Below are 55,315 nucleotides of genomic sequence, written 5' to 3' on the forward strand. Positions count from 1 at the left end.
CGCCATCGCCCAGCGCCGGCAGCCGGCGCACCATGCCGCCGACCCGGTAGTCATAGGCCAGCGGCCAGCCATCGGCGCCCGCCACCACGCTCACCCGGTCGGGCCTCAGCAGATGCAGTTCCCGCACCGGACCGGCCACCGACAGTCCCTCGACATAGGCATTGCCGGAGAGCAGCAGATGGCCGAACAGCGCCTCCAGGAAATCGGGCCCCGCCATGCGCGGGTTGGGCCGCGCCATCAGCGTGAGCGCCGGATGCGCCGACAGCTCCCGCTCCCCGCCATAGGCCAGCCAAGGCACCGATGCGGCGGCTTCGGCAATCATGCGGATCGACCGGTAGACCACGGGATTGCGCATCATGCCGGCCCGCGCCAGCGCCGCATAGGAGCGGCCGGACCAGTGTGCGGCCCCCTCGCCGGAGAGGATGGCGAGACCGGCCGTCTGCGCCTTGCGCTCCGAACCGCGACCGGGCTCCCGCAGGGAGCCGGCAGGCAGGGCCGTGGCAAGGCGTTCCGCCGCAGCACGCCGCGGCAGGCGAAAAGGCATCTTCATGGGCAGCGATCCTTTGCAGGGCGCGCAGGGCAAAAACCTCCGCCCGAGGGGCGGATGGCATGGCGCGCAGAGGTTCAGAGTTCAGGAATCCCGAAGGTGACGGTCGACGTCCAGCCTCCCGGAAAGGAAAGAGGAGCACACGCATGCATCCGGAATGCCCGCACGGTCATGTGGCCGTTCGCAACAGGCCGTCGCGGAGGCGCGCATCCGGGCAGGCGACAGGACGCCCGCCCGAAGGGTTTCAGCGCCGATTGCCGCTCAGGCAGCCTTGGTATAGCTGATCGCCGCGTAGAACGTCCGCGCATAGGCCGCGATGTCATCGGCCCGGTCCAGGCGGTTGATGATCTGGCGCGCCCCGCGCCAGTCCTCCACTGATCCGTTGAAGAAATCGGCCAGTTTCTTGCCGGTGAAGCGACCATGAATCATACCATCGAACAGGATGTGCACGGCCACATCGTCTTCGAGCGCCTTGTCCGGATCGTTCTCGATGCCATAGGTGCGGTAATTGTTGCGGCCGGTGATCTGCACCAGACCGCGCCCGCGATAGCGCCAGCCATCACCGCTGGCCTCGTCGCCATTTCCCATGCGATTGGCATAGGCCCGATTGGCGATCTTTTGCGGGTTGCGCTGGCAGGCCTGCGCATCGGCCGGCGAAAAATACTTCGGAAACACCTTCAGCAGCCCTTCTGCGCGATAATTGAGGTTTTCCTGCACCGGCTGCATGGCCGCACCCGTCTCATGATAGGCGGTGGCGAGTGCATAGGCCAGCCAGCGGTCGTCTTCGTCGGCGTGGCTTTTCAGCCAATAGGTGATGATCGCCTCCAGCCCGTCGCCCTGGGCAGGCGTCATGCCCTTGGCGAACAGCTTTTGCGTCACCTGATCGAAGAAAAACACCGTATTGATCATGAATTCCCTCTCTTTCTGCTTGGCCTCATGCCCCGACAGACGGCCGTCCCCTGCCGCAGCCTTATGATGCCACAGCCAAGGCGCAATGCACGCGCTTTATTCTTGCCTTTTACTTGAAAGTCCTGTTTCCGCACAAAATCCGGCCGGGATGCTGCATCGCACCATGCCGCCAAGCCCTTCAATCGATTTTAAATTTAGCTAATCGGTTTAGACGCCGGGCGCCCTCTTTACTTTCCGCTAACGCTGTGGAACCAAACGATCACGGGGATGTTATTGCACCCGCAACGCTTGGACCACCTCTGGCCCTCTCTGGAAGGAGATCATGATCATGCAGCAGCCCGTGACCGCCGCCGCCAATGCCACGACCCCGAAGCAGCAGATCCCCCAGCATTTGGTCGAGCGCCTGGAATCCGAGTGGAAGCAGATGCGCGATGCAGCACCCACCCCGGCCAAGGCCCGCTGATCCCCTTTTCGTTCCCGGCCGGAGGCAGGCCCTGCCTCTGCGCCTTATGCCTGGCCTCGTGAACAGCCATCGTCCCTGTCGCGGCAAGGCAGCCGGATAATCGCCGGGCGCCGCCGCGGCTAACGCTTGTCAACGCTCCCTGGCATCTGCACGAAACGCGCCGGCCCACGAGGCGGGACGTGTTGTTTCTGACACAAGCGCCCCATTAAAGCCCACGAACACGCGGCTCCGCCTGCCCCTCCAGCAGCAGCGCCGTCAGCGCCCAGACCAGCGCATCGAGCCGGTCCGGAGAGCGCCCACCGGACAGCCCATCGGGGCCGAAATCGCACATCTGGTCTTCCAGTTCCACGAAGCGGCCGGCATGGGCCACCCGTCCCTGCTCGTAAAGCGCCGCCACCGGCTCGGCCCGCAGATATTTTCCACGCGTGGCCCGCACCTGCGTCAGCGGCAGGGTCTCGTCGACGCTGCGCAGCATCGCCGCCACCATCTCGCCGCCCTGGTTCACCTCGGCCACCACCCGGTCGGCGGCGAAGCGACGGAAGGCTTTCACCACCGCCTGCGCCCAGCCGGCGGGGCTCAAGCCCTCGACCGAGCAATCGGCCAGCACCACCGCCCGCCCGCCCGTTTCAAGCCCGGCCACCACGATGCCGCAGCAGGATGTTGCGCCCTGCCCGGAGGGCGGATCGACCGCCACCACGATGCGCCGAAGGGCCCCGGCAAAGCGGATGACCAGCGCCTCCAGATCGGCACGCTTCCACAGCCCGTCGCTGCGGTCCTCGATCAGTTCGCCCTCCAGTTCCTGCCGGCCGAGCCGCGTTCCGCGATACCGCTCCTCCAGCGCGGTGAGAAAGCCCGGCGCCAGATGCTCGGCATTGTCGCGGGTGGCAATCTTCACCAGCCGTGTGGCGGGATCGGCGATCAGCCGCTTCAGCACCGGCACCGGCCGCGGTGTCGTCGTCACCAGTTGGCGCGGTGCGGTCCCCAGCCGAAGGCCGAACTGCAGCATGTCAAAGGTGTCTTCCGCATGCTTCCACTTCGCCAGCTCGTCGCACCAGGCGAAGTGAAACTGCGGCCCGCGCAGGCTTTCCGGATCCTCCGAGGAAAAGATCTGGGCCACCGCCCCGGTCGGCCAGACCAGCCGGCGGCGGGAAATCTCGAAATCCGGCGCAAGCCGCCCGGCAATCCGGCAAATGCCGGAGACGCCATCGATCATCACCTCGCGGGCATCGCCCAGCGTTTCCGCAACCAGCGCAATGCGCAGGTCGGAGCGGGGAGATGCCGTTGCAAGCCCATGAACCCATTCGGCGCCGGCGCGTGTCTTGCCGGAGCCGCGCCCGCCCATCACCAGCCAGGTGCGCCAGTCGCCGGCTGGCGGCTTCTGCTCGGCGCGCCCTGCAAGCGTCCAGCTGCGGCAGAGACGCCCGGCCTGACGCACCACCCGCTCCGGCAGTTCGAGGGCGCTCCGCTGCCGGTCTGGCGCCAGCGTATCAGGGACAGGCGCAACCAATGCCGAAGTCTGCGCCGCACCGTGCCGTGCACCACCCGCGCCAGATGCCGTGCCTTCGGCCTTCCGGTCCTCGCCAACATGCCTCATGCCGCCGGAAAACTCCTCAAGCACCGTTTTTGCTGACATCAGTGCCGTCTGGGTGGCCTGCGACGGGCGGTCCGGCCCCAGCCGCACCGTGGCCGCCGTCGACAGGGCGGAAAGCGCCGTCATCGTCCTGTTTGCCGTCCATCTGCCAGCGCCGGAACAGTTCCGTTGCCCGTGCCTCGATAAGCTGCCGGACATCGCGCAGCGCCTCCTCAAATCCGGTTTCCTCGGCCCGCCTTTCGGCCTCTTCCGCGCGGTCGCGGGAGATCTGCCGCTGCAGGCTGTCCACCTTTTCCAGTGTCCTGACGATCAGCGACATGGCATCGGTCGCCGCCTTCAGGTCGGCGCGCGCCAGCTTCTGGGCTGCCTCGTCGCCCTCGGCCGCCTGCCGTTCGGCCTCGGCGCGCAGGGCACGGAAGGCGAGGAACTGCGCCCGCATCTCGCGCGTCATCTCGTTCAGCAGCAGCCGCAGATCTTCGGTGCCCGCCTCCGCATCCGCCGATTTCAATTCCAGCAGCACCGCATCGGCCTCGTCCGCCAGCCCCTGATCCGGTGCCAAAGCGAACAGACCGAACAGCGACACATCGATCTTTTCCAAGCCATCCATGCGTCTCTCCCTGTCCCGCCGGGCCTTTCCTTCATCCAAAGGCTCCGCCACGCCGGGATGTGTCCCGCGCGCAAAAAGTCCCGCCTTGCATGTCCGGATAAAAAAACGGCCCCAGGTTCGTGACAGAACCGTGAGGCCGCAGACTGGAAGTTATCGCACCGGCGTCGCCGCCAGTCGCAATTCTTCGACTATGCAGAGATCATGTCACAGCGCCGTCACGCCGTCAAGGATTATTTTCCTATATCGCTGCATTTTCCGAACGCGCGGCGGCGGCGGCGGAAATTCCCACCGCTGCCGAAACCGGATGCTCCGCCCCGCCACCGTGCCCGTGCAACCGGGTGGCGTCCGCAGGCGCGTGCAGTCGATCCGGCGCCGCAACCCGGATCTCCAGCTGCGGCAGGCCGAGCGGGATCACGCCCGCATCCCGCGCCAGAAGGCCAAAACCTTCGGTGTCGATCAGGTGGCGGTAGGGCCGCTCGGGAAACAGCAGGCCGGCCCGGTGGCAATCGGCATCGACCATCAGCATCGCCCCGCCCACGCCGTGCAGCGGCACCGTGTCCAGGTAGCGCAGATCGTCCAGATGACGGCGGAAAGTCCCGCGGCGCGGCGGCTGCAGCAGCCCTTGGCGCACATGGCCGTAGAAATCCGCGCGCGTCGGCTCGGCGATCGTCAGAAAGGAGCCCGCGTCGGCGCTTGGCCCGCCGTGGTCGTGCACGGCATGCGGCACCGCGATCCGCCCCCCGGCTGCCCTCAGCCGCGCCACGATGTCCGGCGGATAGTCCGTGACGCCGGTGCCGATCCACAGCACCCGGTCATGGCGATCCGTCAGCGTCTGCGCCAGCAGCGCGTTACGGGTAGCCGCCAGCCTTGCCAGCGCGCCGCGTCTGCCCCGCACCGGCCCATAAGACCTGCGACCGGTCCTGACGATGCCCGCCGACGCGAACCGGCTGCCATGTCGCGCGATGAAGGTCTCGAGCACATCGGAGATCTCGTCACGGCCGCCGACCTGCCCGAACCAAAGATGCAGCCGTTCACGCGGATGGCCGAGCGCCAGCAGGCCTTCGCAAAAGCGCAATAGCTGTGGCTCGGCCTTGCCCATGGGAACGAGCACGAGCAGATGATCGTCATCGGAGGCTTTTTGCGGTGCGCGCTGCAGCCGCGCCCTGTCGAGCCCCGCAAGCATGCGCTCCGGGTCAAGGCGCGGGCCGCCGAACAGGCGGTCGCCCAGCTGCCGCAGACGCGCCACCTTGCGCGGCCACCAGTGCTGGCGGCTGCGCGGATACCAGCTGCCCTTCCACAGATGGGTGGAAAGCGTCAGGTGCCCATAGGGTCCGTGGCGCGCACCGCCGGAGGGCTTGCCATGCACATCGATATCGGCAAACAGGCCGCAGGCATTCAGCGCCAGACCATCGGGATCGGCATAGTCGCGCACGGCTGCCGTCAGAACCAGCGGCCCGGTCGTTTCCAGAACATCGCCGTGCCGGCGCTCCGCCATCCGGCGGCAGAGATCGGTCACCATGTCCCAGAACGGATGCCCCGGCGGGCTTGCCATCGTGCCGTTGAACCACAGGCGGTCGAGCCCGCGCACCAGCGCCGGCTGCCAGTGGCGCGCCGGCTCCTCGCACAGGATTACCCGCGGATCCCCCGCAAGCGGCTCCAGCGAGGCAAGACAGCGCGTATCGACATCGGCATAGAGGCCGCCGAACCGTTGAAGGATGCAATAGCGGGCAAGATCCGCCCGTTGAACCGGCCGGGCATAGGACAGGTAGAGATCGAGAAGATCCGGCCTTTCCTGTTTAAAGAACGCCAGAAGATCGTCGTCGGTCCAGAACCGGTATTCCCAGCCTGGATTATGCGCGATCCAGCTTTGCGGATCGCCCATATCCTCCGGCACCTTGCGCGTCTTCCAGGTCTGGTGAATGATCCGGGGGATACCGCAGGCAGACGTCACAATTCTTCATCCGGATCGGGCAGATAGGTCGATGCGCCGTTCATCGACGCCTTGTCCCGCCATAAGGCGAATTCCGATATTTTGTCAATATTTTCACCGTTTCTCACGTGCCGCGCTCCGCCGTTCCCCGGCGCCTGCGGTCTTTGTTGAAACAAAACCGGTCGCCTGCGATTGAGATGGAAACAGGAGAAGGAGACGATCAATGCATCAGTTCGAAGGCGGGTGCCTGTGCGGCCGGGTGCGGTTCGTGGCCAGCGGCGCGCCCTATCGCGTCGGCCTCTGTCACTGCCTCGATTGCCGCAAGCATCACGGCGCGTTGTTTCATGCCTCGGCGATCTTCCCGCAGAAGGCCGTCGCAGTCGAAGGGGAGACCGGCAGCTATGCCGGCCGCTTCTTCTGCCCGCATTGCGGATCGCCGGTCTTTGCCCGAACCGGCGATGAGGTGGAGATCAACCTCGGCTCGCTCGACCAGCCGAACCAGGTTGCGCCCACCTACGAACTCTGGACCATCCGCCGCGAGGCCTTCCTGCCCGCGTTTCCCGGCCTGAAATCCTATCCCGGCAATCGCGAATCCAGCAGCCGGTCGGAGCCATAGAACCGACCGCCGGCCGGCAAGGCGCGGTTTCGTCTCTCACGTCCCGCAAAAGGTCCGCAGCACCCGTTCCTCGTCCTTCGGCGCCTGCGTGTAGTCGGCAAACTCCGGGCGGTCGTTGTAGGGATCGGAGACGGCCTCCAGCAGGCGCTGGAAGGGGGCAAGATCACCCTCGGTCGCGGCCACAATCGCCTCCTCGATGCGGTGGTTGCGGGGAATGAGCGCCGGGTTGGCGGCACGCATCAGGGCGGCCGGGCTTGCCGCCCCCTCGCCTGCCGGCTGGCGGCCCAGCCGTTCGCGCCACAGCGGCAGCCAGGCCTCCGCCTTCTGCCAGGGCGCAAAACCTTCCACGAAGGATGCCTCGGCGGCAAGGCGCGTCTCGCCGCCGGCAGCCTCCGCTTCCGCCAGTTTGGCAAGCCGGCGGAAGGTCAGGGTAAAATCGGCGCGCCCCTCCTGCATGGCGGCCAGCAGCGTCTGCGCCAGCTCACCATCGCCGGGCTCCTCGGTGAAAAGCCCCAGTTTTTGGCGGAAGACGGCAATCCACGCCGCCTGGAACTGTTCGCCAAAGGCCTTCAGCACGGCGTTCGCCGCCTCCACCGCCCGCTCCTCGTCGGCGTCCAGCAGCGGCAGCAGGCATTCCGCCAGCCGCGCCATGTTCCACTGGCCGATGCCCGGCTGGTTGCGATAGGCATAGCGTCCCTGCTGGTCGATCGAGGAAAACACCTTCATGTGGTCGTATTCATCGAGAAAGGCGCAAGGGCCGAAATCGATCGTTTCGCCGGAGATCGTCATGTTGTCGGTGTTCATCACACCGTGGATGAAGCCGACCCCCATCCACCTTGCAATCAGTTCCGCCTGCCGCGCCGCCACCCGCTGCAACAGGGCAAGGGCCGGTTTCTCCGCCCCCTCCAGATCGGGATAGTGCCGGGCGATCACGTAATCCACCAGCTGTTGCACCGCCTCGTGATCGCCGCGGGCCGCAAAATACTGAAACGTGCCGACCCGCACATGGCTTGCCGCGACGCGGGTGAAGACGGCGCCGGGCAGCACGGTCTCGCGATAGACGGGATCGCCCGTCAGCACGGCGGCCAGCGCCCGCGTCGCGGGAATGCCAAGCGCCGCAAAGGCTTCGGACACGATATATTCCCTGAGCACCGGCCCGAGTGCCGCACGCCCGTCACCGCGACGGGAAAACGGCGTCGGGCCCGCCCCCTTCAGCTGGATGTCACGCCGCACGCCGTCGGCATCCACCACCTCGCCGAGCAGGATCGCCCGCCCATCCCCCAGCTGCGGCACGAAATTGCCGAACTGGTGGCCGGCATAGGCCATGGCCAGCGGCTGCGCCCCCGGCGGCAGCACGTTTCCGGAAAAAATTGCCGCAAGACGCCCGGCATCCGTTTCGTCAAGGTCGAGCCTAAGTTTTTTCGCAAGCGCCCCGTTGAAGGCGATCAGCACCGGGCCGGACACGGCTTCCGGATAGACGGACGCGAAAAAGCGGTCCGGCAGGCGTGCATAGGAATTATCGAAGGGAAACAAAATCTTACTCCTTGCTGGATCGGCGTGCCGCCGGCATGCCCGCGATCCCGTGACCGCCAGCATAAGGGTCTCCTCCCCCAAACCGCAAGCGGTGAAAGAGGCTCCCGCCCCTGCCCATTCCGCAGGCATTTCCACCGCGGCAAGCCGCATTTTCAATCATTGCTGATACTGTGTTGTATATTAGCTACAGCCATATGAACCGCACGCCCTAGATGCGATCCTGTTGCTCATGAAAGGGAAACGAGACAATGAAGAAAATCCTGCTCCTGGCCACGGGCCTTGCCATCTCCACCTCCTCCGCAGCGCTTGCTGCCGATGCGATCTATGAAGCACCGCAGGCGCCGGTCGCCCAGGAACCGGTTGTTCCCGCCTTCACCTGGTCCGGCCCCTATGTCGGTCTGCTCGGCGGCTACGGCTGGGCCAATGGCGATTTCAGCGGCGCGGCGATCGGTTCCGACGATTTCGACGGCGGCCGCATCGGCGGATTCGCCGGCTATAACTGGCAGATGTCGAACGGCTTCGTGCTCGGCGTCGAAGGCGACGTGAACTACGACTGGAACGACAACGATTATACGGGCGGCTTCAACGCCGGCACCGACTGGTCGGGCTCCGTGCGTGGCCGCGTCGGCTATGCCATGGACCGCGCGCTGATCTTCGCCGCCGGCGGCTGGACGGCCACCAACGGCTTCGTCAAGGGCCCGGGCATCGATTCCGACAAGACCTTCAGCGGCTGGACCATCGGCGGCGGCATCGACTACGCCTTCACCGAGAAGATGTTCGGCCGTCTGGAATATCGCTACAACGATTACGGCGACAAGAACATCAGCGGCATCAATGCCGATTTCGATCAGCATGTCGTCAATGTCGGCATCGGCGTGAAGTTCTGATCCCCTTTGCACGGTTTGACTGTGCAAGAGGCCTCTCCCCGCCCGGCGGGGAGAGGTTTTTCAGTTGCGGCGTCTCTCAGGCAAGTCCCAGCCGTTCGGGGCTGTAGCCCGCGTCACGGATGGCGGCTTCCGCCTTGCCGGCATCGCCGCCCTCGATGGTCACCCGGTGGCCGGCGAGATCGACCGCGACGGGAACGCCCGGCAGCGCCCTGTCCAGCGCCTGTTTCACCGTCTTCTCGCAATGGCCGCAGGTCATGTCGGGCACGTGGAACGTGGTCATCTTTTCATCTCCTCCAGTCATACCAGATTGTCGACAATGCCGCTCATGGCGCCCGCCGGCGGGAACGCGAAGCGGCGGGTATCGGCGGCGGAACATGGCCGGCCAGATCCTCGAGGATCGGGCAGTCGGGGCGCCCGTCGCCGCCGCAGCAATGGGCGAGATGCGACAGCGTCTTCACCATGCCCTCCATCTCGGCAATGCGGCGCTTCAGGTCGGCAATGTGCTGCACCGCCACCGCCTTCACCGAAGCACTCTCGCGCGAGCGGTCCTGCCACAGCGCAAGCAGCCGCTCGGTCTCTTCCAGCGAGAAGCCGAGCGAGCGGGCCCGCTTGATGAAGCGCAGCACATGCACCTCGTCCTCGCCATAGACGCGGTAATTGTTGTCGCTGCGGGCGGACGGTCTGATCAGCCCGATCTGCTCGTAATAGCGGATCATCTTGGCCGAAACCCCGGAGGCCTCTGCCGCCTGTCCGATGTTCATCGCATGCCTCCCGAAAGATCGAGCGTCTTCAGCCGCAACGCGTTGGTCAGCACGAAGACGCTGGAGAGCGCCATGGCGCCGGCGCCGATCATCGGCGACAGCTGGATGCCGAAGGCCGGATAGAGCGCACCGGCCGCCAGCGGGATCAGCGCCACATTGTAGCCGAAGGCCCAGAACAGGTTCTGGCGGATATTCGCAAGCGTCGCGCGGCTGACCGCAATCGCATCGACAACCGCTGTCAGATCGCCGGCGGACAGCACCACATCGGCGCTTTCGATGGCCACATCCGTGCCGGTGCCGATGGCAAGGCCCACATCGGCCGCCGCCAGCGCCGGCGCATCGTTGATGCCGTCGCCAACGAAGGCCACCCGTTCGCCGCGCGCCTGAAACGCCTTCAATGCGTCCACCTTTCCGGCCGGCAGCACCTCGGCCACCACCTCCCCGATGCCGACCTCGGCGGCAACCGCACTTGCCGTCAGGGCATTGTCGCCGCTTACCATGGCGACCTTGAGGCCAAGCGCCTTCAGCCGCGCAATCGCCGTCCGGCTCGATGGCTTCAGCGGATCGGAGACGGCGAGGATCGCCGCCAGCCGCCCGTCGATCGCCGCATAGAGCGGCGTCCTGCCGGCCCGGCCCAGCCCATCGGCCCTCTCGGCAAACGCCGCAACCGACAGGCCGAGCCTTTGCATGAAGCGGTCGGCGCCGATGGCGACACGGCGGCCCTCGACGACCGCCTCGATGCCATATCCCGCCTCGGCCCGAATGCCGGAGGCCGCCGGCACGGCAAGGCCGCGCGCCTGAACGGCCGCGAGAATGGCCTCGGCCACCGGATGTTCCGAGCGCGCCTCCACTGCCGCCACGGCAGAGAGCACGGCATCCTCGTCAAAGCCCTCGGCCACCGCCACATCCGTCAGTTCGGGGCGGCCGCGCGTCACGGTGCCGGTCTTGTCCAGCACCACCATGGTCACGCCCTGCAGGGCCTGCAGCGCATCGCCCTTGCGAAACAGCACGCCGCGTTCTGCCGCGCGGCCGGTGCCGACCATGATCGAGGTCGGCGTCGCAAGCCCCATGGCGCAGGGGCAGGCGATGATGAGGACCGCAACCGCCGCCACCAGCGCATGCGGCAGCGCAGGTTCAGGGCCGAGGAACAACCAGATCCCGAAGGTCAGCAGCGAGATAGCCATGACCGCCGGCACGAACCATGCCGTCACCCGGTCCACCACCGCCTGGATCGGCAGCTTGGTGCCCTGCGCCTGTTCCACCAGCCGGATGATCTGGGCAAGCAGCGTATCGCCCCCCACCCTGTCGGCCCGGAAGCGGAAACTGCCGGTGCCGTTGATCGTGCCGCCCACCACGGCGGAGCCGGCCTTCTTTTCCACCGGCAGCGGCTCGCCGGTCATCATCGATTCATCCACGTGCGAGGCGCCGTCGAGCACGGTGCCATCCACCGCGATCCGCTCGCCGGGGCGCACGATCAGCACGTCGCCGGGCTCCACCGCCTCGGCGGGAAGATCGACGGTCTCGCCATGACGCTCCACCCGCGCCGTCCTGGCCTGCAGGCCGAGCAGGCGGCGGATGGCAGCCCCCGTGCGGCCTCTCGCCCGCGCCTCCATCAGGCGGCCGGCCAGGATCAGCGTCACGATCACGGTTGCCGCCTCAAAATAGACATAGCGCGCCTCGGCCGGCAGCAGGTGCGGCGCGAAGGTGGCGACGAGCGAATAGGCATAGGCCGAGAGCACGCCGAGCGCCACCAGCGCATTCATTTCCGGATGACCGCGAAAAAGCGCCGGCAGCCCGGTTTTCAGGAAGCGGAAGCCGGGGCCAAAAATCACCGCCGTGGCGAGCGCCGCATAGCCATAATAGAGAAGCCGGGTGTCGACCGTCCCCATCAGCCAGTGATGGAAGGGCGCATAGAGATGCCCGCCCATCTCCAGCACGAAGAGCGGCAGGGTGAGGAGAACGGCAACCGCCAGATCCCGCTTCAGCCGCGCGGCATCCTCTTCGTGATGATCATGCGGCCCGGCGCTGCCGGACTCCTCCTGTGCATGCCCCTGCGCCAGCGCGGAATGGCCACCCGCCGCAACCGGGGCCGCCGGCTGCGGCGCAAGACCCTGCCCCTTCACCACTGCCCGCAGGCTGCGGGAAAGATCCCGCCCGAAGGCCTCCACCGTCACTTGGGCCGCCCCCGGCGCAAACGACGCGGAGACGACGCCGGGCAGCGCCGCAAGCGCTGCCGCAAGCCGCGCGGCCTCGACCTCCGTCGGCACCCGTTGCAGCGCAAGCGTCACCTGCTCCGGCTTCGGCTCGTAGCCCGCCTTGCGGATCGCCTCCGCCAGCAGGCCGGCCGAAAAGCCCTCGCCCGGCTCGACCGTCAGGCTTTCGGTCGCAAAGTTGACGGCGCTGGAGGCCACCCCCGGCACCTTCGCCGCCGCCTGCTCCACCCGACGCACGCAGGAGGCACAGCTCATGCCCTCCACCGGAATGATCAGCGGCTCGGCGCCGGCGAGGGTCCGGGCGGTGGTCACGGTCTGGTTCATGCCTTCCATCCTTCCGGGACGCGCATGGGGCATCCCTGTCTTTCTCCCATGTAGGGCTTCCCATCATGGGAAGGTCAAGGGCGGGCAAAAACATCGACCGGTGACAAAGCGGCGCAGGGACCAGGGTCCCGCCTGACCCGGATGAAGTCTTGCCCGCGATCAGCTCTCGCGGGGATCAGGCCTTGGAGACCGCCGGCCCGCAAAGCGCAGGCCGGCGCGGGCCGGCCCATGGGGATCAGCCCCACCGAGGTCAGGCCAGCAGGGCGCAGACGAACGGGATCAGCCCATGCGATCCGTCAGGCCTTGCCCATTTCATAGAGAAACAGTTGCGTTCGGCGCCGGTCGGGCAGTTCCCACACCGCATCCGGCGCTACGTCCGGCACGGCAAAGCTGTTGGAGACGAGCAGGCTTCCGGGCTTCATCTCGGCTTTCGCCTTGGCAAACAGTCTTGGCATGGGTTCGGGTGAGAGGAAGGCATAGACGAGATCGGCCTCCGACAGATCCGTCGTCCACAGATCCTGCCGCAGAATGGTTCCGCGCCCGGTCAGGCGGGAAAGCGCCTTCGAAACGAGAAAGGCCATCGGCGCCGTTTCCACCCCAGTGGCCCGGCACTCTTCCCCGGCCAGCGCCCGCACCACACCACCAAAACCGGAGCCGAGATCGATGGCATGGCGCACGCCCCGCTCCCGCGCCAGATCCGCCAGCGCCGCCGCCGTGACCCCGTTCGTCAGGTAAAGCGGCACCCGCTCGCGCGCCGTGTTGGAATAGAAGAGATAGAGCAGCACGAAGGCCAGCCCGAAGGGCCAGGCGGGCAGACTGCCGAATGTCAGCCCCAGCCCGAGCGCTGCCGGAAACAGAAGCGCGATCCACACCCACCAGACCGGCAGCCGCAACAGAACCGTCAGCCCCGCCGCCAAAAGCGCCTGCACCCCCACCGCCGCCCAAGACCACCAGCCCCCCGCCGGCAGCAGAGGCCGCAGAAGGAGAAGCAGCGCCAGCACCAGCCCAACCGCCAGCCCCTGCGCCAGCACCGCACCAAGAATGGGAAACCGCCGGATCATGTTCATGCGGGCGAGGATAGAGGAGATTCGGGGGGAGCGGGAGTGGGGGATTACCGGGGGATGGCAGTGGGGTTGGATGGGAATGGCGACCGTCGGATCTAATACGATGGTAGCGGAAACGCCATCGATCTATCGTGCTGGGAGAAAACGGCCCAAAGCCTCCTTGGCGATTAACCTACCAAGCCATCAACAAGACAACCTCGACGAGTTCCGGGCGACCGCCACACTTCTCAACTCGGAGACAGATGGCCGTCTTTACCGCGCTGCTATGTACTTCTCAATGGATATCTGAGATGTTGCGGAAGCAATCACCATACGGTCATCATGAGATCTCCCCGCTTTGACATACGCGCCAGGAAACTGCGTGCGATCTTTTCGGCACAGAACATCGAAAGGATTTGGAGGGAGAAAGTCAGATTCTCCATGCGAGATCAATTCATTTGCGATGGCATTGAGAACTTCGATTTTCACGTATCGCGCAAAATAGAGAGCCAAAAACTTTCACACCTGATATTGTCAGGCGATTACGCTCCACAGAAGGCACAACGAATACTAGTAGAAAAAAGCAAAGGTCTTTGTAGGCAGCTCGTCATTCCAAGTGTACGGGATGCCATCGTTCTACAGTGCTTATCTGATGCCCTTTATTCTGAGATCAAAGGCAAGGCACCTACGAGCAAGGCGTTCTTTGAGCCGAAGGATCACAAGTTCTCTTCTCCCCCGAGTGGTTATGGCACGTTCGCAGCTTGGCTGAATTTCCAGAAAGAGCTTTTTGAATTCTCCAAGACCCGCAAGTTCATCGTAGTGACGGACATCGCAAATTATTACGACAGCATTTCCTACGTTCATCTTCGAAACGCGATCGCTTCAATCAGTGGCGTCGACGAATGTGTGCTCGATATGCTGATCTACGTTCTCGGCGATCTGCTTTGGCAACCTGACTACACTCCTCGCATCGAGGTCGGTTTACCGCAAATCAATCTTGATGCACCCCGCTTACTCGCGCATTGCTTCCTCTATGAGCTAGATTCCTACCTCGCCAGCGACCCCGGGCGAGACTTCGTGCGTTACATGGACGATATCGACATTGGCGTCGATACGATCGTCGACGCCAAGCGGGCCTTGAAGACAGTTGATCTTGTCCTCCAGACGAAACAGGTTCGTTTGAACAGCGGGAAAACAGTAATCCTTACCCAATCCGAGGCTATACGGCATTTTTGTATTCTCGAAAACGCTCGCCTAGATACGGTACAGGCAAGTGTCGACCATCGCCTAAAACACGGGCTTCCGTTGGACAGGCAGCGCGCCCTTGTTGAAGCCAGAGTACGGCTAGGAATCCGTAAAAAATCATTCGACGCCGGAAACGGCGAAAAGGTCCTGAAACGGTGGCTGGGTCTTGCGACAAAAACCGGCGCTATCGTGAAACCGGAAGTCCTAGAAGACCTGATTAAGCGACGTCCGGCCGTCCGGGAAAATGTTTATGCGTTAATAAGAAGCCGCCCTCTGACGCCGTCGGTGGCAAGTGTTTTAGCGAGGGCAGGTCAGTCAGGTCTTCTTGTGGACGACGCCGCAATGGTCGATATGGCGAATTATCTTGTTGAGACCCTCGTCAAAACAAGGCGCTGTCACCCTATGCTTGAAACCGTCATCGAAAGTAACAGTCCGCAGAGCTATTTTGGAGTCTATTCAAGGCTTTGGCTCCAATCGAAATATGGAACGCCAGCCCAGCTTCTTGCGACTCTTCAAGATACCCGCAAAGTCTGGGCCCCACATGACCGGCTGGGACGCCTCGCGGCATCGTTCTTTCCTTTGTTTCTGGGTTCACCCGAAGAGGCCCCCCTAAGAAACCTTCTTGCGGACACTCTGAACGCCGGAGTGCGCGAGGCCTATAAGTTCCATATGAATCTTGCCAAGGACCTCCCTACCTTCAAAGCAATGTTCGACGCCCTAAAGGCGCCTAATCCGTCCCGCGGAACTGGTATAACGCACGCGAAATTCCTTTGTCTCATATCGGCATTGAGAAACCCCGCCGCACCGCCCGCTTGGATTGCGACCTTGAGAACGAATCATTCCCTTGCCTTCGAAGACAGCTACTACAAGGCCATAGCCAAGCGTCTCGGGATCTAACTCACTTGCCCCAAGGAAGCATCTGTCCACTTCGATGTACTTTCGGCTGAGGAACTGAAAAACCGCTTCGCGCCGAAGCTGAGCCGATACACCGTGTCGGAGACGACCAGGATCCAGAGCCCCTGATCAAAGCAGGAACCGAGTCCGCTTTCGGCCACAGACAAAGGCTGACCCTACGACTGTTAAGGAGGCCCAAACCCGACACGCAAACCAGCCAGATAACAGCCGTAAATCGGTTGTCCTGCCATTCCGCCCCCTCACCCCGCCTCCGCTTTGCTCGGCAGACCTCTCCCCGAGGGGAGAGGGGAAAAGCGAGCCCGTGCCGCAAATGGTTAGAGTTTCGATAGAGGGCGCAGACGGCGCGATTGATCCCTTCTCCCCAGCGGGGAGAAGGTGCCCGAAGGGCGAATGAGGGGGGCGCGCCGCAACTGTCCTGCCCCCCACAAAAACCTACCGCGTCACATAGTTCCGCCAGTCGTGTTCCTCGCGAAAACCCAGCACGTCGCGGATCTTGGCATTGCTGATCGGCGCCTCAAAACCGTCGAGCGAACCGGTGATCGGGGTGCCGGGGGCCCATCGGGCAAGGAAATCGCGGGTGGGTTCGTCGGCGGTGATCGTGTCGTTGACGGCGTTGAACACCTGGAAGCCGAGGCCGTCCTTGCCCAGGCAGAGATCGACGATCTGGCCGAGATCGCGGGCGTCGATATAGCTCCAGGCATTGCGCTTGCGCATCGGCGGGTTGGCGAGATACTGCGGAAAGTTCGCGTAATCCTCGGGCGAGACGACATTGCCGATGCGCAGCGCATAAATGTCTGCCTTGAAGCGCATGGCAAAGGCGCGCGCCGTCTTCTCGTTCACCACCTTGGAAAGGCCGTAGCTGTCCATGGGGTCCACGTCATAGTCTTCCGTCAGCGGGAACTGGTGGTAATCCTTGTCGCCTTCCGCAAAGCATACGCCATAGGTGGTTTCGCTGGAGGCGATGACGACCTTCCGGATGCCGAGCTTCATCGCCGCCTCGATGACATTGTAGGTGGAGAGCGTGTTGGCGGCAAAGGTGGTGTTGTCGGGCTGGATGAGAATGCGCGGCACGGCGGCAAAATGCACCACGGCATCCACCTTGGCCGGGCCATCCCCCGTTTCCAGCCCGTCAAAGCCAAAATGCTGGGAGAGCGCGTTGAACACTTCGCCGGAATGGGTGAGGTCGGTGATCAGCGTCTCCACACCCTCGCCCGGAAAGGGTTTGAGGTCGAGGTTCAGCACCCGGTGCCCCTTTTCCTGCAGATAGGGCACCACATGCCGCCCCGCCTTGCCGCTGCCGCCGGTGAAAATGATCCGCTTGCCCATGGTAAAACGCCTCCCGTTTGATGCTGTCGGGCAGAGATAGGGGATGGGCCGGCGGATGGGAAGAGGATCGTCCCTCAGCGTGATATGAGGCGGCCGGGGCGGAAGCCGGCGTCAGCGGGCAAAGCGGCGGGCGCCGGCCACGCAGGCCACAACGCAGAGCGTCACCGCCAGCATGGCGGGGCTGACCGCTTCCCCCAGCACGAGCGCCGCCAGAAGCAGGCCGAAGAAGGGCTGCAGCAGCTGCAGCTGGCCGATCGCCGCCGTGCCGCCGAGCGCCAGTCCCCGATACCAGAAGATGAAGCCCACCATCATGCTGAACACCGAAACATAGGCGAGCCCCGCCCAGGCCGGGGCCGAGATGGTGGCAAACGAGGCCGGCAGCGTCAGCGCCGCCATCACCGTCATCACCGGCAGCGCGATCAGCAGCGCCCAGCAGATCACCTGCCAGCCGCCGAGTTTTCGTGAGAGCTTTGCACCTTCCGCGTAGCCCAGCCCGCAGAGCAGGATTGCCGCGCACATCAGAAGATCGCCCGCAAGCGCGCCCTCCCCGCCCTTCGCCAGCGCAAAACCCACCACGCAGGCGCTGCCGAGGCCGGAAAACAGCCAGAACAGCGGGCGCGGCCGCTCCGCCCCGCGCAGCACCGCAAAGCCGGCGGTGGCGAGCGGCAGAAGCCCGATGAACAGGATGGAATGGGCCGACGTGATGGTCTGCAGCGCGAGCGCCGTCAGAAGCGGAAAGCCGACGACGACGCCGAGCGCCACGACGGCAAGCGGCACGAGATCGGCCCGCGCCGGCTTCTTTTCCCGCATGACCAGCAGCAGCGCCGCGCCGATCAGCGCGGCAATCACCGCACGCGCCGAGGTGAGGAACAGCGGCGCAAGATCGCTGACCGCCACGCGCGTGGCCGGCAGCGAACCGCTGAAAATGATGACGCCCAGCAGACCGCTGCCGACGCCGCGGAAGGATGTGTGCATGAAAACCCTCGCAGATGAGGCCTTCATTTTCACAGGACAGGGGCTTGCCGCCGAGATACAGTACCGTACAATTTCGCCAAACTGTATGGATAATTCCTGCCATACAGTGCACTCCATCACGATGCGCCATCCGGCCATCCCCGCCGGCCGGCGCATCCGTCGCCGGCCAACACCATGAGGACACCGATGCCGACCGCGTCTGCCCGCAGCGCCCCGATGGTTCCGGATGCGGCCGCCGCCTCTCCCTCCTCCTTTCCCCTCGCCTCCCCCCTCGCGTCTCCCCTGGGGCGCACCCGTCTCGTGATGGAAACGATCCGCCTGCGCATCGCCGCCCGCGCGCTCGGCCCCGGCGACCGGCTGCCCTCGATCCGGGGGCTGGCGGCAAGCCTCGGCGTTTCGCCCTCCACCGTGGTGGAGGCCTATGACCGGCTGGCGGCGGAGGGGCAGATCCGCGCCCGGCGCGGCGCGGGCTTCTTTGTGGCCTCGGGGGCCGCCCCCCCGCTCTCGCTGACGGAGATGCAAAGCCCTGCCGCCCGCGCGGTCGATCCCTTCTGGGTCACGCGGCAATCGCTCGATGCGGCTGGCGACCGGCCGAAACCCGGCTGCGGCTGGCTGCCGGCCGACTGGATGCCGGAGGCAGCGCTGCGCAAGGCGCTGCGCCAGGTGGCGCGCGGCGAAACGCGGCTGCTGATGGAGTATAGCCCGACGCTCGGCGCGCCGTCGCTGCGCAGGGTGATTGCCGCCCGGCTTTCCGAGGAAGGGCTTGCCGCGCCGCCGGAGCAGATCCTGCTCACCACCTCGGCCACGCAGGCGCTGGATCTCGTCTGCCGCCTGCTGCTGAGGCCGGGCGATCCGGTGCTGGTGGACGATCCCTGCTTCTTCAATTTCCAGGCCCTGCTGAAGGCGCATCAGGCGCGCATCCTCAGCGTGCCCTTCCTGCCGGGCGGGCCGGATCCGGCAGCCTTCGAAGCGGTCGTGGCGCGGGAACGGCCGCGCCTCTACCTCACCAATGCCGCCCTCCACAATCCGACCGGCGCCTCGCTCCTGCCGCAGGTGGCCCACCGGATCGTGGCGAGCGCCGCCCGATACGACATGCCGATCGTGGAGGACGATATCTTTGCCGATTACGAACCGGACCCCTCGCCGAGGCTGGCCGCCCTCGACGGGCTCTCCAACGTCATCCGCATCGGCAGCTTTTCAAAGACGATCTCGGCTTCGCTGCGCACCGGCTATATCGCCGCCCGGGCCGACTGGATCGCGCCGCTGACCGACCTGCAGGTGGCCGGCCATTTCAGCGGCCCGAGCCCCTTCGTGGCAGCAGTTCTGGCGGAACTTCTGACCGGCGGCTCCTACCGCAAACACCTGGACGACCTGCGCCGCCGGCTGGCGGGTGCAAGGCGGACGGCGGTGCAGATGCTTGCCCCGCTCGGCATCTCCCCCGTGCTTCTGCCCCGCGGCGGCTTCACCCTCTGGTGCCGCCTGCCGGACGGCGTCGATGCCGTCGCCATGGCGGAAGCCGCCCTGTCCCAGGGCACGGTGCTTGCCCCCGGCAACGTGTTCAGCCCGACGCTCTCTGCGCCGAACCTGATGCGCTTCAACGTGACCCAGATGACCGATCCCCGCCTGCCGGAGGTGCTGAAGGCGGCGATGCGGGGCGCGTGAGGGCATCAGAAGGCCCCTCTGGCGGCAGCCATCACCGCCACAAGACAAGGCTATTCCATCTGAAACAAGGCTCCTGCCCACCAAGAGAAGGACTGTAACCCAGCCGACCCGCCGAAGCCGATCAAGGCCCGGGCGGGTGCCTCAAACCGTCTCCCTTGTGGCCGGGTGAGGAGCGTTTTCCGAAGCGAGGCAATCGATCCAGTCAACCGATTGCCGCGACAAACGCGGCAGCAAGAGGGGGCCTTCGCGCATATTACCTCGAATGTCACGCATTCGATCACCGCGCCTTCGCGGTCTCCCCCACCGTCAGCGGCCAGTCCACGAGGTAATCCTCGAAATCGTCGACATCCACCTCCTCCTCGGAAATGGTGCGGCCTTGCGCGGAAATACCGGCCTGGTGCACGGTGTCGGGGTCGCCGGAGATCAGCGGGTGCCACCAGTAGAGGTCCTCGCCGTCGCGCACCAGGCGATAGCCGCAGGTGGGCGGCAGCCAGGGGATTTCGTGCAGGCTTTCCACCGTCAGCTGGATGCAGTCCGGCACCGTTTCCTGGCGGTTCTCGTAGTCCTTGCAGCGACAGCTTTGCCCGTCCAGCAGCCGGCAGGCCACCGAGGTGAAGGCCACCTCGCCGGTGTCCCAGTCCTCCAGCTTGTTGAGACAACAGAGGCCGCAGCCGTCGCAGAGGCTTTCCCATTCGGCCTGGGTCATTTCGTCCAGGCGTTTCGTTTTCCAGAACTGGTTTTCCATCTTGTCTTTTTAGCACCGGCTGATCAAAGTCTGAAGGAGGGGGCGGCAAAGCGCTGTCGCCTGCCCCGGCGTCAACCATTTGTCAGCCATTTTCGCCGTAAGCGGTTGGTGAAGGCTTTTCCTGCTTCGTGCGGGATGCGTCAAGCCGTCCGGGTCCCAGCAAGGAATTTCCAAGGTGCAGGACGATCCCCATCCTTCCCGAAGCAAGCGTCGCCGCAGGCGGCATCTGCTGCTGCGCATCGACAGCTGGATCGATTCCACCATCTGGACGGCAGGCTTCCGGGCCGCCGAGATCTGGGAGGAAATCACCATCTTTTCGCGCCGGTTTCGCGTGCGCGGCTGGAAGCGGGTGGTGGTGGAACTGGCCGACGAGGCAATGACCTTCGGCACGGCGGGCTGCGTGCTGCTGCTCGCGCTGGCGCTGCCGGCCTTCGAGGAAACCAAGAAGGACTGGCGCAACCATGGCGATTTCGCCGTGACCTTCCTTGATCGCTACGGCAACGTGATCGGCCATCGCGGCATCATCCACGAGGATTCGGTGCCGATCGACAAGCTGCCGGATCATCTGGTCAAGGCGGTGCTGGCGACCGAGGACCGCCGCTTCTTCAGCCATTTCGGCATCGATTTTCTAGGCCTCGCCCGCGCGCTCAACGAGAACGCCAAGGCAGGCGGCGTGGTGCAGGGCGGCTCGACGCTGACCCAGCAGCTCGCCAAGAACCTGTTTCTCACCAACGAGCGCTCGCTGGAGCGCAAGATCAAGGAAGCCTTCCTGGCGCTCTGGCTGGAGGCGAACCTGTCGAAGAAGGAGATCCTGCGGCTTTATCTCGACCGCGCCTATATGGGCGGCGGCACGTTCGGGGCAGCCGCTGCGGCACAGTTCTATTTCGGCAAGAACATCACCGATGTGAACCTTGCGGAGGCCGCGATGCTGGCCGGCCTGTTCAAGGCGCCGGCCAAATATGCGCCGCATGTCAACCTGCCGGCGGCGCGCGCGCGTGCCAACGAGGTGCTGACCAATCTGGTGCAGGGCGGACTGATGACCGAGGGCCAGGTGGTGGCGGCACGGCGCAATCCGGCCAGCGTCATCGACCGGGCCGAACAGCCGGCGCCGGATTACTTTCTCGACTGGGCCTTTGACGAGGTGCAGCGGCTGGCGGCAGATGGCCGGCTGAAGAAGCATTCCGTCATCGTGCGCACCACCATCGACATGGGGTTGCAGCAGGCGGCCGACGATGCGGTGGAAAGCTCGCTGCGCGAATATGGCGACAGCTACAAGGTCAAGCAGGGCGCGCTGGTGATGATCGAGACCGGCGGGGCCGTGCGCGCCATGGTGGGCGGGCGCGATTACGGCGAAAGCCAGTTCAACCGCGCCACCAAGGCGCTGCGCCAGCCGGGTTCCTCCTTCAAGCTCTATACCTATACGGCGGCGATGGAGCATGGTTTTACGCCGGACACGATGATTTCCGATGCGCCGATCACCTGGCGCGGCTGGTCGCCACAGAATTATGCCCGCTCCTACAAGGGCCGCGTCAGCCTGCTGACGGCCATGGCGCAATCGCTCAACACCGTGCCGGTGCGGCTTGCCAAGGAGGAACTCGGCATCGACGTGATCGTCGAGACGGCGAAGAAGATGGGCGTCGAGACCCCGCTGCGCACCGACAAGACCATTCCGCTCGGCACCTCGGAAGTCACCGTCATGGATCAGGCCACCGCCTATGCGGTGATGCCCTCCGGCGGGCTGCAGACGCGGCGCCACGGCATTGCCCAGGTGATGGATTACGAGGGCGACGTGCTCTACGATTTCGACCGCGACGAGCAGCCTGCCCGGCGCGTCGTCAGCGAACAGGCCATGGCCTCGATGAACCGTATCCTCACCCAGATCCCGGTGATCGGCACCGCGCGGCGGGCGGCCCTCGATGGTGGCATCGTCACCGCCGGCAAGACGGGCACCTCGCAGGCCTATCGCGATGCCTGGTTCATCGGCTTCACCGGCAATTACACGGCCGCCGTCTGGTTCGGCAATGACGACTTCACCTCGACCAACAACATGACGGGCGGCTCGCTGCCGGCGATGACCTTCAAGAAGCTGATGGATTACGCCCATCAGGGCATCGAGCTGAAGCCGATCCCCGGCATCGACAACCCGCTGCCGAACGGCAACCACGCGACCGGCACCCCCGTTGCCGCCAAGGGCGCGGAACCCGGCCCGCCGGCCCTCAGCCGCCCGCGATCGCTATCGGCCGACAGCACGCGCCTTCTGCGCCGCATCGCGCGCGATCTCGCAACCGCCCCGCCGCTGCCTGCCCAGAAGATGGCGGAAGCGACGCCCGCGGCGATCGGCGCGAGCGTGGAGCGATAACCGACCTTCGCCATTTTCCCGCGCGGCAAACAGTGCTACCGCTCATCACCCTGAACCACAGAGGTTGAACCGCTTTTGTTTCGCCTGCCCCTTCTCGTTGCGCTCGCCCTGATCGTCGCCTTTGGCGTCGGCATCGGTTCGACGCGGGTGGCGCTTGATGCCACGACCGGCTTCGGCGCGATCCGGCTCGGTGCCTGGGAGGCCTTTCCCGAGGCGCAGACGGTCAATGCCGATCCCTATGCCAAGGCGCACCGCGCCAATGGCGGGCGCCTGCTCTATGGCAGCGCGGAGGGCCTGAGCTTCACGGCGGCGACGGACGAGAAAGGCGAGCGGCTGAACGGCAACTGCACCTATCTGGTTTCCGGCCAGACGCCGCAGGCAAGGCTGTGGACGCTGTTTGCCACGGGCAGCGAGGACCGGCTGCCGAATGCGTCCGACGGATTGCCGGTGGCGCTGAATTCCCGCAGCGTGCTGCGCGAGCAGAACGGCAGCTTCGTCATCACGGTAGCCGCAACCGCCGAACCCGGCAACTGGCTGGCCGTGGAGGCGCAAAAGCCCTTCCGGCTGGTGCTGACGCTGCTCGACACGCCGACGGCCGGCAGTTCCGGTCTGATCGACCTCGCCATGCCGCGCATCGACCGCATCGGGTGTGGCCATGCTTAAAGTTCTGCTCGCCATCCTGACCGGTCTCGTGGGTGCCGGTCTGCTGCATCTGGTGATCATTCTCGCCCTGCCCTATTACAGCGAACGGGATGCCTATAGCCGGGTGCTGCGCGAGGGGCCGTCCTTCGAATTCCATGTGCTGGGGCCGGGGCGCGATCCGGCCGGTCTCGGCCGCACCGATCCGTTCCTCGATATTGCCGTCTGCGCCTTCGATCTGGATGAGGGGCCGGTCCAGCTGACGGCGAGCGGCGAGGTGCCGTTCTGGTCGCTCGCCACCTTCGACGCCGCATCGAACGAAACCTTCAGCATCAATGATCGTACTGCCGTCGATGGCGCGCTGGACGTGATCCTTGCGACACCCGTGCAGGCCACCCGGCTGCGCAAGGCACAGGCGCCGACCCTGGCCCAGTCGATCATCGTCGAGACACAGCAGACGCAGGGCTATGCGGTTCTGCGGGCCATGGCGCCGCAGGCAAGTTTTCGCCCGCAGACAAGCGAGTTCCTGAACGGCGCCGGATGCCTGCCGCTTTCGGCGGCTCCCCAGACGGCACGCTGAGAGGACGCGACCTGTCGGTGCGCCTTTATCCCCTCTGTGTCTCGCGATGCCTTACTGGCTGTCTGCGCGCAAGGTCAGTTCGTCCATCAGCCGGTGGCTCATCTCCTCGCGCCGCTCGTAGCGCACGCCGGTAAACAGCAGCACGGCCGCATCACGCGCCTCCGGCATACGGGATGGGGGCTGCGGCCTGCGGCCTTTATGCTCTGCCCGCCATGCATTCATCACCACGATCTCTGCCATGCTCGTCTCCATCAAGAGTTCGAGACGGATGAAGGACGGACCGATTTCACCCTGCCCCAAGCCGGGGCCGGCGCACCTCGTGCCCGAGGCATCTGCGCCTTTCTCGTCAGCCCCGGAGCCTTCCGGTATCCGGGGATCTGCGCCAAGGGAAACGCATGGAACCCTTCACGGTTTCACGGCGCTGCATGTTTATCGAACCGGGGTCAAACCGGTTCATCCCGAAACAGGATCTTGCAGAATCGTTTATGCGTCCCTCCTGAAATACAGCCATAACGCCGTTAACAATTTGCTAAGCGGGGCCGCCCCTCTCGGGCGGGAATGGGAGAAAGCGACGGCTGTGGCCGGGTGTTGCGGCAATGCCCCTTCATCCTGTCGAGCTTGCCTGTGGAAAACCAAGGGATTGTCGGGATTTCCGGGACAATCCGGCATCGCAGCCTGCCGCCAGACGACGGGCACCCGGCCAGGAGTCCCTGCGTTTTACGGCCTGGCTGCATGGCCTGCCATGGCACGGACGGCGGCGGACCTGTGCCGGCGGGAGAAACCTCTTCACCAGCCATTAACCTCATTTCCGTAACATGGCTTAACCATGCCATGACGGTGGTGGCGTGCCTTGCACCCGGTGCTGCCCTGCCGTCATCGATTTGCCCGTCCAGAGGACAGGACGACGGCCGCTCCGGGGGCCGCGCGCACGCTCTGAGCCTTGTATCGTTTGTAATGCGTCGGTGGATAGGACCGTGGACCGGTATCGTGAACTTGAGAGGCCGCAGGCCATGCGCAGAAAGGATGTGGTGCTGATGGCCACGGTCACGAGTTTCGAGGAACTCGAGCGCCCGACGAAATCGGAACTCCGTCAGTTTGCGGAACTGTTCACGCCTCTTTTCCAGGCCTCCGGCGACGAGGCACGCCGCCAGGCCGTTGCCGCTCTCTCCCGCTCCCTGCACATTCCGCCCGCCGTTGCCTTCTTCATCGCCAGCCAGCCTGTATCCGTCGCCGCTCCCTTTCTGATCGGGTCCGCCTGCCTGACCGACGAGATGCTGATCACCATTGCCCGCACGCAAGGGGCCGATCATGCCCGCGCCATTGTCCGGCGCGAGAACCTGTCGCCGAAGGTCATCGACGCCCTGGTCGGTCTTCGCCACGCCCGCAGGACAGCGCCCGGCGAACCGGCGCAGGATGCCTCCGCCAACCGCGTGGCCGGCGCCGAACCGACCCTTTCCGTCCCCGCAAAGCTGGCCGACGGGCCGGAAGAGGCACGCCTTGCCCGCGAGGAGGCCTTGCGCCAGCAGATCAAGGGGCTTGCCGCGCATCTCAACCGCGCACCGGGCGACCGGCTGGGCCTGCGCAGCCTGACCGAGGTGCAGGAGGCGCTTCTCGTGCGCTTTGCCCGCGAACGCGATGCCGACAGCTTTGCCACCACGCTGGCCGATACGCTGTCGGCCAGCCGCTGGCTCGCCGAACGCATCCTGCTTGATGTCTCCGGCCATCAGCTCGCCACCACGCTGAAGGGCCTTGCCATGGGGGAAACCGAAGCGCTGTTCGTGCTGGAGCGCTTCTACACGCATCTGAAGGACGTGATCGGCGATACGACCCGCGGCCAGATCCTCTGGGAGTCGCTCGAGGAAGACGAGTGCGGCCGCCACCTCGAAGCCTGGCGCCGCGCCGACCGCTACACCTATGCAGAACCCGTGACACCGACCGTGGCGGAGACCAGCGCGCCGCAGACCGAAAAGCGCGTCGCAGGTCTGGCGCCGCGCTTCCGGGTTGCCCGGTAAGGCACGCCCTGCCCATGCCGCGATAAACCTGTTTCTCTCCCTGCGCCGAGGTTTTCCTTGCGCGCGCCACCCCTTATATGAGGGGCATCGAACCGCGGCTGCGCGCGGGCGCCCGCAGGCGAGCCGCCGGGCCTTGCGCCTGCCGGGGAGCCCAACGGAGCCGCCATGACCAGCATTGACCAGATCATCGACGATTTTGCCTTTCTCGACGACTGGGAGGATCGCTATCGCTATGTGATCGAACTCGGCAAGGCGCTGCCGGATCTGCCGGAGGACAAGCGAACGGCCGAGAACAAGGTCAACGGCTGCGCAAGCCAGGTCTGGCTGGTGACCCATCGTGGCGAAGGAGCCGATCCCGTGCTGACCTTCGAAGGCGATTCAGACGCGCATATCGTGCGCGGCCTGGTGGCGATCGTGCTGGCCGCCTATTCCGGCAAGACGGCCTCGCAGATCGCGACATCCGACGTGTTCGAGGTGTTCAATCGCCTCGGTCTGGTGGAGAACCTCTCCTCGCAGCGCGCCAACGGCCTGCGTTCCATGGTGAAGCGTATCCGGGACGAGGCGCAGGCGCTGACAGCGGCCTGACCCCATCCCCGGCCTTCGCCCGAAATGTCCGACCTTACAGCTGCGGGCGAAAATCCTCCGCGCCCCAGGCATGGCGGCGCGGACGTCCGGGCGGTGGCGCATAATGCCGCGCCAGCGCCAGAAGGGCCGTGCGCAGCATCAGCTTGGCGGAACGCACCGGCCAGCCCCGCTCCCTCTCCACCAGTTCCAGCCCCTTGCAGAAGCAGCAGACATCGAGCGCCACGCCGGACAGATCCGGGCCCATGGCCTCCACGGCGCGGTTGACGCGAAGCCTTGCGGCCAGCGCGGTATCGGACAGATCCTGAAGACCGCCCCGCTCGCCCGCCATGCGCTGGGCAAGCCGCGGCTCCCAGCTGGCGGTGACGCGCGGTGTCAGCTGCCCGCGCTCGAAGTCGGCGGCCAGCCGCTCGCCCGCCGCGATCGCCTCCTCACCGAAGAAGGGCTTTCCGTCGCGATCCTTCAGCCGCACCAGCGCAGCAAGCGGCGATTCCAGCAGGTTGCGCCGCACGGCCTGCCGCACCCGGGCGACCTCCACGGTCTCCTCGACCTCGAGACGGTGCTGGCCGGCAAAGGGCTCGTCGCCGACCTCCGCCAGCTGCCTGCGCAGAAAGGCGATCGCCTCCGGCCGGGCCGATAACCGCTCGCCCTGACGCTCCAGCAGCCCGGCGGACAGCGCTGCCTGCACAACCTCCGACGCATGGCGCCCCTGCCCCGAGGCGCCCGTGAGCACCAGCTCGTCTGCCTCGGCGCCCTCCGGCAGGTGGCAGGGGCCGCGCACCACCTGCTTCAAAAGACGCACCAGGGCCTTGCTGCCCACAGGCGATACGGGAGAAGGACTGCCGCCGATCCCGTCCTTGCCAAAACCCTCAGTCATGACGCAGACCCTCGCGACGGCCGAAAACGGCAACCACCATGCGCTCGATCGTCGAGACGAAAGAATCGAAGGCGGCATCCTCACGACGATCCTCCACCACGCTGCAGGCATGGCCCACGGTGGACCGGTCCCGCCCGAAGGCATCGCCGATATCACCCTGCGGAATGCTGAGCGTGACGTGGCAGACATACATGGCGATCTGCCGGACATGGCAGAGCGCGCGGCGGCGGTCACGGCGAAAACTCGTGCGGTCGCCGATCGCCATCACCAGTTCGCTGACCAGTTGCCGCACAATGCGGCAGACCTGCGTCAACGGCAGCGTGGCCGGCGGAACGAAGGGCGGCACCAGCACCGGACCGGCGGCATTGCGCGCCTCGGAGGAACATGGCAGTGGTGGAATTCTGTCGATCTCTCGCATGAACAACTCCCGAAATAGGAATTAATTCATATACCCTTGTCACAACCGGGGGACAAACAAAAGCGGGTCCTGCGACCGTTTCGTTGATTTTACAGGGATATTTTCCGACAGACGCTAAAATTTCGGGATGATTATCCTCACCCCTCTCCCAAAATCGAGGGGATCTGCGGGACGGCGGCGGAGGCTGCGCGGCCATGCCGGCAACAATCGGGCGCCTCTCACGGCAGGCGCGCCAGCGCAAGCCACAAGCGCCCACGCTCCCGGCGCACGAGGATCGCCCCGGTCGCATCATCGCGCTCGCGGCGACATCCGTGCCTGCCACACAAAAAAACGCCGCCCGAGCGAACACCGCTCCGGCAGCGCTTGTGGGTCACGCCATCACCGCGCCCCTTGCAGAGAGGGAGCGGCGGAGGCATGGATCTTACTTGGCGCGCTTGCGGCGCTGGCCAAGGCCCATTTCCTTGGCAAGGCGCGAACGGGCCTCGGCATAGGACGGAGCCACCATCGGATAGTCGGCCGGCAGGCCCCACTTCTCGCGATATTCTTCCGGCGTCATGTTGTAATGGGTCATCAGGTGACGCTTGAGCGACTTGAACTTGAGGCCGTCTTCCAGGCAGATCAGGTAGTCGTCTTCGATCGACTTGCGGATCGGCACGGGCGGCTTCGGCTTTTCGACCGCGGCAGGAACGGGCGCCGGCGACGACGTGTTGCTGAGCGCGCTGTGCACGTCGGAAATCAGGTTGGACAGATCGCCCACCGGGACGACATGGTTGCTGACATAGGCGGCCACGATATCGGCGGTGAGTTCCACCAGCAGATCGGAGCCCTTGCCCGCAGTGACTTCGGTCATTTCAAATCTCCTGTTCGTTTCGCTGGCGTCTGTATCACCTTGATACAGCGCCGTGTGCAGAGCAGTGCGTAAAACCCGAGATCATGCCCGTTTTTCTTTCGAAAGCGGATCCACCCCTAGATCCATGCGGGCGTGAACGAATTTTTGCGCGCCGTGCAAAATACCGATCGCTGTTCCTGTCCCCTTTTGCCCCGACTGCCCGTTCCCGGACATCAAATCAATGGCAAGAGTTTGGCCGAACGCGGTCGATATTCGTGCTCTACTGAAATGCGATTAGCATTGTTCGCGGCAAAGTCCAAATACAATCTTCGTAACTTTGTTCTATTCGGGACTTTGTCCTACGAGTTTAAGCGCTTACTGATTGATTATCGCACAGATGGCGACAAGCCAAAGTAAATATGAGAGGCACCCTGATTATCAAGGGCTGTCCTGACGAAGATGGTCGGCAACGGAGGACGGGTGGAGCCGATAGCCTGCCTTATGGGCCGCACGCGCCAGCAGATGGGCCGAGACGGGCGTGGTCAGGATGAAGAAGAAAAATCCCGCCAAGGCTCTGGCGAATATGGATAAATCGGCAGAATGAAGCCCTGCCGCGAGCAAGAGCAGGCCAGAGCCGACGGTGCCGGCCTTGGAGGCGGCGTGCATGCGGGAAAACATGTCGGGAAAGCGGATCAGGCCGATCGAGCCCATCAGCGCGAAAGCACTGCCGGCCACCAGAAGCAGAACCGTCACCAGCGTGAGTATAAGGCTCATGCTTTTCTCTCCTGTTTCATTTTGGAGCGATTCTCCGGACGTTCGCCGGCGTCCTCACCGCGCATGGCAGCCCCCTCGCCTTCCGCGCCGGCAGCACCGCGCGCCAGGATGAAGCGGGCCAGCGCCACGGTGGCGAGGAAGCCGACAAGGCCGAGCGCGATCGCAACATCGATGTAGAGCGTGAAGCCGGTCTTGATGGCAATGACGGCGATGAAGCCGATGGCGATCCCGACCAGCATGTCGAGAGCCACCACCCGGTCCCCCAGCGTCGGCCCACGGATCACGCGCGCCACGGTGACGAGAAAGGACAGGACCAGCAGGGCCAGAGACAGCCAGATGCCGGCGGAAAGAAGCAGCGCCTCGGTGATCATCGAAAGGCCTCCATGATCTTGCGCTCGAAGCCTTCACGGATGTCCCGCCTGGCGCCTTCGATGTCGGAACAGTCGATGGCGTGCACATAGAGCGTGCGGCGGTCCTCCGACACGTCGACGGAGAGCGTACCCGGCGTCAGCGTGATGAGATTGGCAAGCAGCGTGATCTCGAAATCGCGGCCCACCGTGAGCGGAAAGGAAAAGATGCCGGGCCTGACCACGAGGCGCGGCCTTGTGACCAGCACCGCGACCTTCCAGGCCGACAGCGCCAGCTCGCGCAGGAAGAGCGCCAGCAGCGAGAGAATGCGGCCGATGCGGCGCAGATAGCTGACCCCGTGCGCCTGCTCCCGCACCAGTCCGATCGAAAGCGCCGACACCGCAAAACCGAACAGCAGGTTCAGCACGCTTGCGCTGCCGCTGACAGCGACCCAGATGACCGCAAACAGCACGTTCAAGGTAAAGGCGGTCATCGCGCACCTCCGCCGGGAAAGACAGAACCGAGATAGGCGGCCGGATCAATCAGGCCCGCAGCCGCCTCCTGAGAGAGGCTGAGCGGCCATTCCGGAAACAGGCCGAACAGGACAATCAGCAGCCCGAGCGCCAGGATCGGTCCGAACGCGGCTGCCGGCAGCGTTCCTTCTCCGGCCTGCGGTCCGGGCGCGGGGCGCCAGTAGACCAGAAGGAAAACGCGGGCGAGCGCGATCGTCACGAGAAAGCCGGAGAGAAGAATGCTGCCCGCCAGCCACCAGGCGCCGATATCAAGCGAGGCCTTCACCAGCACGATCTTCGGCCAGAGGCCGGAAAAGGGCGGCAATCCCGCCACCGCCAAGAACAGCGCCAGCGAGACGAAGGCAAAACCCGGTGCCCGCTGGTAGAGACCGCCCTGCGCGGACAGCGTCCATTCGCCGGTCAGAGCGGCTGCCCGGCCGATGACGAGATAGAGCGCCGTCATCGCCAGCATCGAATGCAGCGCGTAGAAGATCGCACCCGAAAGCCCGGCCACGCTGCCGACCGCGATGCCCGCCATCATGTTGCCGATGCCGGCAATCACCGCATAGCCCGCAAGCCGTCTCAGATCGTTCTGCGCCAGCATGCCGAGCGCGGCGGCGAGCATGGTGAGCGCGGCCACGACCGCCACCACCAGGCTGAGCTCCTCCAGCTGCAGCGGAAACAGCATGACCATGACGCGCAACAGGGCATAGATGCCGACCTTGGTCAGCAGGCCGCCGAACAGGGCAGAGACCGTGACGCGCGGCGTGTGATAGGAGGCCGGCAGCCAGAAGTTCACGGGGAAAGCGGCAGCCTTCATGGCGAAGGCCAGGATGAACAGGCAGGATAGCGTCATCAGCGGCGCGCCCGAGATGCTGCGCGCCTTGAGCACCAGATCCGCCATGTTGAGCGTGCCGAACACCGCATAGAGATAGCCGACGGCGATCAGGAACAGCGTGGTGCCGATGAGGTTCAGCACCGCATATTTCATAGCGCCATCGATCTGCTCCCGCTCCGACCCGAGGATCAGGAGACCGAAGGAGGAGATCAGCAGCACCTCGAACCAGACATAGAGGTTGAAGATGTCGCCGGTGAGGAAGGCGCCGGAGACGCCCGCCATCAGCAGCAGCAGGAAGGGAAAGAAGCCGTAGCGCAGGCGCGCGTCATCGATCTCGGTGCAAGCTGCAACGGCCGCCGCCAGCGCCACCACGGCCGAGACGAGCGCCATCACCGCACCGAAGACATCGACGGAAAAGGCAATGCCGAAGGGCGGCAGCCAGCGGCCCATCACCATGGTGACGGGACCGACAGCCAGCACCCGCCACAGCAGCAGCGCATCGATCAGCACCAGCCCGGCAAGGCCGGCGATCGCGATCGGCGCATGCAGGCGGATGCGATGGCGCAGCATCATCAACACCGCACCAAGCCCGATCATCAGCGCCGGTGGCAGGATGACCAGCCAGTCGGCGGCAGGCGTCGGCGCAAGCTGCAGGGCCGCGGACAGATCGATGGGGGCGGAGGTCGTGGCAGCCATGATCGGGCCTCCTCAATAGCCGAGCGGCGGCATGGGATCATCCTTCGGCTCGGCCAGCCGCATCTCGTCCGTATCGTCCGTGCCGAGGTCCTGATAGGCGCGGTAGGTCAGCACCAGCAGGAAGGCGAAGAAGGAAAACGAGATGACGATGGCCGTCAGGATCAGGGCCTGCGGCAGCGGATTGGCCGCCCCCTCCGGCAACGCGTCGAGCCCCGCCCCGATGATCGGCGGCACTTCCCGCGTCAGCCGTCCGCCGGTGAAGATCAGAAGGTTCACGGCATTGCCGAGAATGGCGATACCAAGCAGCATCCGCACGGAGTGCCTGGACAGCATCAGATAGACGGCGGTCGCGAAGAAGGCGCCGACCAGCACCGCAAGCAGCGCTTCCATCAGTCGCTCTCCTTTTCTTCCAGCGCCAGCGCAATGGAGGTGATGGCGCCGACCACCACCAGATAGACGCCGATATCGAAGCTCATGACGGTGGAGAGCGGCACCTCCACCCCAAAAAGGCGCGGCGCGATCCACAGGCCCGTCATGAAGGGAACGCCCGCGAAGACCGAGAGAAGGCCGGACAGCGTGGAGAGCATGAGGCCGAAGCCGGCGATCGACAGCGGATGGAAGCGGATCGCCCGGCGCACCGCCGCCACGCCATAGGCAATGCCGTAGATGGCAAGCGCCGAGACGGCGATCAGCCCGCCAATGAAGCCGCCGCCCGGCTCGTTATGGCCGCGCAGCAGAATGAAGATGGAAAACAGCAGCATCAGCGCGGTGAGGAAGGGCGCGACGGTGCGGAAGATCAGCGTGTTCATGGGCGCTCTCCCGCCTGCGGCTCGGCCGCATACGGATCGTTATCGGCCGGGCGCTGCGGCCCGCCGGCCCGGATGCGGATCAGCGCCAGGATGGCGAGCCCCGTGACCATCACCACCGCGATTTCGCCCAGCGTATCCGTGCCGCGGAAATCGACGATGATGACGTTCACGACATTGGCGCCGTGGGCAATCACCTTGGAATAGGCGTTGAAGAACTCCGTCAGGCGCGCATCGAAAACGCCTTCCGTGGTTTTCAGCAGCAGCAGCGTGAAGCCGAGGCCGCAGGCCACCGCAATCGTTCCATCCATCAGCATCTGGCCGAGCGGGCGGCGGTCGGAGGGCGTCAGGCTGAGCCTGGTGATGGCCAGCGCCAGAATGACCACCGAAAGCGTTTCCACCATGAACTGGGTGAACGACAGATCCGGCGCGCCGAACAGCAGGAAGATCACCGCCACCGCAAACCCCTGGATGCCGAGCGAGACAATGGCCGTCAGCCGGTTTTGTGCCCGCAGCACCGCGACGAGCCCCAGAAGCGCAATGGCGAAGAAGGCCCATTCGTGGATCGGCACGCCGGAGGGCATCCGCGGCATGGCCGGCCATTCGCCATAGACGAAGGGAGGCGCCAGCAGCGTCGCCGCCAGGATCAGGAAGGTGGCCGTCATGTAGAGGTCGAGCCGGCCCGGCTGGATCAGGCGGGTGATGCGCACCGAGAGGCGCACAAGGCCGGCAAGCGCCGCATCGAAGCCGCGATCCGGGCCCGGACCGATCGCCTCCACCACCTGCTGCATCAGGCCGCGCAGCCGGTCGATCTGCCCGTAAACAAGAAGGCCGAGCGCCACCGTCAAAAGCGAAAGCAGCAGCGGCACCCCGAGATGCGGAACGGTGGAAATGGTGACGGTGACCGGTTCCCCCTGCACCGCGCTTGCCATGGGCGAGGAGATGAAACGGTGGGCAACGGGTGAGAACAGGCCGGCCAAAAGGCCGAGTGCGGCAAGCGCCACCGGCCCCAGCCAGAGCAGCAGCGGCCTTTCATGCGCAGGCTTCGGCGTTTCGACCGGTCTGCCGACAAAGGGTTTCAGCCCCACGGCAAAGGCGAGCGCGAACATCAGCGCATTGCCGAGAATGGCCACCCCGCAAAACAGCAGGGCACGCGGATTGCCGCCGGCCAGCGCATAATAGATCTCCTCCTTGGCGAGGAAGCCGAAGAACAGCGGCAGGCCGCCCATGGAGAGCGCCGCAAGCAGCGCTGCGGCAAAGGTGACCGGCATCGCCTTGGCAAGGCCGCCGAGCCGCGTCACATCGCGGGTGCCGGCCTCGTGGTCGATGATGCCGGCCACCATGAACAGCGCGCCCTTGAACAGCGAATGCGCCACCAGATAGAGCACGGCGGCCGTGACGGCATGCGGCGTATCGAACCCCGTCAGCATCACCAGAAGGCCGAGCGAGGCCATGGTGGTATAGGCAAGCATCAGCTTGAGATCGCTCTGGCGCAGGCCGAGAAAGGTGCCGGCGATCAACGTGATGCCGCCGGCGAATGGCAGCAGGATTTCCCAGGCGGCCGTTCCCCCCAGCACCGGGTTGAGCCGCATCAGCAGATAGACGCCGGCCTTCACCATGGTGGCCGAATGCAGGTAGGCGGAGACCGGGGTCGGCGCCTCCATGGCATTGGGCAGCCAGGCATGGAAGGGAAACTGGGCAGACTTGGTGAAGCAGCCGCCCAGGATGAGCAACAGCGTCGCCAGGTAGAAAGGACTTTCGCGCACGCCCTCGCCGAAATGCACCAGCAACGACAGCTGCGTGACGCCGCTGACATTCCACAGGAAGATCAGGCCCGCCAGCAACAGCAGACCGCCGCCACCGGTGATGACGAGCGCCTGCAGGGCAGCCCGCCTCGCGGCTGCGCGCTGGTGATCGAAACCGATCAGCAGGAAGGAGGTGATCGAGGTCAGCTCCCAGTAGACGAACAGCATCAGGAAGCTGTCGGACACCACAAGGCCCAGCATGGCGCCCATGAACAGCAGGATGAAGGAAAAGAAGCGGCCCTGCTGCGGATGACCTTTCATGTAGCCGCCGGCATAGAGCACGATCAGCGTGCCGATGCCGGTGATCAGCAGCGCGAAAGTGAGCGACAGGCCATCGAGGAACCAGGAGAAGGACAGGTTGAAACTGGGCGCCCAGGCATAACCGCCCGTCACCACTTCCCCCGCCGACACCTCCGGCAGGAAACCGGTGAAGAAAAGAAAGGAGAGCGCGGGCGCAAGACACAGCAACCAGGCGGCCCGGTGGCCGAGATGACGTGTCAGAACGGGTGCCGCCAAAGCCGCAACGAAAGGCAGAAACAGGCAGACCAGGGTCAGTTGAGCGATCATTTCCTCCCGCCGATGCGTCGGATTCTTGGACAAGGTCTCCGGCGCCGGCCGAGAGGTGCCAGCTTACTTAAGGCATGCTCACCGCTGCCTCAATGTTTTTAGACAGAATTCGACGCAGCTCCGTTCTTTATGAGCGCGTCGTGAACACCTATCTGAGGTGACAGAAACCGGAAACCTGCGAGGAACGCCATGCAAGACAGCAAGCTGAAGATCGAGAAGACGGAGGCCGAATGGCGCGAGCAGCTGACGGCGGAGCAATATCGCATCCTGCGCCAGAGCGGCACCGAGCGGGCATTCACCGGCCCCTACTGGAACAGCAAGGAGAAGGGTCTCTATCGCTGCGCCGGCTGTGACGAGCCGCTGTTTGTCTCCGACACCAAGTTCGATTCCGGTTGCGGCTGGCCGAGCTATTTCGCGCCCGTCAAGCCGGATGCGGTTGTGGAACTGCGCGACACCTCGCACGGCATGGTGCGCACCGAAATCCGCTGCGCGACGTGCAACGGTCATCTCGGCCATGTCTTCCCCGACGGCCCGCCGCCGACCGGCCTGCGCTACTGCATCAACGGCCATGCCATGGTGTTCGAGGCCCTTTGAGCGAGCGGGATCGCTGAGCGACGGGCACGGGGGCGCGCGGTTGAGGCCGGCCGGCGGATACCGGACACGCTTGCGGCGAAGGGCCGGCACGGCAACGGAGCGACCGGAATCCCGGCCTGACGGCGGCATCCCGGCCGCCCGCACACACAGACTGTTGGGGACACCATAGTTCGACCTTCGCCGAAACATCCGGACACGAATGGGCGATAGGGTGCCGGCGACAGCCACAGGAATCGACACCCCGATGCCCGAAAAGACAAGTCTCGCCCGCGAACTCCTTCTTCTTCTGCTCCTCGCCACCTGCTGGGGATCGGCCTATACCTTCATCAAGGTGGGGATCGAGACGATCCCGCCGGTGACGCTGATTGCGGCGCGGACCCTGATTGCCGGGGCCCTGCTTGTCGCGATCCTGCGGCTGCGCGGGCTTTGCCTGCCGAAGGATCGCGCCGTCTGGGGGCGTTTCCTTGTGCAGGCCTGCCTCAACAGCGCAGTACCCTTCACGCTGATCGCCTGGGCGGAGCAGAGCGTGGATGCGGGGCTTGCCGTCATTCTCAATTCGCTGACGCCGGTGGTGACCTTTCTGATCACCGCCTTCGTGACCCGCCACGAGGCGGTTTCCAGCCGCAAGCTGGCGGGTGTCGTTGCCGGCCTGACCGGAGCGAGCCTGATCATCGGGGTCGGTGCGCTGAACGGCCTGGGGCGTGATGTGCTGGCGCAGCTTGCCGTGGTCACCGCCACCGTCTGCTACGCCTGCGCCGCGATCTACGGCAAGAATTTCAAGGGTCTCGACCCGATGATGCCGGCGGCCGGCTCGCTGATCTGCGGGGCAGCGCTGCTGCTGCCCGCCAGCCTCGTCATCGACCATCCCTGGACGCTCAGTCCCTCGCCCTCTTCGCTTGTGGCGCTGCTCGCGCTCTCGGCCTTCTCCACCTCCCTCGCCTTCGTCATCTATTTCCGGCTGGTGCACACGCTGGGTTCGGTCGCCACCACCTCGCAGGCCTATCTGCGCGTGCCGATCGGCGTCGCAATCGGCGCCATCTTTCTCGGCGAGCGGCTGTCGCTCAGCAGCTGGATCGGTCTTGCCTTCGTGATGGTCGGCGTGATCGCCATGACGCTGCCCGGCCGCCGGGCAGAAGCCTAGGTGCGCTTGTCAGGACGCGGGGCCAGGGTGGTGCGCCGCATGCCGGATGGTGGGCCACCACGCCATGGCGCGGCGCGTCCTGGCGGCGCGCCAGCCATTGGCAACCGGGTCGGAAAGCTCACGGTCGGCCATCCAGCAGGCGCTGCCCGAGCAGAGCCACAAAGCTGTCGCTGAACCCTTGCGACACGAAGGTTTGTGTATCGAAATCACTGCACCGCCCAACATAGGGCCGGGTACTGAGATAGGCCTCGCAGACCGCCTGCTTCGTCTCCGGACGCAGCCAGTGCATGTCGTCCAGAAGCTGCCGGTGGCTGTCGCGGCCTCCCGCGACCAGACGGCGCACCATCGCTTCCGACAGCGCGAATGGCGGCTTTGGTCCCTTATAGTTCAGCAGAGCGTTCAGCCTGAACTCGACCTCGGGCTCGTGCGTGCGGCGTCCGAACATCTCCCGGTTCCCGAGCAGCAGCCGCAGAACCTCAGCGCTGGACGCGACATTCAGGTCCTCGGGGTAAACGAAATCGCCCGATGTGATGTCCAGGAAGTCGAGAAGACAGGGAATGGGGCCCTGCGAGATATCGGCGACATAGGCCTGCTTCAGCCTGCGCAGCTGTTTCCACTGATCCAGTCCGGCCTTGTAATCGACAAAGCCGATCGAGTCACACCAGTCGCCGACCGTCTCATATTCCCAGCAGCCCCATTGCCACCAGCCGGCATTGGCCCAGTCTACGGGCGGACGGGTGAGCATGAAGACGCGAACCGGCACGCCGAGGTCATCAAAGATCGTCGCAGAGGACGGATCGATCCCGAGGTTCCAAAACCCTTCATTGCTGATGATAACGCTCTCATCGCCATCGAAAATGTCGGCAATCTGCCTCAACCCCTGGCCAAGCTGCTCGACCCAGTCGAAGGCGACATAGCTGGCGGCATAGCCGAACACGGAATGCCTGCCCGCCTCCGCCAGTTCCTCCCCATGCAGCACCGCCCCGTTGTTATCGAGACAGGCATAGACATAGGTGCGGCCCCCCGCAGCCATCACCGGATTGAGCGACAGGAACCCCTGCACCGTACTGCTGGCGCATTTGCTGGCGCCGATATGAACAATCAGCTCTCTCATGTGTCCTCGGGCGGGAAATGGCAGAGCGGCCTCGCAACGCCATTCCGACGGGATCGACATTCACCGCAGACACGATGAGCCGACCGCCGGTTGTGAAAAATTCAAGAGCGCTGCCGTCCGCCTGTCAAGACCGGTTGTGCTGCATCAGTCGCGCGACAGTCCGTTGCAAGCAACGCCCATTGGGTCAGGGCGGAGGGCTGCCGCAAACCGGCTTGCCCGCCGCAGTTTTTGAGCGGCGGAAAGCCGTCGCCGACAACCGACCATGACGCGTTTTTATGATTATGATTCGTAAAAATTATAGGCAAGAGAGGATGAAGAGAAATCACACCCGACCGTTTCACACATCTCGGGGTGCCGATCCGGGGACATTGACTGGCACGGCAAGGGCCGGTCAGGGCGCACTTTGCGTCGCGGGGACACGTCCCCTCACAGGGGTCGCGACACCTGCAGTTCCATGCAGGCAAGATCCAGCCAGCGGCCGAATTTCATGCCAACCTCGCGGTGGATGCCGACAAGGCGAAAGCCAAGCCCCTCGTGCAGGCGTATGGAGGCGGCATTGCCGGCCTCGATGCAGGCCACCATGACATGGACATTGCCCGCCACGGCTCGTTCGACGAGCGCGCGCATCAGCGCAGCGCCGATGCCGGCGCCCCTGTGGTCACGATGCACATAGACAGAATGCTCCACCGTATGGCGGAACCCTTCGAACGCGCGCCAGTCGCCATAAGAGGCATAGCCGGCGACGCGACCGTCAACCTCTGCCACCAGCACCGGAAAGCCGCGCGCCTGGCGCGCACCAAACCACTGACGACGATTGTCCAGATCGACCTGCGTTTCGTTCCAGATCGCCGTCGTGTTGGCGACGGAATCGTTGTAAATCTCCATGACAGCCGCCAGATCGGCCTCGCCCGCATCCCGAATGATCACACCGGCCCTCATACTTTCCATTATAGTGTACTTATCGTTTCACATAACAGACGACCCATGCGCCGGTCCAGATGGACGCTTCACAGCCCGGATGTTTTCGGGCAGCGCCTGATGCCCAGGCGCCGCGTCAAGGCAATGCGCCGCGATACGCCGGCAGCGGAGGATGCGGGAACGGGTCAGGCGCCGGGCGACGTCAGGCTGAAACAGGTCAGCACCGCCGAATAATGCACGGCGGCGGCGGCCACCACGAAGGCATGCCAGATGGCGTTCTGGAAGCGCAGCCGCTCCCACACGTGAAAGATCACGCCGAGCGAATAGATCACCCCGCCGATGACGATCAGCCAGAGCGTGATCGGCGGCAGGAGTTCGGAAAGGTGCGGCACCACGACGACGCCGCTCCAGCCCATGCCGAGATAGAGCAGGATGGCCAACCGGTCGTAGCGGCCGGGAAAGACGCATTTCACGGTGATGCCGATCAACGCCATGCTCCAGACAAAGATCAGCATCGACAGCACAAGCGGATCGGAGGCGCCACGCTGCAGGAAGGGCGTATAGGTGGCGGCGATCAGCACGAAGATCGCCGAATGATCAAAGCGGCGCAGCAGCCATTTGGTGCGCGAATGCGGCCAGATATTGTAGGTGAAAGAGACCGAGAGGCACAGGACAAGGCCGAGACCATAGGTCCAGGCGGCGGCAAGCTGACCATAGCTGGACCAGACAGTGGCATAGAAGATCAGCGCGGTCACGCCGATCAGCGCAAACACGATACCGATGCCGTGCACCACGCCATCGGCGACGATCTCGTGAAAGTCATAGGTTCGGCCGAAGCGGAACAGGTCGCTCATGCAATGCATCCTCCGTCTCGTGCAAAATGCAGGTCCGGGGTGAAAACGCAACGGGCCGAAGCCCGCTCCATCATCACATTGCATTGTGTTCCGTTAAGACTTTTTGACAGTGATGCGGCGGCCGCCGCATCACGCCTCGCTCATGCAGTCGCTGCACAGGGCAGCGTGTGGCACGGCCGCCAGACGCGCGTCGGAAATCGGTTCGCCGCAGCGGGCGCAGCGGCCGAAGGTGCCGGCCTCGATTCGCCCCAGCGCTGCCTCGATCGCCGCCAGTTCCTTCTGGCCGGCCTCGCCCAGCCCCTCCAGCACCTCGTCATTATTGCGCTCGATGGCGCGGTCGTCGTCATCGGGATTGCCGGGCTGGTCGAGGTCGTGCTCGATCTTCGTGAGCCTTCGGTCCAGTTCGGCGCGGCGCGTTTCCAGAACGCGCCGGTAGTGATCGGTCTCCATGTCCTGTCTCCCGCTCAGCGATCCACCAGCACCGAGCACTTGGCGTGGCGCACCACGCGGTCGGCGGTGGCGCCGATGAAGTAGTTCGAGAAGTCGGGGACATGCGAGGCCAGCACGATGAGATCCGCCCGGTTGGCCTCCGCCGCAGCCAGAATTTCATGCGCCGGACCGCCCTGGCGGATCTCGATGGCCGCGTCGATGCCGAACCGGTCGCGCAGCGCCGCAAGCTTCTGGCTGGCATCCGTGCGCGCCTGCGCCACCAGATCCGTCGGGACATCGATCGCCAGATAGCCCGGCAGCTCCTCCACCACGTTGACGATGGTGATCTTGCCGCCGGCATCCAGCAGGGTGGCAGCCTTTTCAAGGATGCGCTCGCCTCTTTCGAGCTGGGCCATGTCCACGGCAACGACGATGGATCTGTACATGTTGGTCTCCCGGATCGTTTGAATGCAGGCAGTTTCCACCCGCAAGGGGTGGTGTGCCTTGAGCAAGGTCAAATCGGCCGGACACCATCGTCTTCTTTTATCGAACGAAGTTTCGTCGGATCGACATCTATATTGAACGCGCGCGCACGCCTATATCCGGTTCAGACCTCCTGCCCCGGAAAGCCAACCGTCATGACCGATACGAGCGCCCCTGCCCCCTCCTTCGCGCTGACGCGCCCCGCCCACGTGGATACCGCGCATCTGGTCGTCGAGGATCTCGACCGCGTCTCAGGCTTCTACCGCGACATCATCGGGCTGACGCCGATCGAGGGATCGGCGAGCGGCCAGGTGCTCGGCGTCTCCGGCGTGCCGCTGCTGACGCTGTCGACGGACAGGACGGTGGCACGCGCCCCGCGCACGGCGGCAGGCCTGTTCCACACCGCCTTCCTGGTGCCGAACCGCCGCGCGCTTGGCGCCTGGCTGGCCCATGCCGCCCATGCCGGCGTGCGTCTCGACGGCGCCTCCGACCATCTGGTCAGCGAGGCGATCTATCTCTCCGACCCCGAGGGCAACGGCATCGAGATCTACCGCGACCGCACGCCGATGGAATGGACCTATCTTGCCGATGGCACGGTGCAGATGGCGACCGACCGGCTGGACCTGCAGGCGCTCTATGACAGCGCGCCGAAGGGTGCCTGGGGCGGCATGGAGGATGGAACGGCAATCGGCCATATCCACCTGCAGGTCGGCAACATTCCGGAAGCAGACAGCTTCTATCGCGATGTTCTGGGCCTCAAGATCATGGCGCGCTATCCGGGCGCGAGCTTCTTTGCGACCGGTGGCTATCACCACCATGTGGCGGCCAACATCTGGAACAGCCGCGGCGCCGGCACGCGCAGCACCGGCATGACGGGCCTTGCCAACTACACGCTGAAGTTCAACGACCCGGCCGAACTCAAGCGCGCGCTTGCCAGCCTGGAGCGGCTGGAGATTGCCGCCACCCGCGGCGCCGGCGGCTGGTCGCTGAAGGATCCCTGGGGCATCGGCCTTACGCTCTCGGCCTGACGCTCTCCGCCTGAGGCCACGGCCTTTCTGGTCCGTCCGGCGGGCAGTCCGGAACCGGCGCAACTCTCGCGCGTTATGGCGGCGCAAGAGGGACCCCGGACATGGCTACGACTTCGACCCGCCACGGCAGGCACAATGGCAGCATGAGGCGGCGCGTGATGGAACAGGAGGCGGCGCGGCAGGACGAGATCGCCGTGTACCGCGCCGACGCCACCGAATTCATGCCGCTCGGACGCGAGGCGCTGGAGGTGGCGAAAGCCTGGGCGGTAATCGGCATTTTCCTGATCATCGGCTTTGCCGTGGTGCATCACCTCTCGCTGATCCTCAAGCCGGTCACCCTTGCGATCGTCATCGGCATGATCCTCGGCATGGCGGCCGAGCGCATGGGAGAGGTCGGCATTCCCCGCTTCGGCACCGCCCTCATTCTCTCCACGCTGGTGATGGCAACGATCTTCCTGATGATCAACGCGCTGGCCGAACCCTTGGCAACGCTGCTGCAGGACGGGCCGCGCGTGCTGGAAGGCGCGATTGCCCGCATCACGCCGTTCCTGGAACGGCATCACTGGCTCAACATCACCCCGGCCACCTTCGAGACCGGCCCGATGTCGATGGAAAAGCTGATCGAAAACAGCGGCAACATCCTCAGCATCGTCTCCGGCAGCCTGACGCCGGCGATCGTGCAGGGGCTGATCTTCTTTGCGGCACTGCTGCTCTTCCTCTACGGGCGCATCCGGCTGCGCCGCACCATCATCATGGCCTTTCCGACGCGACGCCAGCGACTGCTCGCGATCCGCATCTCCAATGCGATCGAGGAGGTGCTGGGCTATTACTTTGCAACCGCCAGCGTGATGTACATGGGCCTTGGCGTGGTGATGACGCTGATTGCCTATGCCGGCGGGCTGTCGATGCCGATCCTGTGGGGCATCTTTGCCTTTCTCTCGAGCTTCATTCCCTTCCTCGGCATCACCGTGATGACGCTGTCGGTCGCCATTGCCGGCATCATGACCCATGATGCGCTGCTGGTAGCGCTGCTGCCGGCCACCGTGTTCTTCCTGGTGCATCTGGTGATGGAGAACCTCGCCTTTCCGGCCGTGATGGGCCGGCAGTGGGAGATCAACCCCTTCGTGGTCTTCCTCGCCATCCTGTTCTGGACCTGGATGTGGGGGGCTGTCGGCGCCATGCTGGCGCTGCCGCTGTCGCTGATCGTCATGACGATCGCCCAGGAACTGTTCCCGGACCGCAAGACGATGCCGCAACTGCCCGATTGAGGCAGCTGCGGCACCGCAGACCTCAGTCGTAGAGGTAATACTGTTCCCACTGTTCACGCGGAACCTTGGAGCCGACCTTGTAGTCGAAGGATTTGACCTCCAGCCCGTCATTGGCCGTCTGGCACTTGTAGCGCAGGCGATACCAGTCGCCCCGGCTGCGGAAGACGGCACCCGGCGCGCGGATCAGGTCGCCCTTCTCCACGGTGTCGCCAAAGGTATAGGCAATCACCTTGTCGGGCCGGAACCCCTCCGATTCACGCGCGATGCGGTTCATCGCCTCGATATCGCAACGCTGTTCGCGTCTTTCCTCGGGGGTCAGGGCATCAAGCTGTCGCACTATGCGATTGTCGATCGCCTGGGCGGGCAAGGCCGGCACGACGGCCAGCAGCACCGCGGCAAGGGAAGTGGATCGTATCATGCGTCTCATTTCCGTTTCATGGGGGGACGCAGCGAAACCTAGGGAAGGTGTGCCGGAATGACCACCTACCGGAAGACGAATCGCGCAAAATGTGATCAACAATCCCGAACGGCGACAAACCAGCCGGCACGGGAGGGCGCATGGCGGAGGCAGACCCGGACGGGCAAAGCATGCGGCCTCTTTCGGACGCCCGCAAGGAGCAGATCAAGCTGCGCGCCACCTTCTTGAACGGGATTGGCATCGGCGTGATGCTGATCGGGGTGATCACGCCGCCCATTCGCACCCTCTACGGCGACATCGACGCGCAAATCCATCCGATCTGGCTGGTGCTTGTGCCGCTTGCTTGCTTTGCCCTGGGGATCACCTTACATTGGGTAGGCAGCACGATCCTGAAGGGATTAAGCCAATGATAGAGCACATCCTCATGCTTTCGATGCCGGTGATCGGGATCGCCATGGCGATCGGCTTTGTCTATTGGCAGAGCTGGCGTGATGGCGTTCTGCCGGGCCAGCGCTCGAAGAAGAAGTAGGCCTTCTTGCTCTTGGCCTGAGCGGCGCCTATCTCTGGCAGACCTTCCAGTCGACGCCGGAGTTTTTGCGTGCACCGTTCCAAGGCCCTTTTCCAGAACCTCCCCACCCCGCCCAAGGCCGAGAAACGGCCGGTCACCGATACCCGCCACGGCATTACCCGCACGGACGACTATGCCTGGCTGCGCGCCGACAACTGGCAGGCCATGTTCAAGGATCCCTCGCTTCTCGATGCCGAAATCCGCGCCCATCTGGAGGCAGAAAACGCCTATATGGAAGCGGCCCTTGGCGACACCACGGATCTGCAGAAGACGCTGTTTGCCGAAATGAAGGGCCGCATCAAGGAGGACGATTCGTCCGTGCCGATGAAGGATGGTCCCTTCGCCTATGGCACGCTCTATGTGACCGGCGGCGAACAGGCGCATTATTTTCGCACGTCCCGCGACGGCGGCGAACAGCAGGTGCTTCTCAACGGTGACCGCGAGGCCGAAGGCAAGGATTACTTCCGTCTTTCCGGCATCGACCACTGCAGCGATCATTCGCTCGGCATCTGGGGCTATGACGACAAGGGATCCGAATACTTCACCCTGCGCGTGCGCAATCTCGCCACTGGCGAGGACCTGCCCGATGTCATCGAGAATACCGCTGGTGGCGGCGTCTGGGCCCCCGACGGCAAGAGCTTCTTCTATACCTTGCAGGACGAGAACCACCGCCCGTCGAAAGTCTTCCACCATATCCTCGGAGAGCCGCAATCGGCCGATCGGCTGGTCTATGAGGAAACAGATCCGGGTTTCTTCATGGGCGTCGGCGGTTCGCTGCTGGATGATGTGATCTATATCGACATCCACGACCACGAGACATCCGAATACCGCCTCCTCTCGACGACGGACCTGACGGCCGCACCCGCTCTGGTGGCGGCGCGCGAAGAGGGCGTGGAATATTCCATGACCGAAGGCGGTGACATCTTCTACATCCTCACCAATGACGGCGGCGCCAAGGATTTCAAGATCATGGCGGCGCCCTTTGATGCGCCGGGCAAGGAGAACTGGGTGGAGGTGGTGCCGCATGAGCCGGGCCGTCTGATCCTCTCCCACATGGCCTATGCCCGCCATCTCGTCTGGCTGGAGCGTCGCGAGGGGCTGCCGCGGATCGTCATCATGGACCGCGCAAGCGGTGAGGAACATGCAATCGCCTTTGACGAGGAGGCCTATTCGCTCGGCCTGCAGGGCGCGGCCGAATACGAGACGGATGTGATCCGCTTCTCCTATTCCTCGATGACGACGCCCTCGCAGCTGTTCGACTACAACATGACAACGCGCGAACGGGTGCTGTTGAAGACGCAGGAGGTTCCCTCCGGCCATAACCCGGACGATTATGTGACGCGACGCGTGATGGCCCCCGCCCCCGATGGCGAACGGGTGCCGGTTTCGCTGCTCTATCGCAAGGACACCCCGCTCGACGGCTCGGCGCCCTGCCTGCTCTACGGCTACGGCGCTTATGGCATCACCATTCCCGCCTCCTTCTCGACCAACACGCTGTCGCTTGCCGATCGCGGCTTCGTCTATGCCATCGCCCATATCCGCGGCGGCAAGGACAAGGGCTTTGCCTGGTACGAGAACGGCAAGATGGAGCACAAGGAAAACACCTTCCGCGATTTCATCGCCGCCGCCGACCATCTGGTGGCAGAAGGTTTTACGTCCTATGACAAGATCATCGCCGAGGGCGGCTCGGCCGGCGGTATGCTGATGGGCGCCGTCGCCAATATGGCGCCGGAAAAATTCGCCGGCATCATCGCCGCAGTTCCGTTCGTCGATGTGCTGACCACCATGCTGGACGACACGCTGCCGCTGACGCCGCCGGAATGGCCGGAATGGGGTAATCCGATCGAATCGGACGAGGAATATCGCTGGATTGCCGCCTATTCTCCCTACGACAACGTGGCAGAGAGGCCCTACCCGCCACTGCTGGCCATTTCCGGCCTCACCGACCCGCGCGTCACCTATTGGGAGCCGACCAAGTGGATCGCCCGGCTGCGCGAACGGGCCCCGGCGGCAGGCCCCTTCCTGCTGAAGACCAACATGGCTGCCGGCCACGGCGGAAAGTCCGGACGTTTCCAGCGGCTGGAGGAAATTGCCTTCGAATATGCCTTTGCGATCAAGGTCGCAGGCCGGACGTGAACGTTCCGGGCGCGGGCGGCCCTCTCCGCCCGCGCCCGCGATTGTCTTGTTTTCCCGCCTGCGGCAGACAGGGCTTGGGGGGCGTCTGCGGCTGTCCTGCCTGGGGCAACCCATCTCGCGCAACCGGCACAGGACCAGCCCTGCGTGCAAATAAACACGGCGGTCTCTACCGGAGACGGTCCTGTATTCGCACCTGCGCAACAACAGAAAGAAACCGTCTTCAAGATATATCTGCGGGCGCAGCTTTGGCGTGACGCTGGTGTATGCCCGAAATTGCTACATACTGTCCTCGCAAGGCGGGATTTTTCCGATCAAAGACTGTTGTCTTTCGGTTCGTGATCAACAATCCGCGCCATGCTTGTTGTGAATTCGTACCGATTCGCTACAATTACCCAAACGGGGCGGGGTAAGGCATTTGGAGACGTCAGTCTGGCTGCTGGGAGCGACGATCGTTCTGGCAGTGATCATCATCATCGGCACCCTGCGCGCGCCCAATGCGCCGGGTCGATATGCGTTTGCGCTGTCCGTGCTGATGTCGCTGTGGTGGACGAGCTGCGTGCTCTATCGCCACAGCGTGACCGATTTCGAACAGCAGCTGGTGGCCACCAAACTCGCCTGGTTCGGCATCATGGGCACGCCGCTGTACTGGTCGCTGAGCTTCGTGACCTATGCGCGCGGTCGCCAGCCGGAAACGTTGGGACAGATAGTGGTGATCGGCCTTGTCTCCGCGTTCTTCGGCATCATCGCGCTGACCGATTCCTGGCACCATGCGATGTATCTGGAGCTGCTGGATGCCGAAGCCATGCTGTTTCGCCATGGCTGGGCCTATTGGGCAGCGCTCGGCATTGCCTATTCCACCATGACGGTGGCCTGCATCACCGGCACGGTACTGACCATCCGCCACCGCAGCATCCACCGCTGGCAGATCCTCTCGCTGCTGATTGCGGCCCTGGTGCCATGGGTCGCCAATGTCGCGTACACGCAATATGGTTTCATGCTGTTCAACGACGATCCGACGCCCTTCGTGTTCGTCGGGGCCGGCGCCTTCATGCTGGGTGCGCAATTCCTGGGACGGCTGTTCGTGGTGCCGCCGATCGGCCGTGAGGCCATTTTCGCAATCCTGCCCGATCCCGTCATCATTCTCGATGAAAGCGGACGCATTCTGGAACTGAACCCGGCGGCCGCCACCCTGCCCGGCCTGCCGGCCCATCCGATCGGGGCGCTGTTGCGCGAACCCGCCGAGCTTTCGGCCCTGCTGGCCCGCACCGCGCATGGCGACGGCGAACGGCATGAACTCACGCTGACCGGCAATGGCAATGCCTACGAAGTTTCCACCCATTCGCTGAAACCCTGGGGCCGCGCCGGCGGACGCATGATCGTGATGCGAGACATCTCGCTGCGCAAGGCCGACCAGAACCGGCTCGCCAGCCTCTCGCGCGATTTGGAAGCACGGCTGCGGGACAATCTGCGCCTCCAGGAGATGCTGCGCGAGGAAGCGCTGCGCGACCACCTGACCGGGCTCTACAACCGCCGCCACGCCCAGAACATTCTGCCCGACCTTCTGGCCAAGCAGACGAGCGGCGGCGTGTCGGCCCTGGCCATCCTCGACATCGACCACTTCAAGAGCTTCAACGATCGTTTCGGCCATCAGGTCGGCGATGAGGTCCTGAAGGCCTTCGCCGCCACGCTGCTGGCAGCGCTCGGGCCAGGGGACAGCCTGTTCCGCTGGGGCGGCGAGGAATTCCTGATCCATCTCGACAGCACCAGCCGGACTGAGATTCTGGCGTGCTGCGAACGCTGGCGCGCGGTTCTGCAGGACATCCAGATCCCGGGCCTTACGCATCCAGGCCTCACCTTCTCGGCCGGCATCTTCCTCTGCCCGGCCTCCGGCGCAAGCCTGGAAGCCGCCGTGAAAGCCGCCGACCAGGCGCTGTATGGCGCAAAGGCCGCGGGCCGCGACTGCTGCCGCATTGCCGGTGAGTCGCGTCCGGCACCCTGCCCGTCGGCCAGCGGCACGGCCCGCAAGGGAATCGCCTCGCTCGCCTGAAAATGACCATGGCGTTTCCGGAGCCATTCGCGGCAAAACGGTCATCCTTGCGCGCAAACCGGGCATAATGCCTGCAAATCAGTCAGCCACCCCGCACAAGCCCGCGACTGTCAATGCCTCCTTTTTCGCATTTGCGAAAAGCCGCAAGCTTCGCGCAAGCTTGATAGATTAACACTTTCTTAACGATAACCAGCACGGACAGACAGCCATGCAGATCCAGAGCGGGCTGAGCGGCTACGGCTATTCGGGGCGTTCCTACAACATCGAACGCCGCACCGAGCCGGCGGCCGAACAGCGTGAGATAGATCAGCCGCAGCGCTCAGCGTCTGCGCTGACGGGCAGCAGCACCCTGCTGTCCTCTTCCCTTGCCAACGCCCTGTGGGCGGTGGAAAATGCCCGCAGCGCCAGCGGCCCGGGCAAGGACGGCACGGCCGTCAACCGGTCGCAACAGCCGGGTACTGTCGAACACATCGAGGACGTATATTCCGAATTCTGACGGCGCCGGGGCGGCACACTCCTCCCCGGCGACCTTGTTCCAGGCCCACGTCGGAGGTCAACGTGAGGGTCAGCCTGTGCCCTCAGTTGGTTGGCGAATAGCAGTCGATCGCCAGGCTTCCCTGTTGTCCAGTGACCTGGCAACTCCTGTAGACGCAGCGATAGCCATTGTTGAAACTGGTATTGTCCGTCGCCGGGATAACGACATTCATGTATGTCGCACTGGTCACCGCGCCATTCAGCGTCACGGCAGCCGCATTGGGCTGCAGAACGGTGTTCGTCCCATCCTGGAAGTTGACCGTTACGTTTTGCGCGCACGCGTTGCGGGTCGGATTATTGTTGAATGTCTGCACATATTGAGCATGCGCAGGCACAACGATCGTTGTGAGAGCCAGGCAAAATGCGCCAAGGAGTGAGAAAATATACCGGTTCATCAGATGTCTCCAATTCTGGAATGAACCGCCCAGAAAGCAATCATTGCGTGCTTTTGTATTTTTTGCAATCAATAATTTTGCTTTCAGTTCCTTGCGCGCCGCCTCACGCCGCCCGGCTCACCTCCACCGTGACATGCGAAAGCGTGTCGAGATCCTTCAGCCGGTCCTTGTAGGCCGCCGGCTCCAGTGGTTCGGATGCCGACAGCGCCACGATGGCGGCGTGGTGGCCGGGACCGACCTGCCAGACATGCAGGTCCGTGACCTGCCCTTCCGACGTAGAAAGACGCTTGCGGATCTCCTCTGCCAGTCGCCCCTCCTCCGGCACCACATCAAGCAGCACGCGCGCGGTGTCCCGGATCAGCGCCCAGGACCAGCGGGCAATCACCAGCCCGCCGACGATGCCCATCACAGGATCAAGCCAGATCCAGCCATAGGCGCGGCCGAGCAGCAGGGCCAGGATCGCCAGAACCGAGGTCAGGGCATCGGCCAGCACATGCACATAGGCGGCGCGCAGATTGTTGTCGCCCGCATGGCCATGGTGGCTGCCACGGTGCGCCGTGTGAGCCGCATGCCCATGATGCTCATGGTGATGATCATGATCGTGGTGGCCGGCCTCGGGATGCCCGTGATGCGGATGATCATGCGCGACATGGCGGCCGGTGCGATGAGAATGTCCGTGCTCATGGTGGTGATCATGGCCGTGATGGTGCGGCTCGTCGCGCAGCAGCCAGGCGCTGACGAGATTGACGCCGAGGCCGAGAAGGGCGACGAAGATCGCATCCCCGAAGGCAATCGGCACCGGTTCAGCCAGCCGCATCAGGCTTTCGACAGCAATCAGCAGCGCGATCAGCGCCAGAACAATGGCGCTGGCAAAGCCGGCGAGATCACCGAGCTTGCCCGTGCCGAAGGTGAAGCGGCCGTTTCTGGCCTCGCGCCGTGCATACCAGTAGGCAACCGCCGCAATCAGCATGGCGCCGGCATGGGTGGACATATGCCACCCATCGGCAAGCAGCGCCATGGAGCCGAACAGGCTGCCGGCCACGATCTCTCCGATCATCATCGCCGCCGTCAGCGCGATGACGAAGCCCACCTTGCGCGCATTGCGATCATGATGCCGGCCGAGAAAGACATGCTCGTGCCCCATCGGGGAGGCAGCGGCGTCAGGGTTGCCATGGACATGCGTGGTCATCGGGTTTCTCCCAATTGAATCAGGATGGTGTGCAGATCGCGATCGATGCGAGGGCACCTTTCGCGCATCTGGCGGGGTCAGCGGATATAGGTGCGCAGCACCGCTGCCAGTTCCTCGGCGGCCGCCGCGCGCTCCGCTTCGCTCTCGGCATGCACCACATGTTCATGCAGATGCGCCTCCATCACCTCGCCGGTAAGGCCGGACAGCGCACCGCGAATGGATGCGAGCAGTTGCAGCACCTCGCCACAGGGCTTTTCGGCCACCAGCGCCCGCTCCACCGCGTCCATCTGTCCCTTCAGGCGGCGCACGCGGGCCAGCAGCTTTTCGCCATCGCGGATGGTGTGAGACATGGCGCACTCTCCAATACTATACCCCCCTACCCTATTCTGAATCGGGATCGAAGGCAAGATGCCTGGCGGCGGCGCCATAAAGCCGGGGCGATGTGCGAAAAAGTTCCGGAGAAACAAGGCCGGCCACACGACGCCTGTTGACGGGTATCGGAGAGAACAGCAGCCGGCGAAGAGGCATGACGGGCTCCGCCGGGCCACGGCCTGTCCCCTTCCCCACGGGTCGCCCGCCCGCCTTTTCCGTGCCATGCCCGTCGCCTCACCGTGTCACGCGGCCTTGCAATCCGGCAGCGGATCACCCAGTTTGAAATCTCCAGAGACTAAAGGTCTGGCGCGGCGCGCCAGGCGTTTCGGCAGCGGTGATGCGAGGAAGGCGGCAGGAATGTTTTCGATCGGCGAAGTGTCCCGTCGCACCGGCGTGAAGGTGCCGACCATCCGTTACTACGAACAGATGGGCCTGATGACGCCGTCCGAACGCTCGGAGGGCAACCAGCGCCGCTATGGGCGCGGCGACGTGGAGCGGCTGACCTTCATCCGCCATGCCCGCGATCTCGGTTTCGAGATCGACCGCATCCGTGAACTTCTGGCCCTCAGCCAGCATCCGGACGCGCCCTGCGAAGGAGCCGACCGGATTGCCGGCGCGCATCTGACCGAGGTGCGCCAGAAGATCGAACAGCTGAAGCGGCTGGAGGCGGAACTGGAACGCATCGTCTCCCATTGCGGCGGCCACACTGTGGAGGATTGCTATGTGATCCGGGCGCTCTCCGACCACGGATTGTGTGAACACGAGCATTGAAGCGGCTATTCGTCCGCCACATCGCCCCGATAAAGCGCCTCGTAGTCGCGGCAGCCTGGCCTCGAGGAGGCCGCCTTGTTGGCGCAAGCCAATGATACCAGCCTCAGTCCCGCAGGTCATACACCCCTTGACACCTGGAGAAATCGGGCGCATGCATGAGGAATGATGATCGAATGCGCACCCATTGCTGCTACGTATTTTTGGGCCTACCGGTAACGGGCGGCTCGACAGATCACAATGTCAACAAGCCGCCGTCAGGCGGCTTTGTTGTTAGAAGACGGCACCTGACGGCACGAGAAAACCAGAGGATGCCGCAAATGCCCGAAGATACCGAAATCTCCCTTCTCCGCCCGGCCGTGGTGAATATCCGCGTGGCCAAACCGCGCGACCTGCCGGAACTCAACGAGATGATCGCCCTGCTTGCCGCCCATCACGGCGATGCGTCCGCCATGACGCCGGAAAAGCTGGAGCGCGATCTGTTCGGCCCCATGCCATGGATCCAGGCGCTGGTGGCCGACGGCGGTGAGGGCCTGATGGGTTACGCCATTCTGGTGCCGCTCTACAGGGCGCAGGAGGGCAAGCGCGGCATGGACCTGCACCATCTCTTCGTGCGCGACGGCCATCGCGGCCACGGCATCGGCCAGCATCTGGTGGCGCGCGCCCGCGACTGTGCCCGCGCCCAGGGCTGTGACTTCCTCTCGGTCTCCGCCGCCACAGGCAATTTCGCCGCCCACCGTTTCTACGAGCAGATGGACTTCACCGCCCGCCCCGTCACCGGCATGCGCTTCCTGCAGCCGCTGGCCTGACCGGCAGGGATGCGGGACAAGTCCCGCCTCCGCCAGCAGAGACCGGGGCGACCGTGCCCCGGACGCAAAAAGCCATGACGCATGGGAGAACCAGGTATGACCCGCATCGCCATTGCCCTGACGCCCGATTACGCCGATTGGGAGATCGCGCTTCTGACCGCCGTCGCCCGCAGCTTTCTCGACGTCGAAATCGTATTCGCCTCGCCGGACGGCGCTTTGGTCACCTCCATGGGCGGGTTGCGGGTGATGCCGGATTGCGCCTATGCCGGGCTCGATCCCGAACGCTTCGAGGCGCTGGTAATCCCGGGCGGCATGAGTTGGGAGAAAGGCACCGCACCCGATCTCGCCCCGCTCGTCCACGCGTTTCGCAACCGACGGAAGCTGGTCGCCGGCATCTGCGCTGCCGCGAGCGCGCTCGCCGGCACCGGGATCCTGAACGACGTTGCCCATACAGGCAATGCGCTTTTAGCCCACCAGGCGGTGCCGGGCTATGCCGGAAGCGCGCTTTACCGCGACCAGCCACGGGCAGTGTCCGAGGATGGCGTCGTGACGGCCCCCGGCACCGCGCCCTTCACGTTTACGGTGGAGATCCTGAAGGCGCTGGACCTGTGGACGCCGGAGGCGGAAGCGGAGATGGCAGGCTTTGGGCGTGAATTCTGACAGGGCCGGCCGCTCTGGCCTGCCATGCATCACGAGACATCTGCCACGGGCAGAGACCACGACGAAGGCCGCGCTCAACGCGCCGGCACGGCCTTCAGATAGGCGGCAATCGCCTGCAGATCGCTCTTCGGCAGGTGGGCGATATTCTTCTGCACCTCGACCATGGAACCGCCGACACTGTCGAAATCAGGCGTGAAGCCTGTTTCGAGATAGGCAACGATCTCATCCTGGCTCCATTTGCCGATCGTTTGCGACCCGGGGGTGATGTCGGGAATGCGGCCTTCGCCTTCCGGGTTCGGACCGCCGGCCAGCCACTGGCCGGCCTGGAAACCGCCGAGAACATTGCGCGGTGTGTGGCATTCGCCGCAATGGCCGGGGCCTTCCACCAGATACTGCCCGCGCTTCACGTCCGCGCTGGCATTGCCCAGTTCGATGCGCGGCGCATCCGAGAAATAGATGAGCTTCCAGCCGCCCACGGCGATGCGCAGGTTGAAGGGGAAGTTCAGTTCATGGGCCGGCGCCACATTGGCGCTTGCCGGCAGGCTTTTCAGATAGCCGAAGAGGTCGTTGACGTCCTCGCGCGTCATGCGGGCATAGGAGCCGTAGGGAAAGGACGGATAGAGATGTTCGCCCGAAGGCCCGACGCCCCGCGTCATCGCATCACCAAATTGCGCGAGCGTCCAGCCGCCGATGCCGGCCTTCGGATCGGAGGAGATGTTCGGCACGTGGAAGGTGCCGAATGCCGTGGGCAGCGCGCGACCGCCGGACAGCACCTTCAGGTCCTCGCCTTCGGCGCCCTTGGCCGCATGGCAGCTGGCGCAGCCGCCCGCCCAGAACAGCTGTTCGCCATGCGCAAGATCCGGCCCGGCAAGGCCCGTCCAATAGGAGGCCGGATGCGGATCGGGCCTTGTCAGCGCATAGGCGACACCGGCACCAACCACGGCGGCCGCCAAGCCGGCAAGCGCCAATTTGCTCCAGATCGAGGCCATGCCCTTCCCCCTTCGGTCAGGTCAGAAAATAGAAAAAGCCGCCGCCGGGGCAGGCCCGGCAGCGGTGCATCCGCTCGCAGGCGTCTCAGCGCTTCAGGCGATAGGCCTGGTGGCAGACGCCGCATTCCGCGCCCAGCGTCTGCACGGCCTGGCCGACACCGGCCTGATCCGTCGGCATGGACGCGAGAATGGTCTGCGCATCCGAGGAGAGCTTTTCGGCCTTGGCCTTGAAATCTGCCGTGTTCTGCCAGATGGCCGGGGCAGCTTCCGTATCGTTGCCGGTTTCGGAACCGGCCGGGAAGTGGTTGGGGAAATCCTTGGCGGATTCGGCAATCGTGGAGAGCGAGGTCTTCACGGTGGCGGCGTCATAGGGCTTCTGGCCCTTGGCAATCGCACCGAGAGCACCCATGGAGCCGCCGATCTTCTTCATCAGCCCCTGACGGACCACCTGCGGCGCGTCCGCGGCATAGACGGCGCCAACACCAAGACAGAGCGCCAGAATGCCTGTCGTCACCAGTTTGAATTTCATGGATGGTCTCCCCTTCTGTCGGTGCCGGACCCACCCCGGCATTCCTGCGACGCATCATGATGGCATGGCATGCATTTGATTTACATGACGTTTAAGCAGAGACACACAGATGTGATTGGCAAACGGAAGCAACGTGCCCTGGGTCATGCCAGGCATGGCCGCGACAGGGGTGGCACCGGCGAAGACCGCTCAACGCGTCAGGACGCGGCTTTCCTCGCGGCCGAAGCCGGTCACCTCGAGGCGATCCTCATAAAGCGCGATCGTCGAAAAGGCGTTCTGCTGCGCCGTATCCACCATGCCCTTCAGATTGAGGAACCAGCAGTGTCCGGCCCGTGAAACGCCGCCGGCATGATAATGGCCACAGAGATAGGCAATCACGTGCGGCTGGGACGAAAAGAGATCGGCCAGCGCCTCGGCATCCCAAAGCGCATGGTCGCTGTGGGGATAAAGCGGGAAATGGCCCATGGCGATCACCCGCTGGCCAAGCGCGCGCGCCGCCTCCAGCTGGCCGGCGATCCAGGCGAACTGGCGCTCTGAAATGCCGGCATTCCAGTCCATGGCATTGACGGCGCCCCTCGCCTTCAATGCCTCCAGCCGGGCCGTGGCCGCCTGATGGGCCGGCGAGCCGGGGACGGTGGCAAACAGGCTTTCCTCGCAGCCGTCAATCACCACCAAGCGGATGCCGTTGCGCACGAAGCTGTAATAGGGCGCCGGCATGCCGAGCCGCATGTGAACCCGGCCGAGGTGTTCGGCATCCACCAGGAAATCATGATTGCCGGGCAAAAACAGGCATTCGTGGCGCGAGCGCCGGTAGATGGCAAGCGGCGCCTCGAAATGCTCTGCTTCGCGATCGATGAGATCGCCGAGCGTCATGATGAAGGAAAGATCCTCGCCCTCGAAGGTCCCGATCGCCTCGGCGAGCTTGCCGAGACTGGCCCGGAAATGGCGGTCGAGCACGGGGTTCGGATCGAGATCGGCATATTGGGGATCGGCAATGAGACCGAAGCGGAGAAGCGGCTGGTTTGGCATGCGGTCGCATTAGCGGTCTGGCGTGACACGGTTGTGACAGGAACCCTGCAAGAGACCTCGCAGGTGGCGCGTGCCTTTGCCCATTGACCGCGCCGCCCCTGCGGCTTAA

At 64.5% G+C, this 55,315-nt stretch carries 58 protein-coding genes; 22 read left to right on the forward strand and 36 right to left on the reverse strand.

All coding sequences use genetic code 11. The features are described from left to right. Together FNA46_RS18315 and FNA46_RS18320 are read right to left on the reverse strand one after the other, a co-directional pair. Positions 1-550, reverse strand: a 550-nt coding sequence (locus FNA46_RS18315; RefSeq protein ID WP_143126654.1) for a phage portal protein, incomplete at its 3' end; no start/stop codon positions are given. Between the two features lie 258 nt (positions 551-808). Continuing rightward, a complete protein-coding gene (locus FNA46_RS18320) occupies positions 809-1,456 on the reverse strand; it encodes a hypothetical protein (protein ID WP_143126655.1) in 648 nt (215 codons plus the stop codon). 322 nt (positions 1,457-1,778) lie between these two features. Here FNA46_RS18320 and FNA46_RS26135 point away from each other — a divergent pair, with 322 nt between their 5' ends. Further along, a complete protein-coding gene (locus tag FNA46_RS26135) occupies positions 1,779-1,919 on the forward strand; it encodes a hypothetical protein (RefSeq protein WP_185969908.1) in 141 nt (46 codons plus the stop codon). Between the two features lie 205 nt (positions 1,920-2,124). On the opposite strand, the gene FNA46_RS18325 is transcribed toward FNA46_RS26135, so the two are convergent. From FNA46_RS18325 to FNA46_RS18335, 3 genes are all read right to left on the reverse strand, one after another. Further along, on the reverse strand, positions 2,125-3,636 hold the full coding sequence (locus tag FNA46_RS18325) for a DNA-packaging protein (RefSeq protein WP_246103178.1): 1,512 nt from the start codon (positions 3,634-3,636) through the stop codon (positions 2,125-2,127). Continuing rightward, positions 3,530-4,117, reverse strand: coding sequence for a hypothetical protein (locus tag FNA46_RS26140; RefSeq protein WP_185969903.1), 588 nt, complete (start codon positions 4,115-4,117; stop codon positions 3,530-3,532). Before FNA46_RS26140 ends, FNA46_RS18325 begins: the two co-directional genes overlap by 107 nt. A gap of 238 nt (positions 4,118-4,355) precedes the next feature. Further along, entirely contained in the window at positions 4,356-6,068 is a 1,713-nt protein-coding gene (locus FNA46_RS18335; protein WP_143126657.1) for a glycosyltransferase, read from the reverse strand. Between the two features lie 202 nt (positions 6,069-6,270). On the opposite strand from FNA46_RS18335, the gene FNA46_RS18340 reads away from it, so the two are divergent. Further along, the gene (locus FNA46_RS18340) at positions 6,271-6,663 is read left to right on the forward strand and encodes a GFA family protein (RefSeq protein WP_143126658.1); all 393 of its coding nucleotides are present in this window, start codon (positions 6,271-6,273) and stop codon (positions 6,661-6,663) included. A gap of 36 nt (positions 6,664-6,699) precedes the next feature. Here FNA46_RS18340 and FNA46_RS18345 read toward each other — a convergent pair whose 3' ends face one another. After that, a complete protein-coding gene (locus FNA46_RS18345; protein WP_246103180.1) occupies positions 6,700-8,196 on the reverse strand; it encodes a protein adenylyltransferase SelO in 1,497 nt (498 codons plus the stop codon). Between the two features lie 248 nt (positions 8,197-8,444). Here FNA46_RS18345 and FNA46_RS18350 point away from each other — a divergent pair, with 248 nt between their 5' ends. Beyond that, positions 8,445-9,083, forward strand: coding sequence for an outer membrane protein (locus FNA46_RS18350; RefSeq protein ID WP_143126660.1), 639 nt, complete (start codon positions 8,445-8,447; stop codon positions 9,081-9,083). Positions 9,084-9,159: 76 nt separating this feature from the next. Here the strand turns inward: FNA46_RS18350 and FNA46_RS18355 are convergent, their stop codons facing one another. The 4 genes from FNA46_RS18355 to FNA46_RS18370 all read right to left on the reverse strand — a co-directional run bounded on the left by FNA46_RS18355 (position 9,160) and on the right by FNA46_RS18370 (position 13,442). After that, entirely contained in the window at positions 9,160-9,363 is a 204-nt protein-coding gene (locus FNA46_RS18355; protein WP_143126661.1) for a heavy-metal-associated domain-containing protein, read from the reverse strand. A 43-nt stretch (positions 9,364-9,406) separates the two neighbouring features. Continuing rightward, positions 9,407-9,844: a Cu(I)-responsive transcriptional regulator gene (gene cueR / locus FNA46_RS18360; protein ID WP_143126662.1), complete on the reverse strand. Its 438-nt coding sequence runs from the start codon at positions 9,842-9,844 to the stop codon at positions 9,407-9,409. Next, entirely contained in the window at positions 9,841-12,381 is a 2,541-nt protein-coding gene (locus tag FNA46_RS18365) for a heavy metal translocating P-type ATPase (RefSeq protein ID WP_210245898.1), read from the reverse strand. The genes cueR and FNA46_RS18365 overlap by 4 nt, the downstream gene beginning before the upstream one ends. Before the next feature lie 296 nt (positions 12,382-12,677). Beyond that, positions 12,678-13,442 carry a class I SAM-dependent methyltransferase gene (locus tag FNA46_RS18370; protein ID WP_246103182.1) on the reverse strand — a complete coding sequence of 255 codons (765 nt, stop codon included), beginning with the start codon at positions 13,440-13,442 and terminating at the stop codon, positions 12,678-12,680. A gap of 423 nt (positions 13,443-13,865) precedes the next feature. Here FNA46_RS18370 and FNA46_RS18375 point away from each other — a divergent pair, with 423 nt between their 5' ends. Then, positions 13,866-15,566, forward strand: coding sequence for an RNA-directed DNA polymerase (locus FNA46_RS18375; protein ID WP_210245899.1), 1,701 nt, complete (start codon positions 13,866-13,868; stop codon positions 15,564-15,566). Between the two features lie 450 nt (positions 15,567-16,016). Here the strand turns inward: FNA46_RS18375 and FNA46_RS18380 are convergent, their stop codons facing one another. Both FNA46_RS18380 and FNA46_RS18385 read right to left on the reverse strand, forming a co-directional pair. Beyond that, positions 16,017-16,910 carry an NAD-dependent epimerase/dehydratase family protein gene (locus tag FNA46_RS18380; RefSeq protein WP_143126665.1) on the reverse strand — a complete coding sequence of 298 codons (894 nt, stop codon included), beginning with the start codon at positions 16,908-16,910 and terminating at the stop codon, positions 16,017-16,019. 111 nt (positions 16,911-17,021) lie between these two features. Continuing rightward, positions 17,022-17,885, reverse strand: coding sequence for a DMT family transporter (locus FNA46_RS18385; protein WP_143126666.1), 864 nt, complete (start codon positions 17,883-17,885; stop codon positions 17,022-17,024). Between the two features lie 303 nt (positions 17,886-18,188). Between FNA46_RS18385 and FNA46_RS18390 the strand changes: the two genes are divergently transcribed. Further along, positions 18,189-19,547, forward strand: coding sequence for an aminotransferase-like domain-containing protein (locus FNA46_RS18390; protein WP_143126704.1), 1,359 nt, complete (start codon positions 18,189-18,191; stop codon positions 19,545-19,547). A 277-nt stretch (positions 19,548-19,824) separates the two neighbouring features. Here the strand turns inward: FNA46_RS18390 and FNA46_RS18395 are convergent, their stop codons facing one another. Continuing rightward, positions 19,825-20,292 carry a YcgN family cysteine cluster protein gene (locus FNA46_RS18395; protein ID WP_143126667.1) on the reverse strand — a complete coding sequence of 156 codons (468 nt, stop codon included), beginning with the start codon at positions 20,290-20,292 and terminating at the stop codon, positions 19,825-19,827. Between the two features lie 175 nt (positions 20,293-20,467). On the opposite strand from FNA46_RS18395, the gene FNA46_RS18400 reads away from it, so the two are divergent. The 3 genes from FNA46_RS18400 (at position 20,468) to FNA46_RS18410 (ending at position 23,870) form a co-directional block, all read left to right on the forward strand. Further along, complete coding sequence (locus FNA46_RS18400; protein WP_185969904.1) at positions 20,468-22,651, forward strand: transglycosylase domain-containing protein; 2,184 nt, start codon at positions 20,468-20,470, stop codon at positions 22,649-22,651. A gap of 75 nt (positions 22,652-22,726) precedes the next feature. After that, on the forward strand, positions 22,727-23,314 hold the full coding sequence (locus tag FNA46_RS18405) for a DUF1214 domain-containing protein (RefSeq protein ID WP_143126669.1): 588 nt from the start codon (positions 22,727-22,729) through the stop codon (positions 23,312-23,314). After that, positions 23,307-23,870 carry a DUF1254 domain-containing protein gene (locus tag FNA46_RS18410; RefSeq protein WP_143126670.1) on the forward strand — a complete coding sequence of 188 codons (564 nt, stop codon included), beginning with the start codon at positions 23,307-23,309 and terminating at the stop codon, positions 23,868-23,870. Before FNA46_RS18405 ends, FNA46_RS18410 begins: the two co-directional genes overlap by 8 nt. Before the next feature lie 51 nt (positions 23,871-23,921). Here FNA46_RS18410 and FNA46_RS18415 read toward each other — a convergent pair whose 3' ends face one another. Further along, complete coding sequence (locus FNA46_RS18415) at positions 23,922-24,110, reverse strand: hypothetical protein (protein WP_143126671.1); 189 nt, start codon at positions 24,108-24,110, stop codon at positions 23,922-23,924. A 770-nt stretch (positions 24,111-24,880) separates the two neighbouring features. Between FNA46_RS18415 and FNA46_RS18420 the strand changes: the two genes are divergently transcribed. Together FNA46_RS18420 and FNA46_RS18425 are read left to right on the forward strand one after the other, a co-directional pair. Beyond that, a complete protein-coding gene (locus FNA46_RS18420) occupies positions 24,881-25,882 on the forward strand; it encodes a DUF2336 domain-containing protein (RefSeq protein ID WP_143126672.1) in 1,002 nt (333 codons plus the stop codon). 165 nt (positions 25,883-26,047) lie between these two features. Beyond that, positions 26,048-26,467, forward strand: coding sequence for a SufE family protein (locus FNA46_RS18425; protein WP_143126673.1), 420 nt, complete (start codon positions 26,048-26,050; stop codon positions 26,465-26,467). Positions 26,468-26,501: 34 nt separating this feature from the next. Here the strand turns inward: FNA46_RS18425 and FNA46_RS18430 are convergent, their stop codons facing one another. The 10 genes from FNA46_RS18430 to FNA46_RS18475 all read right to left on the reverse strand — a co-directional run bounded on the left by FNA46_RS18430 (position 26,502) and on the right by FNA46_RS18475 (position 34,934). Then, a complete protein-coding gene (locus FNA46_RS18430; RefSeq protein ID WP_246103183.1) occupies positions 26,502-27,341 on the reverse strand; it encodes a DUF6456 domain-containing protein in 840 nt (279 codons plus the stop codon). Next, positions 27,334-27,759 carry a helix-turn-helix domain-containing protein gene (locus FNA46_RS26440; RefSeq protein ID WP_246103185.1) on the reverse strand — a complete coding sequence of 142 codons (426 nt, stop codon included), beginning with the start codon at positions 27,757-27,759 and terminating at the stop codon, positions 27,334-27,336. The genes FNA46_RS18430 and FNA46_RS26440 overlap by 8 nt, the downstream gene beginning before the upstream one ends. Before the next feature lie 421 nt (positions 27,760-28,180). Continuing rightward, on the reverse strand, positions 28,181-28,609 hold the full coding sequence (locus tag FNA46_RS18440; RefSeq protein ID WP_143126674.1) for a Ros/MucR family transcriptional regulator: 429 nt from the start codon (positions 28,607-28,609) through the stop codon (positions 28,181-28,183). Positions 28,610-29,026: 417 nt separating this feature from the next. After that, positions 29,027-29,362, reverse strand: a complete 336-nt coding sequence (mnhG, locus tag FNA46_RS18445) for a monovalent cation/H(+) antiporter subunit G (RefSeq protein ID WP_143126675.1) — start codon at positions 29,360-29,362, stop codon at positions 29,027-29,029. After that, a complete protein-coding gene (locus FNA46_RS18450; RefSeq protein ID WP_185969907.1) occupies positions 29,359-29,730 on the reverse strand; it encodes a cation:proton antiporter in 372 nt (123 codons plus the stop codon). Before FNA46_RS18450 ends, mnhG begins: the two co-directional genes overlap by 4 nt. Further along, positions 29,730-30,203 (reverse strand): Na+/H+ antiporter subunit E, encoded by a 474-nt coding sequence (locus FNA46_RS18455; RefSeq protein WP_143126677.1) that lies wholly within the window; start codon positions 30,201-30,203, stop codon positions 29,730-29,732. Before FNA46_RS18455 ends, FNA46_RS18450 begins: the two co-directional genes overlap by 1 nt. Then, on the reverse strand, positions 30,200-31,756 hold the full coding sequence (locus tag FNA46_RS18460) for a Na+/H+ antiporter subunit D (RefSeq protein WP_143126678.1): 1,557 nt from the start codon (positions 31,754-31,756) through the stop codon (positions 30,200-30,202). Before FNA46_RS18460 ends, FNA46_RS18455 begins: the two co-directional genes overlap by 4 nt. A 12-nt stretch (positions 31,757-31,768) precedes the next feature. Further along, positions 31,769-32,146, reverse strand: coding sequence for a Na+/H+ antiporter subunit C (locus FNA46_RS18465; RefSeq protein ID WP_143126679.1), 378 nt, complete (start codon positions 32,144-32,146; stop codon positions 31,769-31,771). Then, positions 32,146-32,565, reverse strand: coding sequence for a Na+/H+ antiporter subunit B (locus tag FNA46_RS18470; RefSeq protein ID WP_143126680.1), 420 nt, complete (start codon positions 32,563-32,565; stop codon positions 32,146-32,148). The genes FNA46_RS18465 and FNA46_RS18470 overlap by 1 nt, the downstream gene beginning before the upstream one ends. Next, positions 32,562-34,934, reverse strand: a complete 2,373-nt coding sequence (locus FNA46_RS18475) for a putative monovalent cation/H+ antiporter subunit A (RefSeq protein WP_143126681.1) — start codon at positions 34,932-34,934, stop codon at positions 32,562-32,564. Before FNA46_RS18475 ends, FNA46_RS18470 begins: the two co-directional genes overlap by 4 nt. A 189-nt stretch (positions 34,935-35,123) precedes the next feature. Between FNA46_RS18475 and msrB the strand changes: the two genes are divergently transcribed. Both msrB and FNA46_RS18485 read left to right on the forward strand, forming a co-directional pair. Continuing rightward, positions 35,124-35,528, forward strand: a complete 405-nt coding sequence (gene msrB, locus FNA46_RS18480; RefSeq protein ID WP_143126682.1) for a peptide-methionine (R)-S-oxide reductase MsrB — start codon at positions 35,124-35,126, stop codon at positions 35,526-35,528. Between the two features lie 244 nt (positions 35,529-35,772). Continuing rightward, positions 35,773-36,669 carry a DMT family transporter gene (locus tag FNA46_RS18485; RefSeq protein WP_143126683.1) on the forward strand — a complete coding sequence of 299 codons (897 nt, stop codon included), beginning with the start codon at positions 35,773-35,775 and terminating at the stop codon, positions 36,667-36,669. A 118-nt stretch (positions 36,670-36,787) separates the two neighbouring features. Here the strand turns inward: FNA46_RS18485 and FNA46_RS18490 are convergent, their stop codons facing one another. From FNA46_RS18490 to FNA46_RS18510, 5 genes are all read right to left on the reverse strand, one after another. Continuing rightward, positions 36,788-37,783 (reverse strand): hypothetical protein, encoded by a 996-nt coding sequence (locus tag FNA46_RS18490; RefSeq protein WP_143126684.1) that lies wholly within the window; start codon positions 37,781-37,783, stop codon positions 36,788-36,790. Between the two features lie 426 nt (positions 37,784-38,209). Beyond that, positions 38,210-38,722 (reverse strand): GNAT family N-acetyltransferase, encoded by a 513-nt coding sequence (locus FNA46_RS18495; RefSeq protein WP_143126707.1) that lies wholly within the window; start codon positions 38,720-38,722, stop codon positions 38,210-38,212. Positions 38,723-38,886: 164 nt separating this feature from the next. Beyond that, positions 38,887-39,555 (reverse strand): PAQR family membrane homeostasis protein TrhA, encoded by a 669-nt coding sequence (gene trhA, locus FNA46_RS18500; protein ID WP_143126685.1) that lies wholly within the window; start codon positions 39,553-39,555, stop codon positions 38,887-38,889. A 129-nt stretch (positions 39,556-39,684) separates the two neighbouring features. Then, a complete protein-coding gene (locus FNA46_RS18505) occupies positions 39,685-40,005 on the reverse strand; it encodes a TraR/DksA family transcriptional regulator (protein ID WP_143126686.1) in 321 nt (106 codons plus the stop codon). A gap of 14 nt (positions 40,006-40,019) precedes the next feature. Next, on the reverse strand, positions 40,020-40,430 hold the full coding sequence (locus FNA46_RS18510; RefSeq protein WP_143126687.1) for a universal stress protein: 411 nt from the start codon (positions 40,428-40,430) through the stop codon (positions 40,020-40,022). Between the two features lie 192 nt (positions 40,431-40,622). On the opposite strand from FNA46_RS18510, the gene FNA46_RS18515 reads away from it, so the two are divergent. Both FNA46_RS18515 and FNA46_RS18520 read left to right on the forward strand, forming a co-directional pair. Next, complete coding sequence (locus tag FNA46_RS18515; RefSeq protein WP_143126688.1) at positions 40,623-41,495, forward strand: VOC family protein; 873 nt, start codon at positions 40,623-40,625, stop codon at positions 41,493-41,495. A gap of 158 nt (positions 41,496-41,653) precedes the next feature. Next, entirely contained in the window at positions 41,654-42,763 is a 1,110-nt protein-coding gene (locus tag FNA46_RS18520; RefSeq protein WP_425468783.1) for an AI-2E family transporter, read from the forward strand. Between the two features lie 22 nt (positions 42,764-42,785). Here the strand turns inward: FNA46_RS18520 and FNA46_RS18525 are convergent, their stop codons facing one another. Next, positions 42,786-43,181, reverse strand: coding sequence for a DUF930 domain-containing protein (locus tag FNA46_RS18525; RefSeq protein WP_143126690.1), 396 nt, complete (start codon positions 43,179-43,181; stop codon positions 42,786-42,788). Positions 43,182-43,321: 140 nt separating this feature from the next. Here FNA46_RS18525 and FNA46_RS18530 point away from each other — a divergent pair, with 140 nt between their 5' ends. From FNA46_RS18530 to FNA46_RS18545, 5 genes are all read left to right on the forward strand, one after another. Beyond that, a complete protein-coding gene (locus FNA46_RS18530) occupies positions 43,322-43,591 on the forward strand; it encodes a hypothetical protein (protein ID WP_143126691.1) in 270 nt (89 codons plus the stop codon). Then, positions 43,588-43,710, forward strand: a complete 123-nt coding sequence (locus FNA46_RS26580; RefSeq protein ID WP_280177819.1) for a hypothetical protein — start codon at positions 43,588-43,590, stop codon at positions 43,708-43,710. The genes FNA46_RS18530 and FNA46_RS26580 overlap by 4 nt, the downstream gene beginning before the upstream one ends. A 69-nt stretch (positions 43,711-43,779) precedes the next feature. Next, the gene (locus FNA46_RS18535) at positions 43,780-45,885 is read left to right on the forward strand and encodes a S9 family peptidase (RefSeq protein ID WP_143126692.1); all 2,106 of its coding nucleotides are present in this window, start codon (positions 43,780-43,782) and stop codon (positions 45,883-45,885) included. 415 nt (positions 45,886-46,300) lie between these two features. Beyond that, positions 46,301-47,932, forward strand: coding sequence for a GGDEF domain-containing protein (locus FNA46_RS18540; protein WP_143126693.1), 1,632 nt, complete (start codon positions 46,301-46,303; stop codon positions 47,930-47,932). Between the two features lie 208 nt (positions 47,933-48,140). Next, positions 48,141-48,428, forward strand: a complete 288-nt coding sequence (locus FNA46_RS18545; RefSeq protein WP_143126694.1) for a hypothetical protein — start codon at positions 48,141-48,143, stop codon at positions 48,426-48,428. A gap of 82 nt (positions 48,429-48,510) precedes the next feature. On the opposite strand, the gene FNA46_RS18550 is transcribed toward FNA46_RS18545, so the two are convergent. From FNA46_RS18550 to dmeR, 3 genes are all read right to left on the reverse strand, one after another. Continuing rightward, positions 48,511-48,861: a hypothetical protein gene (locus FNA46_RS18550; protein WP_143126695.1), complete on the reverse strand. Its 351-nt coding sequence runs from the start codon at positions 48,859-48,861 to the stop codon at positions 48,511-48,513. Between the two features lie 103 nt (positions 48,862-48,964). Then, the gene (gene dmeF, locus FNA46_RS18555; protein WP_246103198.1) at positions 48,965-50,050 is read right to left on the reverse strand and encodes a CDF family Co(II)/Ni(II) efflux transporter DmeF; all 1,086 of its coding nucleotides are present in this window, start codon (positions 50,048-50,050) and stop codon (positions 48,965-48,967) included. Positions 50,051-50,127: 77 nt separating this feature from the next. Beyond that, a complete protein-coding gene (dmeR, locus tag FNA46_RS18560) occupies positions 50,128-50,400 on the reverse strand; it encodes a Ni(II)/Co(II)-sensing transcriptional repressor DmeR (RefSeq protein WP_143126696.1) in 273 nt (90 codons plus the stop codon). Positions 50,401-50,779: 379 nt separating this feature from the next. Here dmeR and FNA46_RS18565 point away from each other — a divergent pair, with 379 nt between their 5' ends. The 3 genes from FNA46_RS18565 (at position 50,780) to FNA46_RS18575 (ending at position 52,659) form a co-directional block, all read left to right on the forward strand. Beyond that, positions 50,780-51,193, forward strand: a complete 414-nt coding sequence (locus tag FNA46_RS18565) for a MerR family transcriptional regulator (protein WP_143126697.1) — start codon at positions 50,780-50,782, stop codon at positions 51,191-51,193. Between the two features lie 317 nt (positions 51,194-51,510). Beyond that, a complete protein-coding gene (locus FNA46_RS18570) occupies positions 51,511-51,999 on the forward strand; it encodes a GNAT family N-acetyltransferase (RefSeq protein ID WP_425468782.1) in 489 nt (162 codons plus the stop codon). Positions 52,000-52,095: 96 nt separating this feature from the next. Next, on the forward strand, positions 52,096-52,659 hold the full coding sequence (locus tag FNA46_RS18575) for a type 1 glutamine amidotransferase family protein (RefSeq protein ID WP_143126699.1): 564 nt from the start codon (positions 52,096-52,098) through the stop codon (positions 52,657-52,659). Between the two features lie 74 nt (positions 52,660-52,733). On the opposite strand, the gene FNA46_RS18580 is transcribed toward FNA46_RS18575, so the two are convergent. The 3 genes from FNA46_RS18580 to FNA46_RS18590 form a co-directional block, all read right to left on the reverse strand. Beyond that, positions 52,734-53,648 (reverse strand): cytochrome c, encoded by a 915-nt coding sequence (locus FNA46_RS18580; RefSeq protein WP_143126700.1) that lies wholly within the window; start codon positions 53,646-53,648, stop codon positions 52,734-52,736. A gap of 85 nt (positions 53,649-53,733) precedes the next feature. Further along, a complete protein-coding gene (locus FNA46_RS18585; protein ID WP_143126701.1) occupies positions 53,734-54,177 on the reverse strand; it encodes a c-type cytochrome in 444 nt (147 codons plus the stop codon). A 189-nt stretch (positions 54,178-54,366) separates the two neighbouring features. Beyond that, entirely contained in the window at positions 54,367-55,206 is an 840-nt protein-coding gene (locus FNA46_RS18590; RefSeq protein ID WP_143126702.1) for a metallophosphoesterase, read from the reverse strand. Positions 55,207-55,315 lie beyond the last annotated feature (109 nt).

Source organism: Affinirhizobium straminoryzae (genome assembly GCF_007004135.1).
Lineage (GTDB): Bacteria > Pseudomonadota > Alphaproteobacteria > Rhizobiales > Rhizobiaceae > Neorhizobium > Neorhizobium straminoryzae.

Bases quoted from the DNA above. Each gene is read 5' to 3' on its own strand.
- FNA46_RS18320 (WP_143126655.1), bottom strand. From the start codon at position 1,456: ATGATCAATACGGTGTTTTTCTTCGATCAGGTGACGCAAAAGCTGTTC.
- FNA46_RS26135 (WP_185969908.1), top strand. From the start codon at position 1,779: ATGATCATGCAGCAGCCCGTGACCGCCGCCGCCAATGCCACGACCCCG.
- FNA46_RS18325 (WP_246103178.1), bottom strand. From the start codon at position 3,636: ATGACGGCGCTTTCCGCCCTGTCGACGGCGGCCACGGTGCGGCTGGGG.
- FNA46_RS26140 (WP_185969903.1), bottom strand. From the start codon at position 4,117: ATGGATGGCTTGGAAAAGATCGATGTGTCGCTGTTCGGTCTGTTCGCT.
- FNA46_RS18340 (WP_143126658.1), top strand. From the start codon at position 6,271: ATGCATCAGTTCGAAGGCGGGTGCCTGTGCGGCCGGGTGCGGTTCGTG.
- FNA46_RS18350 (WP_143126660.1), top strand. From the start codon at position 8,445: ATGAAGAAAATCCTGCTCCTGGCCACGGGCCTTGCCATCTCCACCTCC.
- FNA46_RS18355 (WP_143126661.1), bottom strand. From the start codon at position 9,363: ATGACCACGTTCCACGTGCCCGACATGACCTGCGGCCATTGCGAGAAG.
- cueR (WP_143126662.1), bottom strand. From the start codon at position 9,844: ATGAACATCGGACAGGCGGCAGAGGCCTCCGGGGTTTCGGCCAAGATG.
- FNA46_RS18365 (WP_210245898.1), bottom strand. From the start codon at position 12,381: ATGAACCAGACCGTGACCACCGCCCGGACCCTCGCCGGCGCCGAGCCG.
- FNA46_RS18370 (WP_246103182.1), bottom strand. From the start codon at position 13,442: ATGATCCGGCGGTTTCCCATTCTTGGTGCGGTGCTGGCGCAGGGGCTG.
- FNA46_RS18375 (WP_210245899.1), top strand. From the start codon at position 13,866: ATGCGAGATCAATTCATTTGCGATGGCATTGAGAACTTCGATTTTCAC.
- FNA46_RS18380 (WP_143126665.1), bottom strand. From the start codon at position 16,910: ATGGGCAAGCGGATCATTTTCACCGGCGGCAGCGGCAAGGCGGGGCGG.
- FNA46_RS18385 (WP_143126666.1), bottom strand. From the start codon at position 17,885: ATGCACACATCCTTCCGCGGCGTCGGCAGCGGTCTGCTGGGCGTCATC.
- FNA46_RS18390 (WP_143126704.1), top strand. From the start codon at position 18,189: ATGGAAACGATCCGCCTGCGCATCGCCGCCCGCGCGCTCGGCCCCGGC.
- FNA46_RS18395 (WP_143126667.1), bottom strand. From the start codon at position 20,292: ATGGAAAACCAGTTCTGGAAAACGAAACGCCTGGACGAAATGACCCAG.
- FNA46_RS18410 (WP_143126670.1), top strand. From the start codon at position 23,307: ATGCTTAAAGTTCTGCTCGCCATCCTGACCGGTCTCGTGGGTGCCGGT.
- FNA46_RS18415 (WP_143126671.1), bottom strand. From the start codon at position 24,110: ATGGCAGAGATCGTGGTGATGAATGCATGGCGGGCAGAGCATAAAGGC.
- FNA46_RS18420 (WP_143126672.1), top strand. From the start codon at position 24,881: ATGCGCAGAAAGGATGTGGTGCTGATGGCCACGGTCACGAGTTTCGAG.
- FNA46_RS18425 (WP_143126673.1), top strand. From the start codon at position 26,048: ATGACCAGCATTGACCAGATCATCGACGATTTTGCCTTTCTCGACGAC.
- FNA46_RS18430 (WP_246103183.1), bottom strand. From the start codon at position 27,341: ATGACTGAGGGTTTTGGCAAGGACGGGATCGGCGGCAGTCCTTCTCCC.
- FNA46_RS26440 (WP_246103185.1), bottom strand. From the start codon at position 27,759: ATGCGAGAGATCGACAGAATTCCACCACTGCCATGTTCCTCCGAGGCG.
- FNA46_RS18440 (WP_143126674.1), bottom strand. From the start codon at position 28,609: ATGACCGAAGTCACTGCGGGCAAGGGCTCCGATCTGCTGGTGGAACTC.
- mnhG (WP_143126675.1), bottom strand. From the start codon at position 29,362: ATGAGCCTTATACTCACGCTGGTGACGGTTCTGCTTCTGGTGGCCGGC.
- FNA46_RS18455 (WP_143126677.1), bottom strand. From the start codon at position 30,203: ATGACCGCCTTTACCTTGAACGTGCTGTTTGCGGTCATCTGGGTCGCT.
- FNA46_RS18460 (WP_143126678.1), bottom strand. From the start codon at position 31,756: ATGGCTGCCACGACCTCCGCCCCCATCGATCTGTCCGCGGCCCTGCAG.
- FNA46_RS18465 (WP_143126679.1), bottom strand. From the start codon at position 32,146: ATGGAAGCGCTGCTTGCGGTGCTGGTCGGCGCCTTCTTCGCGACCGCC.
- FNA46_RS18470 (WP_143126680.1), bottom strand. From the start codon at position 32,565: ATGAACACGCTGATCTTCCGCACCGTCGCGCCCTTCCTCACCGCGCTG.
- FNA46_RS18475 (WP_143126681.1), bottom strand. From the start codon at position 34,934: ATGATCGCTCAACTGACCCTGGTCTGCCTGTTTCTGCCTTTCGTTGCG.
- msrB (WP_143126682.1), top strand. From the start codon at position 35,124: ATGCAAGACAGCAAGCTGAAGATCGAGAAGACGGAGGCCGAATGGCGC.
- FNA46_RS18485 (WP_143126683.1), top strand. From the start codon at position 35,773: ATGCCCGAAAAGACAAGTCTCGCCCGCGAACTCCTTCTTCTTCTGCTC.
- FNA46_RS18490 (WP_143126684.1), bottom strand. From the start codon at position 37,783: ATGAGAGAGCTGATTGTTCATATCGGCGCCAGCAAATGCGCCAGCAGT.
- FNA46_RS18495 (WP_143126707.1), bottom strand. From the start codon at position 38,722: ATGAGGGCCGGTGTGATCATTCGGGATGCGGGCGAGGCCGATCTGGCG.
- trhA (WP_143126685.1), bottom strand. From the start codon at position 39,555: ATGAGCGACCTGTTCCGCTTCGGCCGAACCTATGACTTTCACGAGATC.
- FNA46_RS18505 (WP_143126686.1), bottom strand. From the start codon at position 40,005: ATGGAGACCGATCACTACCGGCGCGTTCTGGAAACGCGCCGCGCCGAA.
- FNA46_RS18510 (WP_143126687.1), bottom strand. From the start codon at position 40,430: ATGTACAGATCCATCGTCGTTGCCGTGGACATGGCCCAGCTCGAAAGA.
- FNA46_RS18515 (WP_143126688.1), top strand. From the start codon at position 40,623: ATGACCGATACGAGCGCCCCTGCCCCCTCCTTCGCGCTGACGCGCCCC.
- FNA46_RS18520 (WP_425468783.1), top strand. From the start codon at position 41,654: ATGGAACAGGAGGCGGCGCGGCAGGACGAGATCGCCGTGTACCGCGCC.
- FNA46_RS18525 (WP_143126690.1), bottom strand. From the start codon at position 43,181: ATGATACGATCCACTTCCCTTGCCGCGGTGCTGCTGGCCGTCGTGCCG.
- FNA46_RS18530 (WP_143126691.1), top strand. From the start codon at position 43,322: ATGGCGGAGGCAGACCCGGACGGGCAAAGCATGCGGCCTCTTTCGGAC.
- FNA46_RS26580 (WP_280177819.1), top strand. From the start codon at position 43,588: ATGATAGAGCACATCCTCATGCTTTCGATGCCGGTGATCGGGATCGCC.
- FNA46_RS18545 (WP_143126694.1), top strand. From the start codon at position 48,141: ATGCAGATCCAGAGCGGGCTGAGCGGCTACGGCTATTCGGGGCGTTCC.
- FNA46_RS18550 (WP_143126695.1), bottom strand. From the start codon at position 48,861: ATGAACCGGTATATTTTCTCACTCCTTGGCGCATTTTGCCTGGCTCTC.
- dmeF (WP_246103198.1), bottom strand. From the start codon at position 50,050: ATGACCACGCATGTCCATGGCAACCCTGACGCCGCTGCCTCCCCGATG.
- dmeR (WP_143126696.1), bottom strand. From the start codon at position 50,400: ATGTCTCACACCATCCGCGATGGCGAAAAGCTGCTGGCCCGCGTGCGC.
- FNA46_RS18565 (WP_143126697.1), top strand. From the start codon at position 50,780: ATGTTTTCGATCGGCGAAGTGTCCCGTCGCACCGGCGTGAAGGTGCCG.
- FNA46_RS18570 (WP_425468782.1), top strand. From the start codon at position 51,511: ATGCCCGAAGATACCGAAATCTCCCTTCTCCGCCCGGCCGTGGTGAAT.
- FNA46_RS18575 (WP_143126699.1), top strand. From the start codon at position 52,096: ATGACCCGCATCGCCATTGCCCTGACGCCCGATTACGCCGATTGGGAG.
- FNA46_RS18580 (WP_143126700.1), bottom strand. From the start codon at position 53,648: ATGGCCTCGATCTGGAGCAAATTGGCGCTTGCCGGCTTGGCGGCCGCC.
- FNA46_RS18585 (WP_143126701.1), bottom strand. From the start codon at position 54,177: ATGAAATTCAAACTGGTGACGACAGGCATTCTGGCGCTCTGTCTTGGT.
- FNA46_RS18590 (WP_143126702.1), bottom strand. From the start codon at position 55,206: ATGCCAAACCAGCCGCTTCTCCGCTTCGGTCTCATTGCCGATCCCCAA.